The sequence below is a fragment of the Thermogemmatispora sp. genome, assembly GCF_042408735.1.
In the GTDB taxonomy this organism is placed as follows: Bacteria; Chloroflexota; Ktedonobacteria; order Ktedonobacterales; family Ktedonobacteraceae; genus Thermogemmatispora.
In genome coordinates, this window is the sequence record NZ_JBHOQV010000034.1 from 1 (window position 1) to 40,922 (window position 40,922).

Here is a 40,922-nt window from a genome sequence, read left to right on the forward strand (position 1 = left end):
AACTGCCTGAGCAATATGATGGGCGTCGATGCCAGCTTCCTCTAGCTGCTCCTGGGGCTTGGCCGAGCCAGGCATCTCCTGGACTGCCAGCTTCACCACCCGTGGCAGAGCCCCGGCGCGCTGGGTGAAGGCCTCCAGCACCGCCTCGCCCAGGCCACCCTCCGGCCAGTGATCCTCGACCGTCACGATGCGCTGCTTCGTCTCATCGGCAGCCTGGAAGAGCGTCTCCTCATCAATCGGCTTAATCGAGTAAGCATCGATCACGCGCACCAGGATGCCCTCGGATTTCAAGTACTCGTATGCCTTCAGGGCCTCATGGACCGTGATGCCAGCCGCTACGATGGTCGCCTGATCGTTCTCGGAGCGGCGCAGCACTCTGCTGCCGCCGATGGGGAACTCTTCGTCGGGACCATAGATCACCGGGGTCTTCTCGCGGGTCGTGCGCAGGTAGACGATCCCCCCATGCTCCGCCATCTGGGCCACCAGCTTGGCCGTCTGGTTAGCATCGCAGGGGTAGAGGACCGTGCTGCCGAAGAGGGCCCGCATCATGGCCAGGTCCTCCAGGCCCATCTGAGACGGCCCGTCCTCGCCGATCGAGACCCCCGCATGCGAGCCGCACAGGCGAATATTGGCGCGCGAAATGGCTCCCATGCGGATAAAGTCGTAGGCGCGAGTCAGAAAGGCCGCAAAGGTAGAGGCGAAGGGAATGCGGCGGCAGACACTCATAGCGATGGCCGTCGCGACCATCTGCTGCTCCGCAATATACTGCTCAAAGTAGCGCTCGGGGTAAGCCTTGGCGAACTCCTCGGCATAGGTCGAGTTGCTGACCTCGCCATCAAGGGCCACCACCTCGGGATAGGCCGCGCCCAAAGCCTTCAGGGCGTCGCCGTAGGCCCGGCGCGTTGGCACTTCCTGGCCGCTGGCATAGCGCGGCAGCTCCAGAGGTTTGCGCTCGCCGGCGGAAGCCGGCTGCAGGTTCTCGGGCTTCTGGACCGTGAAGACCTGGCTGCGCACATGAGGTAATTCGGCCAGCGCCTTCTCCTCCTGCTCCTTGCTGAGAGCCTTGCCGTGCCAGCCTTCGGCGTTCTCCAGGAAGGAGACCCCCTTGCCCTTGAGCGTCCGGGCGATGATCAGGGTTGGCGCCCCCTCGGCCTTCATAGCCTGGGCGTAGGCCCGATCGATCTCCTCATAGCTATGCCCATCGATCACCAGCGTCCGCCAGCCGAAGGCCTCGGCTCGCTCGGCGTAGGCCGCTGTGTTCCAGCCCAGCATAGTCTCGCCGCGCTGACCCAGACGATTGCAGTCGAGAATACCGATCAGATTGTCCAGCTTGTAGTGAGCGGCATGTTCAATGGCCTCCCAGATCGAGCCTTCGGCCATCTCGCTATCCCCTAACAGCACCCAGACGCGATATGGCAGCTTATCCAGATACTTGCCCGCCAGGGCGATCCCCACTCCGATCGGCAGGCCCTGGCCCAGCGAGCCAGTAGCGACCTCCACCCAGGGCAGGACCGGCGTCGGGTGGCCCTCCAGGCGGCTGCCGCGCTTGCGCAGGGTCAGCAGCTCCTCGTCAGTAATGGCGCCCGCGGCCTTGTACATGGCATAGAGCAGGGGAGCTGCATGGCCCTTGGAGAAAATCAGGTGATCGTTGTTAGGGTGACGCGGATTGTCAAAATCGTAGCGCAGATAGCTGACCAGCAGAACCGCCATAAGATCGGCGGCGGAGAGCGAGGATGTCGGATGCCCCGAACCCGCCGCGGTGGTACAGCGAATACTATCTACGCGCAACTGCTGAGCAAGGTTGGTCCATTGCTCGACCTGAGTCTGTGCCTGAGTTGTCGTCATCAGCCAATCCTCTTGCCTTCCTTATGTGTGTTTATCGTTCTCTTGCTACTCGACGGATACTGCTCTATTGTAGGACAACTGCCCCCCCAGGGCAAGCTGATGTGCGTTCGCTCGTTCGCTGAGGCTGGCGGACCGCGGGAGGTGCCCGGCTCAGTCAGGTTTTCTTGGGAGAGCGAGGCACCGGCGGTCCCGATCCGCTGGCCCCACGGACCAGCATTCTCTCCTGTGAAGAATTATAGTGCTTCCTTGCACCGGATGACGCCGATGAGATGAGCGGAGTGAGGTGAGGTTTGGCCCTCGTTGCCATCACTCGCCTGGCAGTCCGCCGCCGCGCCGTCCGTTTTTGGCCGCCCGGCCCTGGCCACTGGCGCTCTCCGCTTACATCAGGCGGCAGAGGGAGATGCGGCCATAATCACGACCTTGAGCGCCTCGCCCGGCTGGGCAACGAGCTGGAAGGCCCGCGCCGCCTCTTGCAGGGGGAAACGATGGGTGATAACGCTCTCGGCACGTATCCGGCCAGTGGCCAGTAAATCAAGGGCCTGGCGCGTCTCATAAGGGCCGGCGGAGTAGCTGGTGCGCAGGGTAATCTCGCGGAAGAACAGCTCATTGGGCGTCACCGTTAGCTGCTCCTCCGGCGGCGGCGGGGCAAAGAAGAGCACCGTCCCGCCCGGTCCCACCAGCTCCAGACCCTGACGCATGGCCTCTACTTTCGAGGGAGTCACAATGACGACATCGGGCTTGCGCCCCTCGTTGGCAGCCAGGACGCGCGGCAGGAGCGGTTCCCCCACGGGATCAAAGGCCAGATCAGCCCCGGCCTCCAGAACCCGCTGGCGCCGATAGGCGATCGGATCCACTACCATTACACGTACCGCTCCACGCAGCCGCGCCAACTGCGCCAGCATGATGCCATTGCTGCCCGCCCCCAGGATCAAGACGCGATCGCCAGCCCGCACCATCGCGCGCTCAATGCCGCGGATACAGCAAGCAAGCGGCTCAATCAGGGTGGCCGCTTCGAACGAGAGAGAGGCGGGCAGCGGCAAGACATCGCGCTCAACGTTGGGGGCTGGCACCCGAATATATTCGGCCAGGCCCCCGGGATCGAGGCGCGTGGCACGGAAGGTCGGACACTGCGAGAAGGCGCCGCGCTGGCAGTAGTGACAGACCATGCACGGCACATGATGGTGCACAAAGACGCGGTCGCCGACCTTGAATTGCTCGACCCCCTCCCCCAGGGCCTCGACGACTCCTACCGGCTCATGGCCGGGATAGAGCGGGGCTCGTGGGCGCATGTACCACTCCATGACATCGCTGGCGCAGATGCCACAGGCGACAAGGCGCACCAGTAGCTCGCCGGGACCAATAGCCGGCCGTGGGACCTCCACCACCCGCACGTCCTGATTGCTGTGATACTCAACGGCTCGCATCGCCTTCACTCGCTCCCGCCCGCTCATCTTTTGGCCGGGACGACGCACAGAAAGCCAAAGGCTTCGTCGCCCAGAGCAAAGAATTGATGGATCTCGTTGCCTGGAATATAGATGGCGTCGCCAGCTCGCACCTCGTGCTCTTCGTCGCCCAGGCGCAGGCGGGCCCGCCCATGCAGAACATAAACGCCGTGATCGTGGGCATGCTGGTCAAGCGAGGTATGCCCCCCCGGCTGGACAGCAAAATAGCGCAGATGGAAGTTCTGCGCTCCCTCATCGTTGCCGATCAGGATCTGGCGCGTGGCATCCTTCGCCCGGCTATTCTCCGGCCCGTAGGCGCGCACCGCTACGCCTTCCCAGCGTAGTTCTCCCTGCTCCTGAGACTGGAGCCGATGGATGACACCCATGCAGATCTTACTCCTCCTCCTGCACAGCTAACAGCTTATAGCACTGCTGCTCGTTGTTCCTCATGACTGGCTGGTTGGTTGACCGCTCCTCGCCGCACGCGGGCGGGGCAGACAGCTACGCCAGGCGGGCAGCAGCCGGCTTCCGGCTGGCCGAGAGTGCATGCCCGCCCCGCCTACGCTATAGATTCTAGCATATGCTGCAGTTCGGCAGCGGTCTCGGCCTGCAGCAAGCGCTGGGCCTGCTCCTGCCAGTAGGTTAGCGGCTGGCGCGCCAGGCGCTCCTTGACGGCCAGCAGGGCCGGCGGGTTCATACTCAGCTCGCGTACGCCCAATCCCACCAGCAGCGGCCCAATCAGAGGGTCACCCGCCAGCTCACCACAGACGGCCACCAGGCGCCCATGCTGCTGGCCGGCCCGCGCCACCTGGGCGATCGCCCGCCAGACCGCCGGTTCCAGGCGTCCGAAGAGCGAGGCCACGCGCCCATTAGTGCGATCAACGGCCATGACATATTGGTACAAATCATTGGTGCCAATGCTAAAGAAGTCAACCTCGCGCGCCAGAACATCAGCCATCAGGGCCGCGGCGGGCGTCTCGACCATGATGCCGATCGCCGGCTGCGGCTGGAGGCGCAGCCCCTGCCCTTCCAGCTCGGCCAGCACGGCCTGAGCGATGGAGCGCAGACGCCGCACCTCTTCCAGGGTGGCAATCATGGGGAACATGATCTGCAGCGTGATTCCCGTGGCATGAGCGGCCCGCAGCAAGGCCCGTAGCTGCTGGCGGAGCAGCTCCTCGTGACAGAGATGGATGCGCGCCCCGCGCAGACCAAGGGCTGGATTGGCCTCTTGCAATGCACCGATGAGGGCCTCAAGGGCGGGGAAGGGCTTGTCAGCCCCAGCATCGAGGGTGCGGGCAACGATGGTTTTTCCCGCCGGCTGGCCGGCGGCGAAGGCGCGGAAGAGGCGGCTATAGGCCAGCTCCTGTTCCTGCTCATCGGGGAATTGGATCCGGCCACCAAAGAGAAACTCGGTGCGCAGCAGGCCGATGCCCTCAGCTCCCAGGGTTGCGGCCTGCGCGGCTCCCTCCTCATCACCCACGTTGGCAAAGATGGCCACCGGCACGCCATCGGCGGTAGCGCCCGGGCGTCCGCGCCAACGCTCACGCTCCTGCTGCTGCCGGGTCCGCGTCCGCTGCTGCTCCTGGATCTGTTGGAGCAGCTCACGCTCCTGCTCGGGCGCCAGGTTGAGATAGAGCAGGCCGCGCCCGCCATCCAGAGCGATGCGCTGGCCCGGCCTCAGCTGAGCAAAGAGGTCGGGCGAGAGTCCGCTGAGGGCAGGAATCTCCAGGGAGCGAGCAATAATGGCGGCGTGAGTTGTCGGGCCACCGAGGACGGTGCAAATACCGGCTACAAGCTTCGGATCGAGGGTTGCGGTATCGGAGGGCGTCAGGTCATCGGCCACCAGAATGACTGGCTCTTGCACGCTGTCAGCACTGGGAAGCGGGGAGGCGTTGGCTCTCCCCGAGAGGAGGCGCAGCACACGTCCGGTGGCGTCGCGCACATCGCTGGCGCGCGCAGCCAGCAGTTCGTCATCGAGGGCCGCCAGGAGTTGGGCATTCTCCTCGGCGACCTCCTGCAGGGCCTGCTCTGCCGGCAGCCTCTGCTGCGCGATGCGCTCAATGGCGGCATCCAGGATCTCGGGGTCTTGGAGAATCAGTTGATGGGCCTCGAAAATAGCGGCTTCTTCCTTGCCCACCGTGCGCGCAACCTGGGCAGTCAAAGTCTGCAGCTCGGCCACAGCCTGCTCGACCGCCGCCCGCAGGCGTCGCTGCTCCTCCGCTACCTGGTCCGGCGTCAGCCTGCTCGCGCCAGTGGGCGCCGCCTGGGGCTGGGCCTGCTGCTGCAGCGCCGGTGAGCGATAGAGCCAGACGGGTCCGATGGCCAGGCCGGGCGAGAGCGGAACCAGGCGAAGCGGAGCTGGGGTCGCAGATGGGGAAGGAGTGGGCGCCTGAAATGCCTGTTCATGCTCAGACACAGTGACTCAACCTCCTGAGAATCGCAGCCGCGGATGGTGCCCACCCGGCGGCGGGTAGGCAATGGGCGCGCCTGGCGCTGCGCGTGGGCATCGGTGCCAATCTGAAATGATGTTCCTATTATCCGGCAAAAATGGCAAGGCTGCAAGAGCAACGGCTCGCTCACCCGGAGGGGAGGGGCAGACCCCAGGCGAGGGAAGGATCGCGGCCCCACGGGCCGTCCCCGGCAGGGCAGGGCGCTCATCAGCAGATCTACCCATGTTTACAGGACGCTCGGCGGCGGTATATACTCCTCAGCGAAGCCACCAGGAAGCGACTTCAGACACGAGTCGGGAGGAACCAATGCCGGGCAAACGTAAAGCCATCGTCATCCACAGCCCCCATTCTGGGAGAGCGCCGCAACTGGAAGAAGCCCTGAAGCTGCTGCAGGAGGCAGACATCGAAGTAGCGAGGATCGAGCCAATTACAGATCTGAATGAGTTACCGCCCCAGGGAGCCACCTGGCTCGCTCAGGGCTTTGACCTGGCCATTGCGGCGGGCGGCGATGGCCTGGTTGGAGGGATGATCCGACACGTCCTTAAAGAAGGGCCGCCGCTGGCCATTCTGCCGCTGGGCACGGCCAATGACACGGCCCGCACCTTGACCATTCCCCAGGACCTGGCCGGGGCCGTGGAGGTGATTGTGGCCGGTCACGAGGCAGCGGTCGATGTTGGCATGGCGCTCCCGGCAGGGACCTCCAGCGCCGAGGGCGACTACTTCTGTCATACCCTCACCATCGGCCTCAACGTGGAATTTGCTCGCCTCGCCACTAGCAGCGAGATGCGCGAGCGGTTCGGTGCGATGACCTACCCGGTGGCCGCGCTGGAAGCGCTGCGCTCTCACGAGCCGCTGGAGGTGGTTCTGCACTTCGAGGAACAGCCTCCCTCGGCTGCCCAACAGAGCCAGGAGCCACCCGCGCCAGCCGAGGAGCTGCGTTTTCAGGTGCTGCAGGTGGCCGCCATCAATGCCCCCGTCTTCGGCGGTCCACTGCAACTGAGCATTCCAGGGGCGAGCATCAGCGATCACTTGCTCGATATTGTAGTCGTACAGGGACCAGACTGGAAGGAGATCGCCTCGGCCATCGGTCAGCTCTTCAGCGGCGGGGGTGAGAACGCCGAGAGTACAGATGGCAGCAGTGGACAGGGAACGGCGCGCGTGGATGGCGAGCTGACGGCCCTGCCCGGCGTGCGTCACTGGCGGGCCGCTGGCGTCACTATCAGTACACCAGCCGGACCCTGCGAGGTGACGCTGGATGGCGAGGTCAAGGGGCAGACCCCGATCGCCGTGCGCATCGCCCCCGAGCGCTTGCGAGTCGTAGTGCCCGCGAGCTGGCAGGCCCAGAAAGATCAGGTCACGAGCTGAGTCGAGCAGACCGGGCAGGACCGGGCAGGACCAGGCAGGACCAGGCAGGACCAGGCAGGCTCCTTCTCCGCCAGGGCGAGCAGGCCGAAGGCCTCGCCTCCTTCGCTCTCTCCACGCTGCGCTGGGGAGAGCGTCGAAGAGCGCGAGCGCGACCCTGCTGCGGACAGCGAGCGCAAGCGGCCCATTGGTTGGTTGGCCAGGTGAGGCGGTCTCATCTGGTCCTGTTGGAGGTTCGGCGGCCCTGTCGTCCCAGAGGGCATCTCACTGCAGAGGAGGCTGCCGGCCCAAGAAGGGAGAGAGCAACGATGCGTATCGTTTCCTTGCTTGCCAGCGCCACCGAAATGGTGGCCGCCCTTGGCTGTACAGAGCAACTGGTGGGGCGCTCCCACGAGTGCGACTATCCGCCCGAGATCCAGCGCCTACCGGCCTTGAGCCGTCCGGTGATCGATATCAACGCCAGCAGCGCTGGCATCGACGCCCAGGTTCGGCAGCTCGCTGGAACGCGCCGCACCGGCGACGCGGCAGCCCTGCAGGCACTCAGCATTTACCAGATTGACATTGCTCGCCTGCAGGAGCTGCAGCCCGATGTCATCTTAACGCAGACCCAGTGCGAAGTGTGCGCCGTCAGCGAGCGAGATGTCAGCGAGGCGGTGCGACAGCTTACCGGCCTGCAGCCCCGTATCGTCTCTCTGGCTCCCTATCGTCTCAGCGATGTCTGGGAGGATCTACGGCGCGTCGGGGCCGCCCTTGGGCGGGAAGCTGAGGCCGAGGCCCTGATCGCCGGCTATCAGCAGCGCCTGGAAGAGCTGCGCCAGCGCTGTCTCCGTCTCAGCGCCGAGCGCGGGCAGCCACCGCGCGTGGCCGTACTGGAATGGCTCGATCCCCTGATGGGGGCCGGCAACTGGACACCCGAGCTGGTGGCCTATGCCGGCGGCGAGCCGGTGCTGAGCGCCAGCGGCCAACACGCCCCCTGGATTAGCTGGGACGAGCTGGGTCAGGCCGATCCGGAGGTGCTGATCCTCTCGCCCTGCGGCTTCAACGTGGAGCGCACACGGCAAGACGCCGCAAGGCTGCAACAGCATCTCGCCTGGCCGGCTTTGCGCGCCGTGCGCCAGAGACAGGTCTACCTCATCGATGGCAATCACTACCTGAACCGCTCGGGACCGCGTCTCGTCGAGTCGGCGGAACTGATCGCTCGAGCACTGTGGGGAGAACGGGCAGGGGTGCCACTGCCGGCTGAAGGCTGGCAACCTCTGTTCTAATCTGATCTCAGCCCGTGAGGGGATGGTAAGAGGGCAGATGCGCCAACCAAACAGCGAGAGAAAGAGAGGCCAGGGTCGCTCTTCACAGCTTGCAGGCATCCCCGATGCCACTATGGGCGGGAGAAAGCCTCCGATCCAGGCGCCAACGTGCCTGGTTGCAGAGAGCCGGGGAGCTGCAAGCAGAAGAGACGACCCTGTTGTCGTCTTGTTCTTCTCTCGCTGCCTGCCATGCCCCGAGGGGAGGCAGGAGGAAGAAGATTGAGCGCCAGCCAGGGCACTCGCTAGGACTGCTCGCCCCGCCTGGGTGAGGCGGCCCAGAAAATAGCCACGATGAAGAGGGCGAACAGCAGCACCAGGAACCCCATCAGCCCGTCGACGATGGGGGTCAAGCTGAATTGCAAGAGGCCGGCGGCGGCAAAGAGCAACACGATGAAAATTCCCACGACCGGGAAGAGGTAGAGCCAGTTGTAGCGCCGTGCTGGATCGGCGGCCCGCCGGCGCCGGCTCGGTAGCGGTGTATAATCAGACTCCAGTGGCTCCATGAAACGCCTTTCTACGGCAGCGAGCGCTGGCCGAGCCATTCTTGATCGACTCGCCTGGCGCCCACAGCGGATGATTTCAGCTCTCAGCTCAGTTCCTGGTGAACCAGCGGCGCCAATATGAGCAGCCTCGCGCCAAGGTTTTGTTCGGTTCACCGGCCCTTATTATAGTGCTTCCTGAGCGTGAAAGCAACTCTGCCGGCGGCAGTCCGGCTGCCAGGGGGATCACCCCACCCCATCCAGTGGCGGCATGACCAGGGACCAGCCGGGGCGAGGATGCTCCCCGCTATGAGGCACGATGACGACCGGTCTCGGGGCTGGAGCGAAGTGAACGCCTGACCGAAATAAAAGGCAACGGGCGCAAGCGATTCAGATAGCGACGCAGCTCCAGGGCGTTAACATGATAGGCGGAGCCTTTGACAGTGGCAGGGATTCGGCCCTCGGCAATGGCAGTACAGAGGTCGGCAATGGTCAGGACACGCTCGGACATGAGGTACCTCCATGAGGACTGTGCACTCGCAGCCGGCCAGTCCCGCCCGCCCGCCGTTCGCTCCAGGTCTTGCCTCCCGTCCCCCCACCCTGCGCGTCAGCGAGCCGGGCACGACCTGCTCTCATCTAGCCACACGCACCATCACCGGCGTGGGTTTCAGTGCATTCACTCCATCTATTAAGAAAAACACTACAAACACACACTTTATTTCCATAACGAGGAGAGGCATCACAGCGAGCAGACTACAAGAAATCCAGCCGCTGGCGCGGCTCTGCCCGGCCCTGAAGGAGAGCCAGACTCGGGTCATAGCTTGCGACCTCCGCAGGCTCTTCTCTGGCTAGCTGTTGCTCATCGGCTGGGGGAGGGGTCTGTTCGTGGGAAGGCCCGGTCGAGCGCCCCGGCAGCGATACTGATACAGAGCTTGCCTCGTCCAGAACGGCGGGCAAGTAAAGAACAAAACAGCTTCCCTCAGAGAGGACGCTGGTCACCGCCACCCTGCCTCCCATTGCCTCCACCCACTCCTTTACCAGGGCCAGGCCCAGGCCGCTGCCACTGCCATTGCGGCGCAACTTGCTGCTCGCCTGATAGAAGCGTTCCCAGATGCGTGGCAGCTCCTCGGGGGGAATGCCCTCGCCCGTATCGCGTACCTGGATCACCACCTCCTTCCCCTCCTGAGAGACCGCCACGGCCACGATCCCGCCGGGCGGCGTATGGCGAACACCGTTGTGGAGGAGATTCTGCAGGGCTTGAGCGAGACGCTCGGGATCGACCAGGGCCAGCGGTCCCGTCTGAGGCGTCTCTGCCACCACCTGCACGCGTCCGCTCTGCCAGGCCAGAGGAGCGCGCGCCGCCACCAGGCGACGGGCCAGCTCACCCACATCGGTTGGCGCGCAGCGCAGGGTCAGGCGTCCGATCTCGGCGCAGGCCAGCGCAAAGAGATCCTCGACCAGCCGCTGCAGGCGCAGCACCTCGGCCTCCATAATTTCCAGATCGCGCGGCAAGGATTCCGGCATCTCGCCGCGGTCCAGGCGACGCAGCGCTGCCTCCAGATAGCCACGCACAGTCGCCACCGGTGTCCGCAGCTCATGGGAGACGGCGGCCACCAGTTCGCGCTGGGTCTTGAGCAGCCCGGCCACCGTATCGCGCTCCTGCTTCAGCTCCTGCAGGGCGCGCGCCAGCTCGGCGGCCATCGCGTTAAAGTCAGCCTGCAACTGGGCCACCTCGTCCTCGCCCTCGACGCTCACGCGCACCTCGTAATTGCCCAGGCGCAAAGCATGGGCCGCCTCCGCCAGCACGCGCAGGCGGGCCGTGGTGCGACGGATCACCAGATAGGAGAAGAAGGTGGTCGGAGGAATGACCGCCAGCAGGGCGATGAGCGAGACGACAACCAGGACCATCGTGAAGGAGATGACCACCGCCAGATCGTTCAGCCCGGCCAGAGCCAGCAGGTCGAAGATGAAAATCACCAGTCCGGCAGCCAACAGGACCATCATAGCGTGGGCATGGGTCAAGGCCCAGAGCAGTTGTTTGCGCCGCAGATTGCTCCAGAGATCGAGCAGGCGCAGAAAGCCACGCCAGATGATGTAGCCAATCAAATCGATAAGGGCCGCCGCCAGCAAGATCGCGGGGAAAGAGGTCAGGCTGGGAGCAAGAAGATAGGCCCCAAGCAACATCTCCAGGCTCAGCAGGAGGAACGGCAGCCCATTGAGCAGCAGCAACAGCAGCAAGCCCCAGGCCAGATCTCTCCCCCAGCGACGCCACCACGGCGGCGGTCCAACTTCGGCGCGCAGGGCGAAGTAGCCCAGACCGAAGGGTGCCAACAGGACCAGACTGAATTCGCGGCCTGTTCCTGTGCCAGAGATCATACTAATCAAGCCGCTCAACAGCAACGCAACCAGCACGGCTTCGCCTAAAGCCCGCCTTCTTCTGGCTCCCAACCAAAAACTGGCTCGTTCCTTGTTCATAGCTCTCTCCCCCCGCGAGAAGGACCACGCGCGCGCCAGCGATAGCCGACGCCCCAGACCGTCTCGATCGCCTCGCCCAACGGCCCCAGCTTCTTGCGCAGGCGCAGCACCGTATTATCAACAGAGCGATCGCCACCAACATAGCTCTCGCCCCAGACCGTATCAAGAAGGTAAGCACGACTGAAGGCGCGCCCAGGACTGCGCAGGAAGAGATGGAGCAGTTCAAACTCGGTTGGACTGAGATCGAGCGGCTGGCCGTCCAGAGTCACCAGATGGGCCTGAGGATCCAGGCAGAGCCGGCCATCGGAGAGAGGCTGCTCGGCGCGTTCCAGGTCGCGCTGTAGCATCTGCTGAATCAGCTCGGCTCGACGCAGCAGGGCATGCACCCGCGCCAGCAGCTCGCGCATGCTAAAGGGCTTTGTCAGGTAATCGTCGGCCCCCAGCTCAAGACCGACCACCCGATCGGTCTCCTCGCCGCGGGCCGTCAGCATGAGCACGGGCGTGGGAGCCTGCTGACGCAGGCGACGCAGCACCTCCAGGCCATCCATGCGCGGCAGCATCCAGTCCAGAATGACCAGCGCCGGGCGCTGCTCTTCATGCAGGCGCAGGGCCTCTACTCCATCCGCCGCATAGAGCACATCGTAGCCATCGGCTTTCAGCTCGCGAATAATGAGCTGGGCCAGATCCTGTGCATCCTCAACCAGCAAGAGCTTCTTCATCACACTAAAGGCGCAGGAGACCCTTCGCTTCAGCTCCGGGGAGAAATGCGCCCCTCCTTTCTCATCTCACAACACTCTCCGTTGCCCGTAAAGCAAGCTGATCTCTTTCCACCACGAGCAGCCGTTTCAGCGCAGCAGAGATCCCGACCCTCTGTCGAGCCAGTACCTCGTTCGACATCTCCCCCTGGCGGCCCGATCACTCTCGACCACCCGACAGATCCCCGAGAGACCGCCAACAGTGGGCAGCAAGAGCAGAAGGGCCGCCTACCCAGTTGGAGCGCCGCGCCCCTGTTCTCGTTTAATCGAGCAGAAAGCGCGAGCATGGGGCATAGCCGCTATCAGGGTGGCTTCCGGCAGACCTCGCCAACCTGCTCGCGCGCGCAGTGGCGATCCCGATTGTGTCGATCGTCGTGCTCACCGTCTCGGCTTATGCCGCCAGTCTGGCTACCAGCTCGATGCCAAGCCCAACGTTGCCTGCGCTATCGGCAAGAAGTATCCACTGCTCGTGCTCAGAATGCCAGATCTATCACGGATGGTCCGGCCGAGCTGTCAGGCAGTCCAGCGCCTTGGCTCTTCGGAGCCAGAGGCAAACGCCCGCCCGCAGATGCGGGCGGGAGGCTATGGTTTCAACAGGTTCTCTCGCCGCTCCACTCCAGCCAGAGCCAGGGCCAGGTGGCCTACCACCGGCATCAGGTAGAAGCGCCGGCGGGCGGCCTGAATCATGCCGACGAGCCAGCCCGTCACGGCCACCACCTGTAGCGTCCCCAATAGCAGCAGCCAGAAGAGGAAGGCGACGAAGACCAGCCCTGACGGGATCAGCCAGAGGGGGAGGCTGCCTGTATAGAAGAGTATCATCAGCATGCCTATATCGATAAGAGTCACCAGTCCAAAAAAGAAGAACGATTGCAGGGCATGAAAACGCACCAGGGGGCTCCTGCCACCAAAGAGCAGGACCAGCAGGCCCGAAAGCCACCCCCCCAGGTACGAGAGTATCCCTAAGATGGCCTCCGTCGACGAAGCGCCTGACTCAGCTCCCTCAGTCTCTCCATACTCTAATCGGTCGCCTGCCGGAGGCAACCACTCGGCGGCCGGCGCGTACATGAGCAGTTCCTGCTGCTGAAACCTCCTCTTCTGACCTTTATGAAGGTCTGCCGAGGGAGGCCAGGCCTGCCACTCAACGGCCTCACTCCGCTCTTTATCAAGCACGAGAACAATGCTCCTTTCTTCTCTCTCCTCTCTCTCTGCGCCACAGCTACCGGCTCTGAGCCTGGCGCTCTCCAGAGGGAAGAGTATCAAGCAGTCGACTTTTCTTCCTGGAGCTGAGTTTAGGGCTGAGTTGTCATGGCCGTATCGGATCTCTGTCGCAATTCTGTCGCAGCCGCGGCGCGGGCCAGACCAGGCCGCTCCGCCGTCAAGCAGAGCAAGGCAAAAGAGGAGAAGGGATTCGGAGAAGAGCAGCCGGGCGGTCGCGTCGGTCAGCCAGGGAAGCAATCATCCGAAGTGAAGCAGGCGGAGAAGAGGGCGGCGTGGACCTCAGTGCCCACGCAGAGCGCAGCGACCTCAGCGGGGAGGACCCTGGCGAATGCGGCGGCGCATGGCCTCCAGCGGCCACTGCTGCCAGGTCCCCCAGCGCTCTGGTACTATATTCTCGACCCACCACGTCACCCCGACGCGGGCGTAGGCTGCCACCAGGGTCCGATCGGCCTCAGCATCCTCGCCGGAGCTGATCCCGAAATGCACCACCTCGAAAGGACCAGGCTGCGAACGTAGCTGCTGGAGGGCGGCGACGATTTCGGCCATCGCCTCGGGCGAGAGCATTTCGCTCAGGGCCAGATCGCGGCCGATCGGAATGAAACCATCCCAGCGGGCCGCCCGGCGCAGCGGGGCGCGATTGGGCCACATGCCAGCCACCCAGATGGGAATGCGCGGCTGCTGGAGAGGCGGAGGTAAAAAGTGCGCCTCCTCAATATGGTAGTAACGACCCTCGAAACGGAACGGCTGACCACTCCATAGGCCCTCGAGGATGGCCAGGCCCTCATCGAGCATGGCCCCCAGTACCTTCAGGTCCGACGGCTCTCCAAGAGCGGCAAAATCGAAATAGCCGCCTCCCAGGCCCACGCCCAAGACCAGGCGGCCCCCCGAGAGATGATCGAGCGTCACCGCCTGCCGGGCCAGCTCCCAGGGACGGCGACGCGGCAGCGGCGTCACCAGGGGACCAAAGCGCAGGCGTCGAGTATGCAGAGCGATGGCGGTCAGCGCCACCCAGACCTCAGCCAGCGGATCGTTAGTCGGCGCCAGCGTCGTCCGCGCGATCTGGTCCCAAAGAAAGAAGCCATCCCAGCCGGCGGCCTCTGCCTCCCGGGCCAGCTCGCACAGCAGGCGCACATCAGCAAGGGGGCCAAAATTGGGGAGATGCAGACCGTAAAGCATCGTTCGTCAGCGCGAAGGAAGCGTGGCCTTAGCAGGCCTGGCGGCTGCCACGCCGGCCAAGGCGACTCAAAAAAAAAGAAAGAGGGGTGACCGATGGGGCTCGAACCCACAACCGCTGGAGCCACAATCCAGAGCTCTACCGATTGAGCTACGGCCACCGTGTTCCTGTTTCAACAGGCGCATAGCCAGTATAGCGGAGAGTTTGTCAGCTGTCAATAGGGCAAGAGCCAAAATCAGGCTCTGGCCTGCCCGACAGTGAGAGTCGGGTCACACACAGGCCAGAGCCTGAACGGAGAGCCAGGAGAGCAACGTGGCTCGATCGATGAGGAAGACAGCAAGCCTGATAGGCAGGTAGCCCGTTGCTCAGGCCCTCCCTCAACCAGCCGGCTTTCCAGGGATCAGGGCGAGACCTCATCGAGGCGACGCAGGCGCGTGGCCGTGCCGAACTGAGCGATCACCGCCGCCACAATCAAGCAGCCAGCGATAATGAGAAAGGTGCTCAGAGGCCCCAGCGTCGGGATCAAGGGCGGAATAACCAGCAGGCCGACGCTCCCTCCCAGGTGACCGACGCCATCGACCAGGGCGAAGCCGGTGGCGCGCGCCCGCGTTGGATAGTGCTCGGTTGACCAGGTGTAGGTCATGGGGACCCAGAGGTTGAAGCCGAAAAAGAGGACGATCGAGCCGAGGACCGCCACAGCGAAATTGCCGGCTCCTCCCAGGGCGATCAGCAGGCAGCCGATCAGGGTCAGCAAGGCCGCCACCGGCAACCAATACTTACGCTCCAGCAGCTCGCCGAAGGCGTAATCAAAGATAGCCACCAGCACAAAGCCCACCGAGCCGATAGCCACGATCAGGCCGGCCTCCGGCGGCGGAAACTTCAGAGCTGCCAGCAGGGAGGTCAGGCCGGCCGCGATGGCGTAGACCGTGATATAGCCGATGAACCAGACCAGGAAAAGGAAGACCGTACGCAGCAGATAGAGACGGTTGCCAAAGATCTCAACGTAGGGGATGCGACCGGGCTGGCTCTCAACCGGGATCTCGGACGGCGTGGGCAGCTCGCCCACCCGGGCCAGCGCCTGGGCTTCCATTTGGGCCACTACCTGCTCCGCGGCCTCAACGCGCCCCTGCGAGATCAGCCAGCGGGGCGATTCATGCAACTGGAAGCGCATCAGAATGCCGATCAGGGCCAGCAGGGCACCGATGCCGTACATCAGGCGCCAACCGAAAGAGAAGCCCGGTCCCGCCAGCGCAAAGGGCAGCCCCAAAGGGAAAGCCTCTGGCTGTGTGGTCAGCAGCAGCCCCAGCCAGACGCCAAGGAAAGCCCCCAGCGAGGACATAATAAAGATGAGCGAGGTATAGCGCGCCCGTCCCCCGCTTGGAGCCACCTCGTTGATATAGGTGTTGACAAGAGCCAGATCTGCCCCCACTCCGATGCCAGTGATGGTGCGCGCCACGATGAAGTTCACATAATCACCAACCAGGGCATTGTAGAGTGAGCCAAGCCCGGTGATCACCATCGTGACCAGGAGCATATCGCGCCGCCCAAGGCGGTCCGCCAGGGGACTGAGGATTAGCGTGCCGATCACGTAGCCCACCAGATTGAGCAACACCGGCAGGCCCAAATAGTTGGCCGCCGACTCGGGTGTACAGCCGGCTACGATCTGGACACAGGTCTGGATGAAGGAGACGTTGATGTCGAAAATGTCGAAAAAGGTGAAGAGAAAGCCAGCTCCGATGATGCCGATGTAGAGATAGGGCAAAGCCCAAATGGGGATACGGTCCAGGCGCGCTACAACGGCGGCAGCCGTGCTGCTCGCGCCGGCCACGGGCCGTGAGGGATTGCCTGCTTCGGAAGCCATACCTGCCTCCCTCCTCGGCGCAGGCGAGGCTGTCACTATCAGCCAGCCAGCCAGTCAGCCAGTAGACTTGCGCAACGTTGCTACAATCCGTTCTCTCTGGCCCGATGAAACGCCTTTCGCTGGCCCGATGGAGTCACGAGCAAGCAGCCTGTTTTTAGAGAATTGTACCTGTCCCTCCCGTTCTTGTCAAGGGAAAGGGTGCACCGCAAGCAAGAGAGGGCACGGCTGGCGAGAAAGCGCGGGGTCTCCCTCGGGCAGAGCAGAAGCGAACGCCACTGGCAGCAGGGAAGACTTGACATTGCCCTGGTCCTGCCATACACTCCAAACAAAGGCGCTAGGAGAGCAAACAGGCCGGTTCTTTGTAGCAGAAAGGGCACGTGGCTATATGGTTCACCACACGTCAGAGGAGATCAAGAGCAACCAGGCCAGGGAGGGAGAAGCCGATCTTTCCCACTTGCCGGAGGTTCCTCCTGGCATGTTGATTCCGGCGCCCAGCAGCACGCCGCGCAAGCGCACGCGCTGGCCGGACGCCATCGACGTGATCTTTGAGAAAGATCCCGCCTGCAATAATATTTTCGAGGCCCTGCTCTACCAGGGGCTATGGGCTATCTTCTTCCACCGCATTGCTCATTTCCTCTACAACTTGCACATCCCCGTGATTCCGCGCCTGATCTCACAGTTCGCGCGCCTCGTGACGGGCGGCATCGAGATCCACCCGGGCGCCAAGATCGGCAAGCGCTTCTTCATCGACCACGGGGCCGGCGTGGTGATCGGCGAGACCGCCGAGATCGGCAACAATGTGATGCTCTACCACCAGGTGACGCTCGGCGCCACCGGCTGGTGGCGTCCGGGGCCAGGGCGCAAGCAGAAGCGTCATCCGACCATCGAAGATGATGTGACCATTGGCGTGGGGGCCGCTATTTTGGGACCGATCACCATCGGGCGCGGCAGCAAGATCGGGGCAATGGCTCTCGTGCTTGAATCGGTACCACCCAACTCGGTGGTGGCCGCCAAGCCTGCCGAGCTGCTGGTCAAGGGCGGCGAGCCTCTGGCCAGGCACGAGGAGCTGACTCAGGGCTGGGAGATGGACTATCAGATCTGAGCCTGAGCGCCAGCAGCGCCGCTGGCCTCCCACCTGACCGACAGCTGCGTCAGACCAGGCGAGATCCATCCTGGGAGCGCCGCCGAGACAGAAGGTGCCCTCTCGCTAGAGGCGTGAGCGGGCCTGGCCTGGTATCCATCACCCGCCCGCCTGTCCGCTTTTCTCTGTTCCTGCCCTCGTTCAAGGCACCAGGCCGCGCCGCCTGCCTCCGTCTGGTGGCCATCGAACCAGATCCCTCACCTCATCCCCCCTTGCCCCCCTCCTCGTAGCTGGCCAGGGTCTCGACAAGCAGGTCCCAAAAACGGGCCGCGTCGAGGCCGTAACCCACCCAGGCGTTGGCTCGCCGGCCCAAGACGCCGTAGACGTCGCAGACGGTCCGTCCGAGCGTATAGTCACCGCGCGTCTCGACGGCCACATACATGCAGTGCCTGTTGACCAGGGTCGGATCGATCAGGGCCGCTACCGCACAGGGATCATGTACCGGCGGCGCGGCGAAGCCAAAGATCCGCCGATAGGTGGCCCCGAAGAATTCCAGCAACTGGCAGACAAAGGACGGCACAGGACGAGCAAGGGCGCGCAGGCGTTCGACGACTGCCGGTGTGGCCAGGGCCTGATGCGTGACCTCCAGCGGGATCATCGTGATCGGGCAGCCGCTGTTAAAGACGATGGCCGCCGCCTCGGGATCGAAGTAGATGTTGAACTCGGCGGCTGGCGTCACGTTCCCCAGCCCGATGGCCCCTCCCATCAAATAGATGCCCTTGAGACGCGAGAGGATCGCCGGCTCACGCGTGATGGCGCTGGCGACGTTGGTCAGCGGTCCCGTGGCCACCAGAACCACGTCGTCCGTGCTGCGCACCAGATCGATGATGACGTCAACGGCATGCTCGGGAACCGGCTCCCGCTCTGGCTCGGGCAGAGCGGGCCCGTCAAGACCCGATTCACCGTGAATGTCTGCGGCATAACGTCCCTCGCGCGCCAGCGGCTGGGCCATCCCTTTGGCTACGGGGACCTGGCGAATCCTGGCCAGCGTACAGACGCTGAGCGCGTTGCGCGTGGTCTTCTCCAACGTCTGATTGCCCGCCACCGTGGTAATGGCCAGCAGCTCCAGTCGTGGGTGACGCGCAGCCAGCAGCAGGGCAATCGCATCATCGTGCCCGGGGTCGCAGTCAAGGATGATTTTCTGCTTCTTCTCCATCGCTCTCCCTCTATCCCTCCGAATGACAAGGGCGCTCGTTTTCTGACGATTGTGAGCAGACCGACAGCAGCGGAGCGATGCGGCTCACCTCTGCCAACAACATACCAGGCGATCGGGCAGGCAGCTCAGGACGCTGAAGGGGAGCCAGCTCGCTTCTCCTGCTGTGGCGGACAGAACGATTGTACCACTCCCTTCAACAAGGGAGCGGGGCGAGAGGCGCAGACCGGCAGCATTCCCCAGATACCCCAGCCGGCTCAGCTCATCTTGCAGGTTTGACCATGTGCGCCCAGAACAGACCCGATCGGAGAGGCCAGGAGGAGGAAGAAGCGGTATCTTTCGTCTTCTCCTCTTGCTATAATGGCCGCAGAACAACTCGTTTTTGGGGGGTTTGCTTGACGAAGATAGCCCGCGCTAACCTGCTCATCGGCCAGTCAGGAGGGGCCACCGCCGTGATCAACGCCAGCCTGGTCGGGGCCGTGGAGGCCGCCCTGGCGAGCGAGCGGGTGGCCAATGTCTACGGCATGCTCCACGGCATCGAGGGCTTTCTCCGAGAGGAGCTGATCGACCTTGGCCGGCAACCGGCAGAGCTGTGGCCACGCCTCAGCCAGACACCTTCCGCTGCTTTGGGGACCTGCCGCTATCGCCTGCGCGACGAGGACCTGGAGCGCGCCTTAGAGCTGCTGCGCCGCTATGAGATCCGTTATCTGCTCTACATCGGCGGCAACGACTCGGCGGATACGCTTCATCGCCTGGCCCTCGCCGCACAGCAGCGCGGCTACGAGCTACAGGCGATCAGCATTCCCAAGACCATCGACAACGACCTGCCACTGACCGATCATTGCCCCGGCTACGGGAGTGCCGCCCGCTTCATCGCGCTGGCCACCCAGGATTCGAGCCTCAATACGCGCTCCATTCCCTGGCACTATCCCGTCAAGATCATCGAAACGATGGGACGAGATGCTGGCTGGTTAACCGCCGCTTCGGCGCTCCTCAAAGAGGACGAGAGCGACCCGCCGCACCTGCTTCTGGTGCCCGAGCGTCCTTTTCGCCAGAGCGAGTTTTTGGCCCGAGTTGAGGCCATTCAGCGTCGCCTGGGCTACGCGGTGATCGTCGTGGCTGAGACGGTCCGCGATGAGAGCGGGCGCCCGCTGGGCAGCCTGAGTTCTCTGGGAGTGGACGCCTTCGGCCATCCCCTGCTCAGCGGAGCGGCCCAATATCTGGTAGAATCAGTCAGAAGCCAGCTCGGTCTGCGGGCACGCTTCGATAAGCCCGGCGATTTACAGCGCATGGCCAGCGCCTATGTCTCGCCGATCGACCGGCAGGAGGCCCTGCTGGTTGGACGCCAGGGCACCCTGGCCGCCCTGGCGGGACACAGCGACCAGATGGTGACGCTGGTTCGCGAAGAAGGCCCCGCCTACCGGTGTAGAACAGGGCTGGCCCCACTGGCAGCCATCGCCAACGAGAAGCGCTGTCTGCCAGACGAGTATCTGGATGAGAGTGGTACGATGATCACAGAGGCTTTTCGACGCTACGCACTGCCGTTGCTGGGTGAGCTTCCAGCGCGCTATGCACAGCTTGTGCCCATAAAGGTCAGGTGAAAGAAGACAATGGGGTCACTGAAACGTGCCATTCTGGTCGTCCTGGACGGCGTAGGGGCCGGAGCCAACCCGGATGCGGCAGCCTACGGCGACGAGGGCGCCAGCTCGTTAGAACACTGTGCCCAGGCCGTTGGCGGGCTGGAGCTGCCCAACCTGGGCCGCGCCGGCTTCGGCAACATCACCCCAATTCTGGGCACGCCACCGCGCGCCGATGCCGACGGCTCCTGGGGCCGCATGTGCGAGCAGGGAGCGGGGAAGGACAGCACGACCGGCCACTGGGAAATCACCGGGCTGATTCTGCGTCAGCCCTTTCCCACCTATCCACATGGCTTTCCGCCCGAGCTGATCGCCCGCTTCGAGGCCGCCATCGGGCGCAAGGTCCTGGGCAACAAGCCCGCCTCGGGAACCGAGATCATCAAGGAGCTGGGCGAGGAGCACCTGCGCACCGGCTACCCAATCGTCTATACCTCAGCCGACAGCGTCTTCCAGATCGCCGCTCACCAGGATGTCATTCCCCTGGAGGAGCTGTATCGCCTCTGCCAGATCGCGCGTGAGCTGCTGGTGGGGGAGCACGCTGTGGGGCGCGTCATCGCCCGGCCTTTCACGGGGAAGCCCGGCCACTTCGTACGGACTGAGCACCGGCGAGACTTCTCGCTGCCGCCAACTGGCCCCACCCTGCTTGACCACTTGCAGGCCCGCGGCTTCGCCGTCATTGGCCTCGGCAAGATCGAGGACCTCTTCGCGGGCCGCGGGCTAACCGCCAGCGAGCACACGGAGACCAATCGTGCTGGCATGGAGGCGACACTGCGCTGGCTGGAGAGCGATTTCACTGGCCTGCTCTTCGTCAACCTGGTCGAATTCGACCAGCTCTGGGGCCACCGGCGCGATAGCCAGGGCTATGCCCAGGCCCTACGCGAGGTCGACACCTGGTTCGGCCTGGTACGCCAGCGCCTCCAGCCGGGCGACGCTCTCTTCTTTACCGGCGATCACGGCGTTGACCCGACCTACCGCGGGACCGACCACACCCGCGAACAGGTGCCGCTGCTGGCCTACGGACCAGCTGTACGGCCCGGCCTCGATCTGGGCGTGCGCACAACCTTCGCCGATCTGGGACAGACCATCGCTCAAGCTTTTGGCGTCGAGCCGCTGGCCGCCGGCACCAGCTTTGCACAGGAACTGGGACTGTTATGACCGATCGACAACAGCCTAACGACTCCAATGTGCTGCTGCATGGGGAGCGTGTCTATCTGCGCCGCCCACGACAGAGCGATGCCCCCCTGGTCTTCGCCTGGGAGCGCGATGACGAGGTATGGCGTTACGATCCTCATCGGCCCTACTCGGAGACCCTGGAGGAGTTCTTGCCTCTCTTCGAGCGCAACTACGTGATAGGCAACGGACGCCAGTTCTGGTTTATCATAGAGGACGAGCACCACGTTCCCATCGGCACTATCACTTACTTTAATCTGGATTACCGCCTGCGCCAGGCTGAGATCGGGCTTGGCCTCGGCGAGAAGAGCCGCTGGGGCCAGGGATACGGCCCGGAGGCGATCCGGACGCTGGTCCATTACCTGTTCGCCAGGCTCGGCCTGGTGCGCGTCTACGCCGAAACCGCTCAGGCCAACCAGCCAGCCAGACGAGCCTTCGCGAAGGCCGGCTTCACGGAGGTCGGCCAGATCTTCGATCCGCGCAGCACCGGGGCCCCCTGGGTGCTGCTGGAAATTGTCAGAACAGAGGAAAGCGCTGCCCCATGAGCACCACACCGACTTCGCAGAAACCGATCGATCCGAGCATCTTTAAAGCCTACGATGTGCGCGGTATCTATGGCCGCGACCTGACCAACGAGGCCGCCTACCTCATCGGGCGGGCCGCCGCTCTCTATCTGGGCGTCCCCGAGATCGCCATCGGGCGCGATATGCGCCTCTCATCGCCGGTTCTGGCCGCCTCCCTGATTCGGGGTATCATCGACCAGGGCGTCAACGCGGTCGACCTGGGCCTGACCACCACCGACGAACTCTACTTCGCTGTGGGTAAGTTCAACTACCCGGCAGGCGTAATGATTACCGCCTCCCACAATCCGGGCGAGTACAACGGGATGAAGTTCTGTCGCGCCCAGGCGGCTCCGATCAGCCTGGATAGCGGCCTGGCCGAGATTCGCGATCTGGCCCTGCGTGGCCAGTTTCCGGAGCCGGAGCGCAGGGGCCTGGTGATTCCGCGGGACGTGACCGACGACTATGTGGCTCATGCCCTCTCCTTCATCGACGTTAGCAAGGTAAGGCCGCTCAAAGTGGTCGTCGACGCCGGCAACGGTATGGCCGGCCTGATCATGCCGCGTGTCTTCCGGCACCTGCCCTGCGAGCTGATCCCGCTCTACTTCGAACTGGATGGGCACTTTCCCAATCATCCGGCCAGTCCCATCGAGCCGGAAAACATGGTCGACGTGCAGCGCAAGGTACGCGAGGTGCGGGCCGACCTCGGGGCGGCCTTCGATGGCGATGCCGACCGCATGTTCCCTGTCGATGAACAGGGCAATGTGATCGATGGCTCAATGGTGACCGCCCTGGTGGCTCAGAGCCTCCTGCGCAAGCATCCGGGGGCGACCATCCTCTACAATCTGATCGTCTCGCGCAGCGTGCCCGAGCTGATCGAGCGCCTGGGCGGTAAGGCGGTGCGCACGCGGGTGGGGCATTCCTACATCAAGGCCCAGATGCGCGAGCTGAACGCCATCTTCGGTGGTGAGCACTCGGGCCACTTCTACTTCCGCGATAACTGGTTCGCTGACTCCGGCCTGATCGCCTTCTTGCTCCTGCTCGAGCTGGTCTCGATTGAGAATAAGCCGCTCTCGGAGCTGATCAAGCCGCTCAATACGCGCGTGCGCAGCGGCGAGATTAATAGCCGCGTCAGCGATGTTCAGGCCAAACTGGAGGCCCTGATCGAGCGCTACGGGCCGCAGGCGCGCTCGATCGACCGGCTCGACGGGATCACGCTCGACTTCGGCGACTGGTGGTTCAACGTGCGCCCCTCGAATACGGAGCCGCTGCTGCGCCTGAACGTCGAGGCCAATACGCGCGAGCTGATGGAGTCCAAGCGCGACGAGCTGCTGGCTTTCATCCGCTCCTAGCAGGCAGAGCGGCAGAGCGGAGCGGCGCCAGCCGACCTGCTGCCGTCGGAGAGAGCAGGCTCTGCATCTGCAGAGCCTGCTCTCTCCTGCCTGCTGTGAGCGTCGCTCGCTAGAGCTGGACACTATAATCGTTGCCCCCCTGACCATACTGGTAGAGGAAGCGCAGGGTGAGGCTGTGCAGGCCCGCTGGGGCGCTGAACATCACTCGTCCCCCGACCTGGTGGGCTCCCGGCTTGAAGCTCGTTGGCAGGGTGCTATCGAGAGGGGCCCGTACATTCCCCCCCAGCACGAGGCGGACATAGTCGAAGCCCGGCCCCGGATTGACGGCCACGCCATTGGGGTTGTCGACCCGAAAGTTGAAGACATAGAACTGTTGGCCGGCTTTGACCTGGCCCCAGCCGCTGTAGGCAAACTGGCGCTCCACACTGATCAGGTGATAGGTCAGATAAAGGCCCGGCTGGGCATTATAGGTATAGAAGATAGTGAGCGTCTGAGGATAGACCTTGCCAGTGTAGCTGGCCGGATCAAAGGGGCCACTGAAGGGAATGGTCACCAGAGACTCGTTGAGGGCGGTCGAGCCGAGCTGGAGCTTAAGCGTTTCCAGCCTGGTTCCCCGCGGCACCGGAAAGTCCAGCCAGCCGTCGGCGCTCTTGCCCGGAGCCAGGGCCACGGCCAGGTTGACGTTGCTCGGCGCGATCGGTTTCTGGCCCGGCACAAGCAGGCGGGCCGCATCGTAATAAATGACTGAGACCTGGGTGCTGCCCGCATTGACCACATGCAGGCGCAGACGCACCTGAGCCGGTCCCGGGCGGATCAGGTCGTCACTAAAGGCGCTGGCATATTGAGCCTCTACCACCTGGAAGGTCAGCCCGGCGTAGGGAGCGGCCCGCGCCACGTGCAGGCGCGTAATGGCTGAGGTCGGCGTGGCCACACCTGGAGAGAGTTCGAGGCTGTGCAGCCAGCCCCAGACAAAAAGACCTGCCCCCCCAAGCGCGAGCAGCGCGACAATGAGGATAAGGGCCAGCCAGAGACGCTGCCACGACGGCTTTTCTTCGCCGGGCCGGCGTCGGTTGCCGGTCCCGGTCTCGAAGCGCGGTGGGCGGCCCGGCGCCGGCCAGGAGCCAGAGCGCTCACCTGGAGAAGCCAGAGAATGTAGATCGGACATAAGAACTGCTTTTCCCCCTCTTTTGCTCCATTTAGAGAACGTTCTCACGGTCTTGTTTTCGCCCATAAGAGAGCCATGCGGGCATTTCTACTATAGAAAAGGAACCGAACACAGGCATTGTAGCAGGTTTCCTCAGCGTTGACAGCTTTTTCGGGCGGTGATAGCATTGGAGTTGCTCCTCTCCCCACAGCCAGGCCAGACAGCCTGCAGTGAGGAGAGCGAGCCAAGCGCACCGCGCAAGAGAGGCTGGCCTTCTGTCACGTCAGGACATGTTCCGGCGCGCTGCCCTGCCATCTGCTCTGATCTGCCGGCGGGCCTGGTCCGCGCCGTGTGGCTTTCCGCGCCCCTGTCTTTCCCCGGCTGGCAGACACAGGCGCTGGCTGGGGTCCTGGCCCGACCCGGCCCGAGTCGGCCTGGGGGCGACCAACCACTGCCCTGGGGACGGTCCCAGCTCAAGGGGGGCATGCCCAGGTACCTGAGTGGGCGGCCAGGCGGACGGGAGAAGAGACACAGAGGCACCAAGGGCACTACGCGCACGACGCAAAGGACAGACAGACAAAGGAGTACGTATTTGAAGATCCACGAGTATCAGGCCAAAGAGATCCTGGCGCGCTACGGCATCCCCATCCAGCCGGGGCGCGTAGCCTACACGCCAGAAGAAGCGGAAGCGATAGCCCGCGAGCTTGGCGGTCCAGTGGTCATCAAGGCTCAGGTCTATGTCGGCGGACGCGGCAAGGCAGGAGGCATTCAGTTCGGCAATACGCCCGAAGAGGCGCGCGCTGCCGCCGCCCGCGTCCTGGGCATGAATATCAAGGGGCTGACCGTCCAGAAAGTGCTGGTGGTCTCCAAGCTAGAGATTCGGGAGGAGTACTATCTTGGCATTGTTCTGGACCGCAAGACGCAGGCCCCGGTGGTGATGGTCTCGACCGCCGGCGGCGTCGACATCGAAGAGGTCGCCGCGACCACCCCTGAGAAGATCATCAAGCAGCCGATCGATTTGCGGTGGGGATTGCGCCCCTTTGAGGCACGCAATATTCTGGCGCGCGCCGGCTTCCCCTCGGCAGTCATCGCCCGCGGGGGCGCGATTCTGACCGCGCTGGCCCAGGCTTTCATCGAGAGCGACGCCAATCTGGCAGAGATCAACCCGCTGGTCTTGACCAGCGATGGCCAGGTCCAGGCTGCTGATGCCAAGATTGTCCTTGACGACAATGCCCTTTATCGCCACCGCGACTACGCGGCCTGGGAGGAGCCGGAGGAGGCCAACCCGTTGGAGTTTGAGGCTCATAAGGAGGGTCTGACCTACGTCAAGCTCAACGGCAACGTCGGCATCATCGGGAACGGGGCCGGTCTGGTCATGACTACCCTCGATATGGTTGCAGCCTGCGGCGGCAAGCCGGCCAACTTCCTCGACATCGGAGGCGGGGCCCGCGCTGAGGTCATGGCCAAGGCGCTGACCTTTGTGGCACGTGACCCCGATGTCCAGGGCATCCTGGTCAATATCTTCGGCGGCATCACCCGCGGCGAGGAAGTGGCCAGGGGGGTGATCATGGCACAGCAGCAGCTACCCGCTGGCTTGCCGATCGTGGTCCGTCTCTCGGGGACCGGCGCCGAGGAGGGGCGCGCCATGCTTAAGGACGCTGGCCTTGATTGGGGCAAGGACATGCGCGATGCGGCGCAGAAGATCGTCGCCGCCATCCAGGCAAAGGAGAAGGAACAGCAGGCATGAGCATTTTACTCGATGAGCAGACCCGTGTGATTGTTCAGGGTATTACCGGGCGCGAGGGGAGCTATCACACGACGCGCATGCTGGAGGCCGGCACAAAGGTGGTGGCCGGCGTCACGCCCGGCAAGGGCGGCCAGAGCGCCTGCGGCCTCCCGGTCTTCGATACGGTGGCCGAGGCCAAGGCGGCCACCGACGCGAACGCCAGCTGTATCTTTGTCCCTCCGGCTGGGGCCGCCGATGCTATCATGGAGGCCGCCAGCGCTGGCCTGAAGCTGATCGTCTGCATCACGGAGTTTATTCCGGTGCTGGATACGGCCCGCGCTCTGCTGGTAGTCCGCGAGCATGGAGCGACATTGATCGGCCCGAACTGTCCCGGCCTGTGTACGCCCGGCCAGGGGAAGATCGGGATTATGCCCTACCAGATCTTTACCCCCGGCCCCGTCGGCTTCATCTCACGCTCGGGCACGCTGACCTACGAGGTTGTTGCCCTGCTCAGCGAGGCCGGCATCGGCCAGTCAACCTGCATTGGCATCGGCGGCGACCCCATCATCGGCTCGACGTTCGTCGACCATTTGAAGCTCTTCGAGCAGGACCCGCAAACCCAGGCGGTGGTCCTCTGCGGGGAGATCGGGGGCAGCGATGAGGAGGATGCCGCCGAGTTCATTAAGACGATGAGCAAACCAGTGGTGGCCTTTATCTCCGGTCGCACCGCTCCTCCGGGCAAGCGCATGGGCCACGCCGGCGCTATTATCTCGGGCAATACGGGTACGGCCCAGGGGAAGGTGGCCGCCCTGCGGGCCGCTGGCGTTCCCGTGGCCGAGACCATCTTCGATATCCCTGAGCTGGTGAAGGCCGCTTTGGCCAGGCACACCTCGGCCTAGCCCACCCAGAGCGGCGCGTGACCTCTGCACGCGCCCTCTGAGTCCGGGCAAGCTGGGTCTCAGCGGATCCAGCCAGCCCGGCGACTCAGGGAGGCTGACGGGCAGCGCCTTTCTCTTCGAGGCTCGGGCTGGGCCTGGCGGCCCGCCCTTCCCGAAGTGTTGCAGCCCCCAACCAACCAGCTAACCAACCACCAGGCAAGCATAGATACCAGGGACCTGAAGCGAGGAGCGGCTCCGGCTCCCGAGGATCCTCCAGCCAGCAAGCAAGTCAGCCGGCGAGCGAGGAGGGAGTTGGGCCAGTCCTCGCCTGGCCTGGTCTGACAAAGAACAGAGATGACGACAGCACTGGTATACGACCCGGTCTTTTTGGAGCATATTACGCCGCGACGGCATCCCGAGCGTCCTGAACGCCTGCAGCGGGCGATGGCCGTGCTGGAGGCTCTGGGCTGGCTCCAGCGCGAGGGGCTGGTCTTGCTTACCCCACGCGAGGCCAGCGAGGACGAGCTGGCTCTCGCCCATGATCGCCTCTACATCCGCTCGGTGCGGGCCGCGGCTGAGCGCGCCGCCCGCGAGGCCGCTGCCGGTGGACGGATCTCCCACTTCTTCGCGCCAGAGACCTTTGTTTCTGGCCGCTCTTACGAGGCAGCCGCCAAGGCCGCCGGCGCCGGGCTGACCGCGATCGACGCCCTTCTCAAGGGGGAGATCGATAACGCCTACTGCCTGGTCCGTCCGCCCGGTCACCATGCCGAGTACGACGAGGCGCTTGGCTTCTGCCTCTTCAACAATGTCGCCATCGCCGCCCGCTACGCTATCGAGCGCCACGGTCTCGAGCGGGTGATGATCATCGATTTCGATGTGCATCACGGCAATGGGACCCAGAACATCTTCTATCGCGATCCGCGCGTGCTCTACTTCTCAACCCATCAGGCGCCGTTCTATCCGGGGACAGGACGCTCGGACGAGCGCGGCGAAGGGGAGGGTCTGGGCACGACGATCAATGTACCGCTACCGGCTACTACGGGCTTCGAGACCTACGAGCCGGTCTTCCGTCAGGTGATGGCGCCCGCCGCCGACCGCTTTCAGCCGCAGTTGATCCTGGTCTCAGCAGGCTTCGACGCCCACTGGAAAGATCCTCTGGCCAATATGCATCTGTCAACCGCCGGCTTCGCCCAGTTGATCATGATCATCATCGAGCTGGCGAAATACCTCTGCGATGGTCGGCTGATCATGATCCAGGAGGGCGGCTACGACCTGCAGGCGAACGCCGCCTGCGTCGCCACCAGCATCAATCTCTTGCTGGGCGATGACGCCGCCGTCGACAGTCTGGGGCCACCACCAGAGAAGTCTTTCCGCATCAATACGGACGTCCTCATCGCCGAACTGCGGCGCATCCACAAGCTGACGGGCTACCGCATGCGCAACGCGCCGCGGCCCGATATCGCCAGGCTGCGACGCGAGGTCAAGGGACCCGAGGCCGAGGCCCCCGCCAGCGATCCCACCAGCAGCAACGGCCAGCGACCGGAGGGCAGCCGCTGAGCCGGACACTTCGCCCGGCTGCCTCCGGGCCTCCGTTGTCCGCATCCCCTTTTGCAGGGAGCAATTACGATACGAGAGAGAGGCGCTCAAGTGACTTGTCCCCAGGCAAATGGACCGCCTAGAGCGAGAGCGAGAGCCAGCCAGTGGCAGCGGCCAGGGCCGCCCAACAGAGATGAGGCCCAACGATCAGAAGGAGCGAGCCAAGGCAATGATGCCACCACTACCAAGGAGGCCCCATGCAGACAGGTTCGCAGCACGTGCGTCCTCTGACCTCCTGCGATCTTGCCCACGTTCAAAAGCTCCTGCTGTACTCAGACTACGTCTACCAGCGCTTCACTTTCCAGGAGCTGCCGCGCCTCCTGGAACACTATCCTGCCTATGGTCTCTTTCGCGCCGGGCAATTGGAGAGCTTTCTGCTCTCTCAGAGCCTGAACCCGCCCGTGGCCTGGATCGGGGGCTTCGGCGTGAACTGGAGCGAGCATCGACAGGCCTTTGGCCATCTCGATCGGCTGCTCGCCTGTCTGCAACCCGACTTGCAGGCGCGCGGCGTGACCCAGCTTTACTATTCAGGCAACGATCTGGAACAAGACTGGCTGCGTACACCCTTACTCAGGCGCGGCTTCGCGCCGCATAGCCTGCTCTACTGCTATGACAAGTTCGATTACCGCGTTCCCACCCAGGGGAACCAGGAGATCCGCGTACGCAACGTCCGCGGCGACGATCTGGCCGCCCTCTGCGACATTGAGCGGCTCTGCTTCGCCCCGCTCTGGCGCTACGATGCCCTGGCCTTCGCCGATATTGCCGCCACCCATCCCTACTTCGTCGTAGCAGAGCTGGGGGAAGAGGTCGTCGGCTACCAGTTCAACGCCGTCGACGAAGGCTACGGCTACCTGATCCGCATCGCTGTCCATCCCGCTTTCAGCGGACGGGGCATTGGAACGCGCCTCATGGCCGAGGCTATTAACTTTTTTGCTCAGGCGCGCGTGCGCCGCATCATGCTCAATACGCAGGAGGACAATCAGCGCGCACACCGCCTCTATGAATGGTTCGGCTTCGTGCGTATGCCACAGCGCGGCTTCATTCTGCACAAGGAGCTGTCGCTAGCAAGCAGCTCATAGCCTGGCCCCTTGCGCCAGCAAGGCAACGAGGGCAGGGCAGGAGGGGAGAGAGCAGGAAAGGGGGACGGACAGAGCCACAGGCAGCGCTGGCCGGGGTGAGCAGCCAGCCAGCCAACCAGCCAACCAGCCAGGGCCTGTCTCTTTTTCGGCTAGCGCAGGCGGCAGCCATCATGCTCTGCGGCCCCGGCTAAGCCCGGCCTGAGCCAGACAGGCTATAGACCCCTGTCAGGCGCATAACCTCCAGCGGCTCGGAGCGATTCTTGACCTGAAGCGTTCCGACGTGGTCGATCTGCACGTGTTGGCGCACACGGTAGAAGGTCGAAGCGTTCAAATAAATATTGTTATCGTCGGCCTTGGACTGGAGACGGGCGGCAACGTTGACGGTGTCGCCAATGGCCGTATAGTTCTGGATGCGCTCGCGCGAGCCGATATTGCCCACGATGGCCAGGCCGGTATTGACGCCGATCCCGAACTTCACTGGGACCACCTCGGGATGGCGGCGAGCGTAGTCCAGAATGGCCTGACGCATCTTCCAGGCCGCACGCACCGCCCGCAGAGGATGGTCGGCCTGCTCCAGGGGCGCGTTGAAAATAGCCATCAGTTCATCGCCCCAGAAGGCCGTCAGGGTCCCCCCCTCGTCCCAGATGGCTTCTACCATCAGATCCAGATAGCTATTGAGCAGATTCATCATCTGCTCCGGCGGAAGGCGCTCGGCCAGACTGGTATAGCCGCGCAGGTCGGCGGAGATCACCGTGATCTCGCGGGTCTCGCCTCCAAGCTTGAGCGAATGGGGATCTTCGAGCAGCCGCTTGACCACACTGGGATGGACGTAGCGCCCGAAAAGCGATTTGATCTGACGCGCCTCGTCCTGGGCCCGCTTCAGGTCGGTGCGATCGTCGATGACGAGGGCGCTGCCAATGTGCTGACCATGCTCGTCGCGCAGGGCCGTGACGTAGAAATTCATATTGACCCGGCCCAGGCCCGCTACCTCGCCCTCAAAGGCTACCGGCACGCGAGTGCCGTGCTCATGATGGAGCAGAGCCTCCTGCAGCAGCTCGACCAAACCCAGCTCGGGCAGTGCTCCTAGCACTTCACGATAATGTTTGCCCAGCACGGCGCGCTGATCGAGCTTGAGAATTGCACCCGCCGCCCGATTGAAGGTGGTGATCACTCCCTCGGGATCGGTCGTGATCACGCCGTTGGCAATCGAGGCAAAGATGTTGTCCATGTACTGCTTATCTTCGTTGACCTGGCGCAGGGTGCGCTGCAGATCGGCGAAGAGGCGGGCATTGTCGATGGCGATCGCTGCCTGATGGCAGAAGGCGAAGAGCAGGTCACGCTGCTGCGGCCCAAAAAGATTGGCGTTCAGCCGGCTATCAACATAGACAGCTCCTATGCAGCGATCGCGTACTACGAGCGGGGCGCACATGATCGAGCGGATACGGTTCTCAATGATACTGCGCTGCTCCTTGAGGTCGCGATCCTCCTGAGCATCGCTCGTCAGGATCGGCTGGCGGGTCTGGACGACGCGATTAACCGTGCTCTGGCTGATTCCCAGGTTAAAGGCATCGCGTTCCAGGCTGCGGGCATCTTTGGTACGGGCAATCTTAAACTCTAGCTCGCCTTGCTCGTTGAGCAACGCCAGAAAGCCCCGTTCAGCTCCGACAAAGCTGATGACCTGATCCATGACCAGGCGCAGCACCTCTTCGAACTCGAGGGTCGAGTTCAGGGTACGCGCGATCTCGTAAAGGGTCTCCAGCTCGTGGCGCTCGCGTTTGAGGGCCGTGATGCTGCTGCGCAGCCTCTCTTGCTCGCGCTCCAGGGCTGCCATTTCATGGCCCTCCAGCCGCCGATGCAGGTTCAGCACGAGCTGACTCAGGCGCGACAGTTCCAGGTCGGCCCGCCGGCTGACCGCCAGCGTCTTACTGAGGAGCTGAACGCGCGGATCGCTCAGATAGCTGGCATAGGTGCCCTCGACGGCGCGCTCCAGCTCGCGCGTCTGCTCGTGTAATTGGCCGGAAATGCGCTTCAGAGACTCGCTCAGCGAGTGCAATTCCCCCAGGTCCGTCAACACAGTACGTCCCTCCCTCCGCAGCAGCCAGAAGATGACGAAAATGAAGATGCCTCTCTTCGTAACGCAGCCTTATTATAGCACAGGAGTAGAGAGGGAGGAGAGTAACGCTGGCCGGCCCGCACTCTTTAGCTTGTATCGCCCCTCACCCGGGCCGGCGAGAGGGAGGACGGCCCCGTCCAGGGCGGGATAAGACAGGACCCGGACAGGTCCGTGATCCCCCTGGGCCGCCCTCCAGAACCAGCGAGCGAGCGCCCTGCTCACGGAGGGGACGGAGGCCAGCGCGTCGCTCTCGCCGCCAGGCGCGTTGCCCGCTCGAGCACAGTGACGAGCCGCTCGCTGCGACTAGAGGCCATCTTTGCCTTTTTGAGCCAGGTAGCTGCGCAGCGAGAGGGGCTGGAAGCCAAATTGGCGCTCGACGGCATCGAGAGCCGTGATGTTGTCGAAGGTAAAGAGGGTCAGAGCGGCACGGGTAATCGGCGGCCTGGGCAGGACAAGCTCCATAGCCGTGGCGCCGATACGGGCCATGAAGAGAGGCAGCGGCAAGGTAAGACGCCGGACCTGCAGGGTCTGCATGAGCAGGTCGATGATTTGGGCAAAGGTGTAATACTCGGGTCCCCCGATCACAAAGGTCCGGTTGCGGCTGCCCGCTGGATCGTCAAGTATGTGCAGAATGACGCGGACGACATCTTCGACATAGATGGGCTGAAAGCGCAGCGAGCCACCCCCGATCAGGGGAACCACGGGCGCGCTGCGGATCAGGTCCGCCAGTCCTTTAAAGAAAGGAGCACCTGGCCCAAAGAGAACGGAGGGCTGGACGATGGTCCACTCGAGGGCGCTCTTCTTAAGGACCTCCTCGGCCAGGTAGCGCCCTTGCATATAACTGCCGGGCCGGTCCGGCCGGGTACCGAGGCCGCTGATCTCGATCATGCGCCGGACGCCGGCAGCCAGGGCAGCATTGACCAGGTTGGTGGTGCCGGCGACGTTGGTTCCCTCATAGGTATTGTCCGTCGACTGCTTGCGGTCGGCAGTCATGAAGGCCGCATGGATGACGGTGTCAACGCCCTGGAGGGCGGGCCCGAGCGTCGCCGGGCGCGTGGTGGCTCCCTCCACCAGCTCGACGCTTTTCGCCGGCAGGAGGCGGGCCGCGCGACTGCTATTGCGTACCAGGCAGCGCGGTCGCTCGCCACGCTCTACAAGCTGGTGGACCAGGTGCCTTCCGATAAAGCCAGTTGCCCCCGTAATCAGGATCATAGCTTCTCTCCTCACTTCTGCCGCCTGCGCGTTGGCTGGTCGGTCAATCCGACCAGCATCGCAAGGCAGGCGAGATGTTTTCTTCGCCAGCAACGGCGAGGTCCCTCAGAGAAGAAGACGTTACAGGAGCCTTCTTCAGAGACCACTTCCCTGGGTCCTGGCCGGATCAGCATCCCGAAGGTCTCAGAAGAACCATCGTTGCAAGCCTCTGCCTACCTACCCGCCTCGCCTATGACTACGGGGAAGAGGGGATCCCCTCTTCCCGAGCAGGGGCCAGCAAGAGAAAAGTCTCTTTCTGGCGCGAAGAATAGCCAGAAGAGCAGAAGAAGCCTGGCCTGCTGTCTGTAGTGGCACTGATGGCAAGTAGACAGACAGGCCAGACAAAATACTCTGGGGAGAGGTCGACAGAAGGCCAGTCTCTTCGTCCCTTCGGCAAGGGATCAGCAGCTTCTTTCCTAGCCCGGTCCCTTCCGGCGAGACCCAAGCCAGGTTTGCCTAACAGACGAGGGTGTCCCAAACAGTCGGTCAAGTATGCTCATATCGCCCCCAGGAAGCGTCTCACTCTACTTGGTGATATTAAGACCTTCGACATGTTCGATCTCTATGCGCCGCCCTAAATGACGCTCTAAGACTTTGAGGATCTTGTTGACGGTGACGCGCGTCGTCGGGCCACCGTGGCTGATGCGGGTAATCGTTGCCGGCGCAATGCCTGTCTCACGAGCCAACTCCGTCTTTCTGAGGGCCGCTTCAGCAATCAGGTCGTCCAGTGTCGGCATCTCACTCTCTCCTTCGCTCTCTTTATAGAGCAATATTGTAATTATAGTATATAACACGGATAACATATTTTCTGGAGAAAGTCAATAAAGAGAAGTAGAGAGAGGTTTTATTATTGATATCTTTTGGCAGCAAAAGGAAAGCCTGTCTTCACATTATATAGAACCGCCCGGCCTGGAGATTTAGGGGAAGACAGAAGAGAAAGACCCCGCACAGAGGGACAGGGTTGCTGAACATAAGCAGAGCCATAACTGGGAGGACAGCAGCGGGCAGGCGGGCAGGACAGGCTATTAGCGCTGGCGGGCGGAGGAGGCTGGGGGAGCGGGAAGCCATCAGATCAGGGCCTGAGCGGGCAGAAAGATACGCACCGTCACCCCCTCGTCTGGGGCGCTCTTCAGGGTCAAGCTGCCGCCGGCAATGGCCAGGAGGGCGCTATGAGTCAGCAGGCCGCCGCCGGTGCCGCTGGTAGCTGCATCAGCCGCCGCGATTCCCACTCCGTCATCGGCCACCACCACCTCCAGATCGGGGTCACAGCGGGCCTGCAGCCGTACGCGCAGGTGGCGATGGACATCGCTCCCGCGCGCATGGCGAGCGGCGTTGCGCAGGGCCTCCTGCACAGCGGCGAAGATCAGCTCCGCGATCGCCGGTGGGGTCAGCTCATCGATACGGGCCGCTGTCTCCTCATCCACCTGCCAGCAGACCTCATCGAAGGCATCGTGAAAATCCTGTTCCAGCATCGTGCGAATGGCTTGTACCAGTCCCTCGCGCTCCAGACGATAGGGCGCTCCTGGCGTCGTCGTGCGCATCAGAGCAGCCAGTTGGCGGTGGGCCGCACTTACCAGGCCGATCGCCTCCTCAAGCGCGGGGTGGGGAGCTTCCTGACCTTCCCGCTTCGTGGCCGCCCGCAGGGTCTCCAGATGGAGCAGTGCCAGATGCATCTGAGGGAGAATCTCGTCGTGCAAGACACGGCGTTGCTGAGCCCCCAGCAGCTTCACATCGACAATGCGGCGACGCAGGAGAGCAGAGACAGCCTGCATCGCCTCGTGATCGCCGATAGCATCGAGTATGCGCTGCCCGCAAGCCTGAGCCAGATTCATATCCTCCTTTGTGAACGTTCCGCCATCCTCACGCGGTCCCAAGAAGAGGGTTGCCACCAGTCCGCGCTCGTCGTAGAGGGGCATCACCCAGCAAACCAGCGGCTCGCCACTTGCCAGGCGCAGACGCAGGCGATAGGCCAGAGGAGTTCCGGCACCGCGTCCTCCTGGAGGGCGGCGCGGGACCAGCGAGACCAGGGCATCCGTTTCGCCGCCGCTCGCTCCTTGACTTTGGCCTAGACGGGGCAGCTCTCGCCCGTTGGGACGGGCATCAGCCGGCCAGCGATAGCTAAAGGTACGACGCATAGGACCGGCCAGGATCACCAGGCGGGCGCAGCGCACCGCCAGGACACTCTGACAGAGGGAGAAAAAGAGGTCCTGCAGCTCGCGCTCGCTCTTCTCGGCGCTCGTATTCAACCAGCGGCGCAGGCTGGTGCTGCTTAAAAAGCGCCCCAGCAAGGCGATATAGCGATCATGGGCCTGGTAACTACTCCAGGTGAAGAGAGCGTAGGCCACGGTGGCCAGGCAAGTAATACAAAGCAGTCCCCCCAAACTGCTGTGGGTCAGCGAGACCAGGAGGGCGATGAAGAGCGCCACCGCCGTGGCCACGATGACGATGCCGCGCCACTGCTCGAAGAAGCCCCGCCGTGCCAGCGGGCGCTCAATCAGGATGCCGTGACGGACGATCGAGTAGCCGATCACCAGAATGATCAGGGCCACTACCAGGTTCGCGATCAGGTCGAGGGCCAGCAGAGTCGGGGGAATGGCCCGCAGGGGGGGCGCGGCCCGCAGCGGCGTCTCTCCCCCCAACCAGCGCAACATCGACCATAGCCCGGCCAGGCCCAGACCAATGGTCAGAGCGACCATCAAGAGAGCTGCCAGTAGCAAGGCCGGACGCGCCAGGTGCCAGGAGAGCTGCGGCTCCTCCAGCAACTCTATCTCGGTGGGATCGTCCCAGAAGGCTTCCAGCAGGGCCCGCCGCAGCGAAGGGCGAGCCACCCCTTGCTCCCGGGTGCGCAGCCTTGCCCCCAGTGCCCGCCAGCCGGCTACTACCACCTGCTGAATGCGACTGGAAGTAAACCAGGGGCCGATGGCGCAAAAGGCTACATAGACCAGGAAGAGCAGTGGCATCAGGAAAAGTGGCGAAATCCAGGCGCGGCCCGCGCTGGGCGGGGGCGTACTGTAGGCCAGAAGCTGTAGGGTCTCAACAAAGGTAAAGGTCTGACGGTTGAGTAACAAGAGCAGAAGCAAGGCCAGGCCGAGCAAGGCCCCCAAGGCCAGCAGCCAGGGAATGCGCCGTCGCCAGCCCGCGTTGATCAGCGAGGCATAGTGCAGACCAATCGCGAACCAGATATAGGGGACCCAGAGCGCGGGAAACCAGGCTACCTGCCAGAGAACGTTGAGCAGCGGGCGCAGGCCCGGCCCATCGAGCGGTAGAGTAATGAGCAAGGCATGGACAAAGAAAAAGAGCGCGCTGAGCGCCAGTCCGACAACTCCCCAGAGCGTGATCCGCGCCCGGTGATCGCCGTTGAGCCAAACCGTACTTGCCAGCCAGAGAAAGGTCACCAGATTAAAGATCGAGACCGCCAGCGTCAGGGTGCTCAGCAAAGTCACCGGAGCAAGCAGCGTCTCAAGAGCCATCGCTTCCCTCGCTACTACAGGCGGATAGGCCAGCGGGCCGTCTAAGAAGAGACCTTCTCCCCTTCGTCGCTATAGAACGGGACCCACTCGCCTTTGCGATTCTGAACGTAGGCCACCCCCTGCTCGTCCCAGATAATCATACGATTGAGGGTGTAGATCAGCGTGGCACGCGCCCGTGCTACCTTCTCATCGACCGCCGACTCGCTCAGTCCCCAGGCGGCGTAAATGCGGCCATTGGTGCGGCTCACGGCGCGCTTATCGTGCAGATTGAGTCGGGCGGCAATCTGTTCGTTGGTCATGCCTTGGGCCAGCAGCTCGGCCACGCGCAGCTCGTTCGGCTCCAGTAAGGCGCGCGGCGATTGCTCGTCCAGGCTGCGGACTTCCTGAACTCGATCCTCGATTTCGGGATCGACAAAGCTGCGCCCGCTGATCGCATCCCGTAACAGAGGAAGCAGCATTCCTGGCAGCAGATAGTTACTTTTACGCACGTAGGCGTAATGCGTTAGAATTCCAGAGGCCCGAAACTCGCGATAATACTCATCGTCATCCTGGATCGAATAGAAGACGACGGGCATACGAGGACGCTCACGGCGAATCGCGACCGCCGCCGCCACGCCACTCATGGCCTTGCGCCCCAGAGCAGGATCGCGCAGCTGCACGTCCATGAGAATCACATCCATATCCAACTCGAAGGCGCGCGCTACAGCCTCTCGCCCTGTGGCCGCCTCACCCACCACCTGGATAGCGCCCGTCGCCTCCAGGCCCTCGCGTAGGGCCTTGCGCAAAGGGCCATGATCATCGACTAACAGCAGCTTGATGGGAGCATCCATAACTCTCAGTACCTTCTGTCCAGTATCCTCATTTCTGTATTCTCATACGGATCGAGGCCGCTGCAACCATGCCGCCGCTGGTTCAAAGCCGAATCCTTTTTCTTCCATTCAGTATCCTCACACTTTCAGTATTCTCACACGGATCGCGCTCGCTGCAACCCATACGCTGGCCTTTGACCATGAGACCATCGTGGCAGCCTTTCACTATCCTCACACTTTCAGTATCCTCAAACGGATCGAGGCCGCTGCAACGCAATGTCAGGCGCAAGCTGTGCCCCACGCCGGCGGACTTTCAGTATCCTCAAACGGATCGAGGCCGCTGCAACGCCGGCCCGCAGGCGATTGATCACGAACATCGGGTCACTTTCAGTATCCTCAAACGGATCGAGGCCGCTGCAACCGACCACACACCCCGACACACCAGCGGCCCAGATGATCTTTCAGTATCCTCAAACGGATCGAGACCGCTGCAACGCAATGCGCCACATTTCCAGTGGTATGTTCGTCGAGACTTTCAGTATCCTCAAACGGATCGAGGCCGCTGCAACATAACGCATCGACGTTTCGCTACTACACCGCCGTGCCTTTCAGTATCCTCAAACGGATCGAGGCCGCTGCAACTCCGCACAGTCCACGAACGCGATCGCAGGCCCCACGTCCTTTCAGTATCCTCAAACGGATCGAGGCCGCTGCAACTTTCTTAGCCCTCCAACAGGAGGATTCTGATCAAGAACTTTCAGTATCCTCAAACGGATCGAGGCCGCTGCAACGAAGCTCAAGCATGTCAATCTGCAGATCAACACCCCTTTCAGTATCCTCAAACGGATCGAGGCCGCTGCAACTGTGCCGACCTGCGCATGTGGGACGGATCAGCCAGACTTTCAGTATCCTCAAACGGATCGAGGCCGCTGCAACCAGAGGAGCTGATCAGAGAAGATTGGGCCGCGCTCTACCTTTCAGTATCCTCAAACGGATCGAGGCCGCTGCAACAGGTATATTTGTAGCCAATGATGCCACGAGCAGCAGACTTTCAGTATCCTCAAACGGATCGAGGCCGCTGCAACGAGTCTTTCTGCTCGTTATGGGTATTTGGCTCATGATTCTTTACAGTATCCTCAAACGGATCGAGGCCGCTGCAACTTGCCAGCAAGCACCTGGCCGCGTATCTCGATCAGGACCCTTTCAGTATCCTCAAACGGATCGAGGCCGCTGCAACTTCATTCACCACTTTCGCATTGTTCCTCCTGTCACTTTCAGTATCCTCAAACGGATCGAGGCCGCTGCAACTCCCTGACCTCATCCGCCTTTCCCGGCGCATCCAGGTCACTTTCAGTATCCTCAAACGGATCGAGGTCGCTGCAACTTATTGAACTGCGCCTGCGCCCGGGCGCCCTGGACACTTTCAGTATCCTCAAACGGATCGAGGCCGCTGCAACGCATTTTGACGCGCTCGAGCCAGACGACCTCGAGAACTTTCAGTATCCTCAAACGGATCGAGGCCGCTGCAACCGCGCCATTCCAGGGATGCGAGCACCGCGCCTGTTACTTTCAGTATCCTCAAACGGATCGAGGCCGCTGCAACTCAAGTACGCGCGCAGTACAATCGCTGCGACGCGCCCAACTTTCAGTATCCTCAAACGGATCGAGGCCGCTGCAACTCAAGTACGCGCGCAGTACAATCGCTGCGACGCGCCCAACTTTCAGTATCCTCAAACGGATCGAGGCCGCTGCAACAAATAGTCAGAATGCCCCTCAGCCCGCTCCAGAAGCCTTTCAGTATCCTCAAACGGATCGAGGCCGCTGCAACGCTCGTCTTTGACAGAAAAAAGCCCTCCTTCCGCGCTCTTTCAGTATCCTCAAACGGATCGAGGCCGCTGCAACGTGCTAACCAGGCAAGATCTATCCCGCGCCAGGTCAGATCTTTCAGTATCCTCAAACGGATCGAGGCCGCTGCAACAAAACATCTTCAACCCATACCGACACAAAGTCGAACTTTCAGTATCCTCAAACGGATCGAGGCCGCTGCAACGCATTAACCCAAATCAGCAGTACAACATCATTCTTGACTTTCAGTATCCTCAAACGGATCGAGGCCGCTGCAACGATGGCCGGACGGTTTGTCTTCCGGAGGGCTTATCGTCCTTTCAGTATCCTCAAACGGATCGAGGCCGCTGCAACTGATCCAATCCGCGCGTAAACAGTATCCGCGCGAGTCACTTTCAGTATCCTCAAACGGATCGAGGCCGCTGCAACGCCCCTGTCCGCCTCCAGGGAGCAAGAAACAGCGACTTTCAGTATCCTCAAACGGATCGAGGCCGCTGCAACATGCAGGGTCGTATGCGCACGCGTCGGAGACTTCTTTGCTTTCAGTATCCTCAAACGGATCGAGGCCGCTGCAACTCGTGTGGACCTGCATGCGGATGTGAAGCATGGCGTCTTTCAGTATCCTCAAACGGATCGAGGCCGCTGCAACGTTGAGGAGCCGCTTCCTGAACCGAGGGAGCGGCATCTTTCAGTATCCTCAAACGGATCGAGGCCGCTGCAACTGGCTTGATGATGGCTGGACCAAGCGGCAGATACGGCCTTTCAGTATCCTCAAACGGATCGAGGCCGCTGCAACGGTCGCGGTCGACGGAGGAACACGTGATCGACGAGACTTTCAGTATCCTCAAACGGATCGAGGCCGCTGCAACGGCGCCGGCAAAACCTCGCTGATCACTTTCGCCCGCCTTTCAGTATCCTCAAACGGATCGAGGCCGCTGCAACGTGAACGGCCAGCGGTCTGGACACGCCAGGCCGCCTCTTTCAGTATCCTCAAACGGATCGAGGCCGCTGCAACGAGAAGTCACTGTTGTCGGAAAGCGAGCTGAAGCGGAGCTTTCAGTATCCTCAAACGGATCGAGGCCGCTGCAACGTGTGCGATGAGACACGTGCGGCGACACAAGAAGCTTTCAGTATCCTCAAACGGATCGAGGCCGCTGCAACAAGCTGGGCCGCGAGAGGACGCCGGCGCGTCTGAGCTTTCAGTATCCTCAAACGGATCGAGGCCGCTGCAACCTTCCGCTTGCCAGTATCACAGCTAATTCGCTCTACTTTCAGTATCCTCAAACGGATCGAGGCCGCTGCAACGGACCAGATCAGGGGAGACTGTGGCTTACCAACCAGACTTTCAGTATCCTCAAACGGATCGAGGCCGCTGCAACGCTGTACTTGATCAATCTGATGCGCCGGCGCGAGACGACTTTCAGTATCCTCAAACGGATCGAGGCCGCTGCAACTTCGAGCCGGGCGCGCGGGCCTATCCGTTCTTCTGGCACTTTCAGTATCCTCAAACGGATCGAGGCCGCTGCAACCGACCCCCTGGAAACCCACCCCGGGATACATCTTTCATATCTTCTAACGATTCAGGCCCCGTTTTTGGCAGCTGAGCGGCTCACTCTTTCCCACGTCCCCCCTC

At 62.8% G+C, this 40,922-nt stretch carries 29 protein-coding genes, 1 tRNA gene and 1 CRISPR repeat array; of the genes, 11 read left to right on the forward strand and 19 right to left on the reverse strand.

The window, feature by feature from the left end:
- The 4 genes from ACFMO7_RS02250 to ptsP form a co-directional block, all read right to left on the reverse strand.
- On the reverse strand, nucleotides 1-1,845 hold a 1,845-nt coding region (locus ACFMO7_RS02250; protein WP_376793906.1), incomplete at its 3' end, for a transketolase.
- A gap of 383 nt (nucleotides 1,846-2,228) precedes the next feature.
- Nucleotides 2,229-3,269 (reverse strand): zinc-dependent dehydrogenase, encoded by a 1,041-nt coding sequence (locus ACFMO7_RS02255; RefSeq protein ID WP_376793907.1) that lies wholly within the window; start codon nucleotides 3,267-3,269, stop codon nucleotides 2,229-2,231.
- A gap of 23 nt (nucleotides 3,270-3,292) precedes the next feature.
- Nucleotides 3,293-3,673 carry a cupin domain-containing protein gene (locus ACFMO7_RS02260; RefSeq protein WP_376793908.1) on the reverse strand — a complete coding sequence of 127 codons (381 nt, stop codon included), beginning with the start codon at nucleotides 3,671-3,673 and terminating at the stop codon, nucleotides 3,293-3,295.
- A 173-nt stretch (nucleotides 3,674-3,846) separates the two neighbouring features.
- A complete protein-coding gene (ptsP, locus tag ACFMO7_RS02265; protein WP_376793909.1) occupies nucleotides 3,847-5,703 on the reverse strand; it encodes a phosphoenolpyruvate--protein phosphotransferase in 1,857 nt (618 codons plus the stop codon).
- A gap of 340 nt (nucleotides 5,704-6,043) precedes the next feature.
- Between ptsP and ACFMO7_RS02270 the strand changes: the two genes are divergently transcribed.
- Both ACFMO7_RS02270 and ACFMO7_RS02275 read left to right on the forward strand, forming a co-directional pair.
- Nucleotides 6,044-7,102, forward strand: coding sequence for a diacylglycerol/lipid kinase family protein (locus ACFMO7_RS02270; protein ID WP_376793910.1), 1,059 nt, complete (start codon nucleotides 6,044-6,046; stop codon nucleotides 7,100-7,102).
- Between the two features lie 305 nt (nucleotides 7,103-7,407).
- Nucleotides 7,408-8,364: a cobalamin-binding protein gene (locus ACFMO7_RS02275; protein WP_376793911.1), complete on the forward strand. Its 957-nt coding sequence runs from the start codon at nucleotides 7,408-7,410 to the stop codon at nucleotides 8,362-8,364.
- Nucleotides 8,365-8,645: 281 nt separating this feature from the next.
- Here the strand turns inward: ACFMO7_RS02275 and ACFMO7_RS02280 are convergent, their stop codons facing one another.
- The 8 genes from ACFMO7_RS02280 to ACFMO7_RS02315 all read right to left on the reverse strand — a co-directional run bounded on the left by ACFMO7_RS02280 (nucleotide 8,646) and on the right by ACFMO7_RS02315 (nucleotide 16,365).
- On the reverse strand, nucleotides 8,646-8,906 hold the full coding sequence (locus ACFMO7_RS02280; protein WP_376793912.1) for a hypothetical protein: 261 nt from the start codon (nucleotides 8,904-8,906) through the stop codon (nucleotides 8,646-8,648).
- Between the two features lie 283 nt (nucleotides 8,907-9,189).
- Nucleotides 9,190-9,393, reverse strand: a complete 204-nt coding sequence (locus ACFMO7_RS02285; RefSeq protein ID WP_376793913.1) for a hypothetical protein — start codon at nucleotides 9,391-9,393, stop codon at nucleotides 9,190-9,192.
- Nucleotides 9,394-9,635: 242 nt separating this feature from the next.
- Nucleotides 9,636-11,357, reverse strand: a complete 1,722-nt coding sequence (locus ACFMO7_RS02290; protein ID WP_376793914.1) for a sensor histidine kinase — start codon at nucleotides 11,355-11,357, stop codon at nucleotides 9,636-9,638.
- Nucleotides 11,354-12,064 carry a response regulator transcription factor gene (locus ACFMO7_RS02295; protein WP_376793915.1) on the reverse strand — a complete coding sequence of 237 codons (711 nt, stop codon included), beginning with the start codon at nucleotides 12,062-12,064 and terminating at the stop codon, nucleotides 11,354-11,356. Before ACFMO7_RS02295 ends, ACFMO7_RS02290 begins: the two co-directional genes overlap by 4 nt.
- 630 nt (nucleotides 12,065-12,694) lie before the next feature.
- Nucleotides 12,695-13,177 carry a DUF4870 domain-containing protein gene (locus ACFMO7_RS02300; protein WP_376793916.1) on the reverse strand — a complete coding sequence of 161 codons (483 nt, stop codon included), beginning with the start codon at nucleotides 13,175-13,177 and terminating at the stop codon, nucleotides 12,695-12,697.
- 459 nt (nucleotides 13,178-13,636) lie between these two features.
- The gene (locus ACFMO7_RS02305; protein ID WP_376793917.1) at nucleotides 13,637-14,506 is read right to left on the reverse strand and encodes an LLM class flavin-dependent oxidoreductase; all 870 of its coding nucleotides are present in this window, start codon (nucleotides 14,504-14,506) and stop codon (nucleotides 13,637-13,639) included.
- Between the two features lie 85 nt (nucleotides 14,507-14,591).
- Nucleotides 14,592-14,664 (reverse strand) — tRNA-His (locus ACFMO7_RS02310).
- A 240-nt stretch (nucleotides 14,665-14,904) separates the two neighbouring features.
- Nucleotides 14,905-16,365: an MFS transporter gene (locus ACFMO7_RS02315; RefSeq protein WP_376793918.1), complete on the reverse strand. Its 1,461-nt coding sequence runs from the start codon at nucleotides 16,363-16,365 to the stop codon at nucleotides 14,905-14,907.
- 475 nt (nucleotides 16,366-16,840) lie between these two features.
- On the opposite strand from ACFMO7_RS02315, the gene epsC reads away from it, so the two are divergent.
- Complete coding sequence (gene epsC / locus ACFMO7_RS02320) at nucleotides 16,841-17,467, forward strand: serine O-acetyltransferase EpsC (RefSeq protein WP_376793934.1); 627 nt, start codon at nucleotides 16,841-16,843, stop codon at nucleotides 17,465-17,467.
- Between the two features lie 241 nt (nucleotides 17,468-17,708).
- Here epsC and ACFMO7_RS02325 read toward each other — a convergent pair whose 3' ends face one another.
- Complete coding sequence (locus ACFMO7_RS02325) at nucleotides 17,709-18,662, reverse strand: nucleoside hydrolase (RefSeq protein ID WP_376793919.1); 954 nt, start codon at nucleotides 18,660-18,662, stop codon at nucleotides 17,709-17,711.
- A gap of 392 nt (nucleotides 18,663-19,054) precedes the next feature.
- Here ACFMO7_RS02325 and ACFMO7_RS02330 point away from each other — a divergent pair, with 392 nt between their 5' ends.
- From ACFMO7_RS02330 to manB, 4 genes are read left to right on the forward strand one after another with little or no spacing between them, the layout of a single operon-like run.
- Nucleotides 19,055-20,260, forward strand: coding sequence for a 6-phosphofructokinase (locus tag ACFMO7_RS02330; protein ID WP_376793920.1), 1,206 nt, complete (start codon nucleotides 19,055-19,057; stop codon nucleotides 20,258-20,260).
- A 9-nt stretch (nucleotides 20,261-20,269) separates the two neighbouring features.
- Complete coding sequence (locus tag ACFMO7_RS02335; RefSeq protein WP_376793921.1) at nucleotides 20,270-21,451, forward strand: phosphopentomutase; 1,182 nt, start codon at nucleotides 20,270-20,272, stop codon at nucleotides 21,449-21,451.
- Nucleotides 21,448-22,011 carry a GNAT family N-acetyltransferase gene (locus ACFMO7_RS02340; protein ID WP_376793922.1) on the forward strand — a complete coding sequence of 188 codons (564 nt, stop codon included), beginning with the start codon at nucleotides 21,448-21,450 and terminating at the stop codon, nucleotides 22,009-22,011. The genes ACFMO7_RS02335 and ACFMO7_RS02340 overlap by 4 nt, the downstream gene beginning before the upstream one ends.
- Nucleotides 22,008-23,378 (forward strand): phosphomannomutase/phosphoglucomutase, encoded by a 1,371-nt coding sequence (manB, locus tag ACFMO7_RS02345; protein ID WP_376793923.1) that lies wholly within the window; start codon nucleotides 22,008-22,010, stop codon nucleotides 23,376-23,378. The genes ACFMO7_RS02340 and manB overlap by 4 nt, the downstream gene beginning before the upstream one ends.
- Before the next feature lie 109 nt (nucleotides 23,379-23,487).
- On the opposite strand, the gene ACFMO7_RS02350 is transcribed toward manB, so the two are convergent.
- A complete protein-coding gene (locus ACFMO7_RS02350) occupies nucleotides 23,488-24,543 on the reverse strand; it encodes a hypothetical protein (protein ID WP_376793924.1) in 1,056 nt (351 codons plus the stop codon).
- A 571-nt stretch (nucleotides 24,544-25,114) separates the two neighbouring features.
- Between ACFMO7_RS02350 and sucC the strand changes: the two genes are divergently transcribed.
- From sucC to ACFMO7_RS02370, 4 genes are all read left to right on the forward strand, one after another.
- Complete coding sequence (sucC, locus tag ACFMO7_RS02355; RefSeq protein WP_376793925.1) at nucleotides 25,115-26,269, forward strand: ADP-forming succinate--CoA ligase subunit beta; 1,155 nt, start codon at nucleotides 25,115-25,117, stop codon at nucleotides 26,267-26,269.
- Nucleotides 26,266-27,147: a succinate--CoA ligase subunit alpha gene (sucD, locus tag ACFMO7_RS02360; RefSeq protein WP_376793926.1), complete on the forward strand. Its 882-nt coding sequence runs from the start codon at nucleotides 26,266-26,268 to the stop codon at nucleotides 27,145-27,147. The genes sucC and sucD overlap by 4 nt, the downstream gene beginning before the upstream one ends.
- A gap of 333 nt (nucleotides 27,148-27,480) precedes the next feature.
- Entirely contained in the window at nucleotides 27,481-28,683 is a 1,203-nt protein-coding gene (locus tag ACFMO7_RS02365; RefSeq protein ID WP_376793927.1) for a histone deacetylase, read from the forward strand.
- Between the two features lie 236 nt (nucleotides 28,684-28,919).
- Nucleotides 28,920-29,801, forward strand: coding sequence for a GNAT family N-acetyltransferase (locus tag ACFMO7_RS02370; RefSeq protein WP_376793928.1), 882 nt, complete (start codon nucleotides 28,920-28,922; stop codon nucleotides 29,799-29,801).
- A gap of 187 nt (nucleotides 29,802-29,988) precedes the next feature.
- On the opposite strand, the gene ACFMO7_RS02375 is transcribed toward ACFMO7_RS02370, so the two are convergent.
- The 5 genes from ACFMO7_RS02375 to ACFMO7_RS02395 all read right to left on the reverse strand — a co-directional run bounded on the left by ACFMO7_RS02375 (nucleotide 29,989) and on the right by ACFMO7_RS02395 (nucleotide 37,465).
- Entirely contained in the window at nucleotides 29,989-31,875 is a 1,887-nt protein-coding gene (locus ACFMO7_RS02375; RefSeq protein WP_376793929.1) for an adenylate/guanylate cyclase domain-containing protein, read from the reverse strand.
- Between the two features lie 342 nt (nucleotides 31,876-32,217).
- Nucleotides 32,218-33,126 carry a complex I NDUFA9 subunit family protein gene (locus tag ACFMO7_RS02380; RefSeq protein ID WP_376793930.1) on the reverse strand — a complete coding sequence of 303 codons (909 nt, stop codon included), beginning with the start codon at nucleotides 33,124-33,126 and terminating at the stop codon, nucleotides 32,218-32,220.
- A 563-nt stretch (nucleotides 33,127-33,689) separates the two neighbouring features.
- Complete coding sequence (locus tag ACFMO7_RS02385) at nucleotides 33,690-33,902, reverse strand: helix-turn-helix domain-containing protein (protein ID WP_376793931.1); 213 nt, start codon at nucleotides 33,900-33,902, stop codon at nucleotides 33,690-33,692.
- A 330-nt stretch (nucleotides 33,903-34,232) separates the two neighbouring features.
- The gene (locus ACFMO7_RS02390; RefSeq protein WP_376793932.1) at nucleotides 34,233-36,635 is read right to left on the reverse strand and encodes a sensor histidine kinase; all 2,403 of its coding nucleotides are present in this window, start codon (nucleotides 36,633-36,635) and stop codon (nucleotides 34,233-34,235) included.
- A gap of 41 nt (nucleotides 36,636-36,676) precedes the next feature.
- Entirely contained in the window at nucleotides 36,677-37,465 is a 789-nt protein-coding gene (locus tag ACFMO7_RS02395; protein WP_376793933.1) for a response regulator, read from the reverse strand.
- Between the two features lie 30 nt (nucleotides 37,466-37,495).
- A CRISPR array of direct repeats spans nucleotides 37,496-40,818; the repeat unit is 37 nt; unit sequence CTTTCAGTATCCTCAAACGGATCGAGGCCGCTGCAAC.
- The last annotated feature ends 104 nt before the right edge of the window (nucleotides 40,819-40,922 follow it).

Coding starts and splice junctions, on each gene's coding strand:
- ACFMO7_RS02255 (WP_376793907.1), bottom strand. CDS start 3,269: ATGCGAGCCGTTGAGTATCACAGCAATCAGGACGTGCGGGTGGTGGAG.
- ACFMO7_RS02260 (WP_376793908.1), bottom strand. CDS start 3,673: ATGGGTGTCATCCATCGGCTCCAGTCTCAGGAGCAGGGAGAACTACGC.
- ACFMO7_RS02270 (WP_376793910.1), top strand. CDS start 6,044: ATGCCGGGCAAACGTAAAGCCATCGTCATCCACAGCCCCCATTCTGGG.
- ACFMO7_RS02275 (WP_376793911.1), top strand. CDS start 7,408: ATGCGTATCGTTTCCTTGCTTGCCAGCGCCACCGAAATGGTGGCCGCC.
- ACFMO7_RS02280 (WP_376793912.1), bottom strand. CDS start 8,906: ATGGAGCCACTGGAGTCTGATTATACACCGCTACCGAGCCGGCGCCGG.
- ACFMO7_RS02285 (WP_376793913.1), bottom strand. CDS start 9,393: ATGTCCGAGCGTGTCCTGACCATTGCCGACCTCTGTACTGCCATTGCC.
- ACFMO7_RS02290 (WP_376793914.1), bottom strand. CDS start 11,357: ATGAACAAGGAACGAGCCAGTTTTTGGTTGGGAGCCAGAAGAAGGCGG.
- ACFMO7_RS02300 (WP_376793916.1), bottom strand. CDS start 13,177: ATGTACGCGCCGGCCGCCGAGTGGTTGCCTCCGGCAGGCGACCGATTA.
- ACFMO7_RS02305 (WP_376793917.1), bottom strand. CDS start 14,506: ATGCTTTACGGTCTGCATCTCCCCAATTTTGGCCCCCTTGCTGATGTG.
- ACFMO7_RS02315 (WP_376793918.1), bottom strand. CDS start 16,365: ATGGCTTCCGAAGCAGGCAATCCCTCACGGCCCGTGGCCGGCGCGAGC.
- epsC (WP_376793934.1), top strand. CDS start 16,841: ATGTTGATTCCGGCGCCCAGCAGCACGCCGCGCAAGCGCACGCGCTGG.
- ACFMO7_RS02325 (WP_376793919.1), bottom strand. CDS start 18,662: ATGGAGAAGAAGCAGAAAATCATCCTTGACTGCGACCCCGGGCACGAT.
- ACFMO7_RS02335 (WP_376793921.1), top strand. CDS start 20,270: ATGGGGTCACTGAAACGTGCCATTCTGGTCGTCCTGGACGGCGTAGGG.
- ACFMO7_RS02340 (WP_376793922.1), top strand. CDS start 21,448: ATGACCGATCGACAACAGCCTAACGACTCCAATGTGCTGCTGCATGGG.
- manB (WP_376793923.1), top strand. CDS start 22,008: ATGAGCACCACACCGACTTCGCAGAAACCGATCGATCCGAGCATCTTT.
- ACFMO7_RS02350 (WP_376793924.1), bottom strand. CDS start 24,543: ATGTCCGATCTACATTCTCTGGCTTCTCCAGGTGAGCGCTCTGGCTCC.
- sucD (WP_376793926.1), top strand. CDS start 26,266: ATGAGCATTTTACTCGATGAGCAGACCCGTGTGATTGTTCAGGGTATT.
- ACFMO7_RS02365 (WP_376793927.1), top strand. CDS start 27,481: ATGACGACAGCACTGGTATACGACCCGGTCTTTTTGGAGCATATTACG.
- ACFMO7_RS02370 (WP_376793928.1), top strand. CDS start 28,920: ATGCAGACAGGTTCGCAGCACGTGCGTCCTCTGACCTCCTGCGATCTT.
- ACFMO7_RS02380 (WP_376793930.1), bottom strand. CDS start 33,126: ATGATCCTGATTACGGGGGCAACTGGCTTTATCGGAAGGCACCTGGTC.
- ACFMO7_RS02385 (WP_376793931.1), bottom strand. CDS start 33,902: ATGCCGACACTGGACGACCTGATTGCTGAAGCGGCCCTCAGAAAGACG.
- ACFMO7_RS02390 (WP_376793932.1), bottom strand. CDS start 36,635: ATGGCTCTTGAGACGCTGCTTGCTCCGGTGACTTTGCTGAGCACCCTG.
- ACFMO7_RS02395 (WP_376793933.1), bottom strand. CDS start 37,465: ATGGATGCTCCCATCAAGCTGCTGTTAGTCGATGATCATGGCCCTTTG.